General features: G+C 68.6%; 47 protein-coding genes. 13 read left to right on the forward strand and 34 right to left on the reverse strand.

The window, feature by feature from the left end; all coding sequences use genetic code 11:
- Positions 1-465: 465 nt before the first annotated feature.
- Complete coding sequence (locus RN901_RS00340) at positions 466-774, reverse strand: hypothetical protein (RefSeq protein ID WP_310754677.1); 309 nt, start codon at positions 772-774, stop codon at positions 466-468.
- A gap of 67 nt (positions 775-841) precedes the next feature.
- On the opposite strand from RN901_RS00340, the gene RN901_RS00345 reads away from it, so the two are divergent.
- The 3 genes from RN901_RS00345 to RN901_RS00355 all read left to right on the forward strand — a co-directional run bounded on the left by RN901_RS00345 (position 842) and on the right by RN901_RS00355 (position 6151).
- The gene (locus RN901_RS00345) at positions 842-1342 is read left to right on the forward strand and encodes a hypothetical protein (protein WP_310754678.1); all 501 of its coding nucleotides are present in this window, start codon (positions 842-844) and stop codon (positions 1340-1342) included.
- A 738-nt stretch (positions 1343-2080) separates the two neighbouring features.
- Entirely contained in the window at positions 2081-3325 is a 1245-nt protein-coding gene (locus tag RN901_RS00350; RefSeq protein ID WP_310754680.1) for a DUF3883 domain-containing protein, read from the forward strand.
- A 132-nt stretch (positions 3326-3457) separates the two neighbouring features.
- On the forward strand, positions 3458-6151 hold the full coding sequence (locus tag RN901_RS00355; protein WP_310754682.1) for a DNA methyltransferase: 2694 nt from the start codon (positions 3458-3460) through the stop codon (positions 6149-6151).
- Between the two features lie 359 nt (positions 6152-6510).
- Here the strand turns inward: RN901_RS00355 and RN901_RS00360 are convergent, their stop codons facing one another.
- Together RN901_RS00360 and RN901_RS00365 are read right to left on the reverse strand one after the other, a co-directional pair.
- Positions 6511-7227: an Ig-like domain-containing protein gene (locus RN901_RS00360; RefSeq protein WP_310754683.1), complete on the reverse strand. Its 717-nt coding sequence runs from the start codon at positions 7225-7227 to the stop codon at positions 6511-6513.
- A gap of 3 nt (positions 7228-7230) precedes the next feature.
- The gene (locus RN901_RS00365) at positions 7231-8469 is read right to left on the reverse strand and encodes a PQQ-dependent sugar dehydrogenase (protein WP_310754684.1); all 1239 of its coding nucleotides are present in this window, start codon (positions 8467-8469) and stop codon (positions 7231-7233) included.
- 82 nt (positions 8470-8551) lie between these two features.
- Between RN901_RS00365 and RN901_RS00370 the strand changes: the two genes are divergently transcribed.
- Together RN901_RS00370 and RN901_RS00375 are read left to right on the forward strand one after the other, a co-directional pair.
- Entirely contained in the window at positions 8552-9841 is a 1290-nt protein-coding gene (locus RN901_RS00370) for an amidohydrolase family protein (RefSeq protein ID WP_310754686.1), read from the forward strand.
- 28 nt (positions 9842-9869) lie between these two features.
- Positions 9870-10463, forward strand: a complete 594-nt coding sequence (locus tag RN901_RS00375) for a GNAT family protein (RefSeq protein WP_310754687.1) — start codon at positions 9870-9872, stop codon at positions 10461-10463.
- Positions 10464-10493: 30 nt separating this feature from the next.
- Here RN901_RS00375 and RN901_RS00380 read toward each other — a convergent pair whose 3' ends face one another.
- From RN901_RS00380 to RN901_RS00405, 6 genes are all read right to left on the reverse strand, one after another.
- Positions 10494-11102: a DUF2911 domain-containing protein gene (locus RN901_RS00380; protein ID WP_310754688.1), complete on the reverse strand. Its 609-nt coding sequence runs from the start codon at positions 11100-11102 to the stop codon at positions 10494-10496.
- A gap of 33 nt (positions 11103-11135) precedes the next feature.
- The gene (locus RN901_RS00385) at positions 11136-12191 is read right to left on the reverse strand and encodes a carboxypeptidase-like regulatory domain-containing protein (RefSeq protein WP_310754690.1); all 1056 of its coding nucleotides are present in this window, start codon (positions 12189-12191) and stop codon (positions 11136-11138) included.
- A 170-nt stretch (positions 12192-12361) separates the two neighbouring features.
- Complete coding sequence (locus tag RN901_RS00390; protein ID WP_310754691.1) at positions 12362-13333, reverse strand: carboxypeptidase regulatory-like domain-containing protein; 972 nt, start codon at positions 13331-13333, stop codon at positions 12362-12364.
- Between the two features lie 204 nt (positions 13334-13537).
- Positions 13538-14893 (reverse strand): Na+/H+ antiporter NhaC family protein, encoded by a 1356-nt coding sequence (locus RN901_RS00395; protein ID WP_345782341.1) that lies wholly within the window; start codon positions 14891-14893, stop codon positions 13538-13540.
- A gap of 60 nt (positions 14894-14953) precedes the next feature.
- Positions 14954-15811, reverse strand: a complete 858-nt coding sequence (locus tag RN901_RS00400) for an MOSC domain-containing protein (RefSeq protein ID WP_310754693.1) — start codon at positions 15809-15811, stop codon at positions 14954-14956.
- Entirely contained in the window at positions 15808-17082 is a 1275-nt protein-coding gene (locus RN901_RS00405) for a hypothetical protein (RefSeq protein WP_310754695.1), read from the reverse strand. Before RN901_RS00405 ends, RN901_RS00400 begins: the two co-directional genes overlap by 4 nt.
- A gap of 140 nt (positions 17083-17222) precedes the next feature.
- On the opposite strand from RN901_RS00405, the gene RN901_RS00410 reads away from it, so the two are divergent.
- Positions 17223-19877 (forward strand): M14 family zinc carboxypeptidase, encoded by a 2655-nt coding sequence (locus tag RN901_RS00410; protein ID WP_310754697.1) that lies wholly within the window; start codon positions 17223-17225, stop codon positions 19875-19877.
- 46 nt (positions 19878-19923) lie between these two features.
- Here the strand turns inward: RN901_RS00410 and RN901_RS00415 are convergent, their stop codons facing one another.
- Positions 19924-21993, reverse strand: a complete 2070-nt coding sequence (locus tag RN901_RS00415; RefSeq protein WP_310754698.1) for a S9 family peptidase — start codon at positions 21991-21993, stop codon at positions 19924-19926.
- 170 nt (positions 21994-22163) lie between these two features.
- Here RN901_RS00415 and RN901_RS00420 point away from each other — a divergent pair, with 170 nt between their 5' ends.
- Positions 22164-24524, forward strand: a complete 2361-nt coding sequence (locus tag RN901_RS00420) for a choice-of-anchor B family protein (RefSeq protein WP_310754700.1) — start codon at positions 22164-22166, stop codon at positions 24522-24524.
- Between the two features lie 14 nt (positions 24525-24538).
- On the forward strand, positions 24539-24988 hold the full coding sequence (locus tag RN901_RS00425) for a thiol-disulfide oxidoreductase DCC family protein (protein ID WP_310754701.1): 450 nt from the start codon (positions 24539-24541) through the stop codon (positions 24986-24988).
- 3 nt (positions 24989-24991) lie between these two features.
- Here RN901_RS00425 and RN901_RS00430 read toward each other — a convergent pair whose 3' ends face one another.
- Entirely contained in the window at positions 24992-26821 is a 1830-nt protein-coding gene (locus tag RN901_RS00430) for an amidohydrolase (RefSeq protein WP_310754702.1), read from the reverse strand.
- Between the two features lie 53 nt (positions 26822-26874).
- Entirely contained in the window at positions 26875-27399 is a 525-nt protein-coding gene (locus RN901_RS00435) for a lipocalin-like domain-containing protein (RefSeq protein ID WP_310754704.1), read from the reverse strand.
- A 249-nt stretch (positions 27400-27648) separates the two neighbouring features.
- On the opposite strand from RN901_RS00435, the gene RN901_RS00440 reads away from it, so the two are divergent.
- Positions 27649-29148, forward strand: a complete 1500-nt coding sequence (locus tag RN901_RS00440; protein ID WP_310754705.1) for an Nramp family divalent metal transporter — start codon at positions 27649-27651, stop codon at positions 29146-29148.
- Between the two features lie 26 nt (positions 29149-29174).
- Here RN901_RS00440 and RN901_RS00445 read toward each other — a convergent pair whose 3' ends face one another.
- Positions 29175-29915 (reverse strand): ion transporter, encoded by a 741-nt coding sequence (locus RN901_RS00445; RefSeq protein WP_310754706.1) that lies wholly within the window; start codon positions 29913-29915, stop codon positions 29175-29177.
- 54 nt (positions 29916-29969) lie between these two features.
- Positions 29970-30404: a VOC family protein gene (locus tag RN901_RS00450; protein WP_310754707.1), complete on the reverse strand. Its 435-nt coding sequence runs from the start codon at positions 30402-30404 to the stop codon at positions 29970-29972.
- Between the two features lie 156 nt (positions 30405-30560).
- On the opposite strand from RN901_RS00450, the gene RN901_RS00455 reads away from it, so the two are divergent.
- Both RN901_RS00455 and RN901_RS00460 read left to right on the forward strand, forming a co-directional pair.
- Positions 30561-32660, forward strand: coding sequence for a hydantoinase/oxoprolinase family protein (locus tag RN901_RS00455; protein ID WP_310755753.1), 2100 nt, complete (start codon positions 30561-30563; stop codon positions 32658-32660).
- Positions 32657-34372: a hydantoinase B/oxoprolinase family protein gene (locus RN901_RS00460; protein WP_310754709.1), complete on the forward strand. Its 1716-nt coding sequence runs from the start codon at positions 32657-32659 to the stop codon at positions 34370-34372. Before RN901_RS00455 ends, RN901_RS00460 begins: the two co-directional genes overlap by 4 nt.
- Before the next feature lie 6 nt (positions 34373-34378).
- Here the strand turns inward: RN901_RS00460 and RN901_RS00465 are convergent, their stop codons facing one another.
- From RN901_RS00465 to RN901_RS00550, 18 genes are all read right to left on the reverse strand, one after another.
- The gene (locus RN901_RS00465; protein WP_310754710.1) at positions 34379-35953 is read right to left on the reverse strand and encodes an amidohydrolase family protein; all 1575 of its coding nucleotides are present in this window, start codon (positions 35951-35953) and stop codon (positions 34379-34381) included.
- Between the two features lie 33 nt (positions 35954-35986).
- Positions 35987-36967 (reverse strand): 2-dehydropantoate 2-reductase, encoded by a 981-nt coding sequence (locus tag RN901_RS00470; protein WP_310754711.1) that lies wholly within the window; start codon positions 36965-36967, stop codon positions 35987-35989.
- 34 nt (positions 36968-37001) lie between these two features.
- Positions 37002-38540: an acyl--CoA ligase gene (locus RN901_RS00475; protein WP_310754713.1), complete on the reverse strand. Its 1539-nt coding sequence runs from the start codon at positions 38538-38540 to the stop codon at positions 37002-37004.
- A 73-nt stretch (positions 38541-38613) separates the two neighbouring features.
- Positions 38614-40395: an ankyrin repeat domain-containing protein gene (locus RN901_RS00480; protein WP_310754714.1), complete on the reverse strand. Its 1782-nt coding sequence runs from the start codon at positions 40393-40395 to the stop codon at positions 38614-38616.
- Positions 40395-41786, reverse strand: a complete 1392-nt coding sequence (locus RN901_RS00485) for a DUF1552 domain-containing protein (protein WP_310754715.1) — start codon at positions 41784-41786, stop codon at positions 40395-40397. The genes RN901_RS00480 and RN901_RS00485 overlap by 1 nt, the downstream gene beginning before the upstream one ends.
- Positions 41786-44299 carry a DUF1592 domain-containing protein gene (locus RN901_RS00490; protein ID WP_310754717.1) on the reverse strand — a complete coding sequence of 838 codons (2514 nt, stop codon included), beginning with the start codon at positions 44297-44299 and terminating at the stop codon, positions 41786-41788. The genes RN901_RS00485 and RN901_RS00490 overlap by 1 nt, the downstream gene beginning before the upstream one ends.
- 107 nt (positions 44300-44406) lie before the next feature.
- Positions 44407-45054, reverse strand: coding sequence for a hypothetical protein (locus tag RN901_RS00495; protein WP_310754718.1), 648 nt, complete (start codon positions 45052-45054; stop codon positions 44407-44409).
- Positions 45055-45066: 12 nt separating this feature from the next.
- Positions 45067-45705 (reverse strand): hypothetical protein, encoded by a 639-nt coding sequence (locus RN901_RS00500; RefSeq protein ID WP_310754720.1) that lies wholly within the window; start codon positions 45703-45705, stop codon positions 45067-45069.
- Complete coding sequence (locus tag RN901_RS00505) at positions 45698-46039, reverse strand: helix-turn-helix transcriptional regulator (protein ID WP_310754722.1); 342 nt, start codon at positions 46037-46039, stop codon at positions 45698-45700. The genes RN901_RS00500 and RN901_RS00505 overlap by 8 nt, the downstream gene beginning before the upstream one ends.
- A 129-nt stretch (positions 46040-46168) precedes the next feature.
- A complete protein-coding gene (locus tag RN901_RS00510) occupies positions 46169-46777 on the reverse strand; it encodes a hypothetical protein (RefSeq protein WP_310754723.1) in 609 nt (202 codons plus the stop codon).
- Entirely contained in the window at positions 46752-47363 is a 612-nt protein-coding gene (locus RN901_RS00515; RefSeq protein ID WP_310754725.1) for a hypothetical protein, read from the reverse strand. Before RN901_RS00515 ends, RN901_RS00510 begins: the two co-directional genes overlap by 26 nt.
- Before the next feature lie 49 nt (positions 47364-47412).
- The gene (locus RN901_RS00520) at positions 47413-48108 is read right to left on the reverse strand and encodes a hypothetical protein (protein ID WP_310754727.1); all 696 of its coding nucleotides are present in this window, start codon (positions 48106-48108) and stop codon (positions 47413-47415) included.
- Between the two features lie 132 nt (positions 48109-48240).
- Positions 48241-49224 carry an NADPH:quinone reductase gene (locus RN901_RS00525; protein ID WP_310754729.1) on the reverse strand — a complete coding sequence of 328 codons (984 nt, stop codon included), beginning with the start codon at positions 49222-49224 and terminating at the stop codon, positions 48241-48243.
- A gap of 15 nt (positions 49225-49239) precedes the next feature.
- A complete protein-coding gene (locus RN901_RS00530) occupies positions 49240-49380 on the reverse strand; it encodes a hypothetical protein (RefSeq protein WP_310754731.1) in 141 nt (46 codons plus the stop codon).
- A complete protein-coding gene (gene panB / locus RN901_RS00535) occupies positions 49377-50234 on the reverse strand; it encodes a 3-methyl-2-oxobutanoate hydroxymethyltransferase (protein WP_310754734.1) in 858 nt (285 codons plus the stop codon). The genes RN901_RS00530 and panB overlap by 4 nt, the downstream gene beginning before the upstream one ends.
- Positions 50235-50249: 15 nt before the next feature.
- Entirely contained in the window at positions 50250-50486 is a 237-nt protein-coding gene (locus RN901_RS00540) for a ferredoxin (protein WP_310754736.1), read from the reverse strand.
- 7 nt (positions 50487-50493) lie between these two features.
- Complete coding sequence (locus RN901_RS00545) at positions 50494-51672, reverse strand: cytochrome P450 (RefSeq protein ID WP_310754737.1); 1179 nt, start codon at positions 51670-51672, stop codon at positions 50494-50496.
- A 58-nt stretch (positions 51673-51730) separates the two neighbouring features.
- Positions 51731-53002, reverse strand: a complete 1272-nt coding sequence (locus RN901_RS00550; RefSeq protein ID WP_310755755.1) for a branched-chain amino acid ABC transporter substrate-binding protein — start codon at positions 53000-53002, stop codon at positions 51731-51733.
- A gap of 159 nt (positions 53003-53161) precedes the next feature.
- Here RN901_RS00550 and RN901_RS00555 point away from each other — a divergent pair, with 159 nt between their 5' ends.
- A complete protein-coding gene (locus RN901_RS00555; RefSeq protein WP_310754739.1) occupies positions 53162-54925 on the forward strand; it encodes a hypothetical protein in 1764 nt (587 codons plus the stop codon).
- Positions 54926-54959: 34 nt separating this feature from the next.
- Here RN901_RS00555 and RN901_RS00560 read toward each other — a convergent pair whose 3' ends face one another.
- Positions 54960-55391 (reverse strand): DUF6165 family protein, encoded by a 432-nt coding sequence (locus tag RN901_RS00560; protein WP_310754741.1) that lies wholly within the window; start codon positions 55389-55391, stop codon positions 54960-54962.
- A 29-nt stretch (positions 55392-55420) separates the two neighbouring features.
- Here RN901_RS00560 and RN901_RS00565 point away from each other — a divergent pair, with 29 nt between their 5' ends.
- Positions 55421-56461 (forward strand): DUF933 domain-containing protein, encoded by a 1041-nt coding sequence (locus RN901_RS00565; protein WP_310754743.1) that lies wholly within the window; start codon positions 55421-55423, stop codon positions 56459-56461.
- Positions 56462-56482: 21 nt separating this feature from the next.
- Here the strand turns inward: RN901_RS00565 and RN901_RS00570 are convergent, their stop codons facing one another.
- Positions 56483-57559 (reverse strand): histone deacetylase, encoded by a 1077-nt coding sequence (locus tag RN901_RS00570; protein ID WP_310754744.1) that lies wholly within the window; start codon positions 57557-57559, stop codon positions 56483-56485.
- Positions 57560-57671 lie beyond the last annotated feature (112 nt).

The raw sequence follows: 57671 nt of genomic DNA on the forward strand, positions 1-57671 counted from the left end.
GGGCGAACACCCACAGGACGGCGGCCGAGGCCGTCTCGGTGATCGCCCACCTCGTGTCCTTCGAGCACTCGCTGCTCCGTGTCGCCCGCATCGACGAGGACGGCGACGATGCTCGTTAAGTTCCTGCCCCACGGGAAGGGCTCGGCTAGGGCGGCGGTCAAGTACCTCGTCGGCGAGTTGGACGCCGAGGGACGGGAGCGCGAGGGCGTCGAAGTGTGGCGCGGGAACCCGGACATGGTGGCCGCCGTGGCCGACTCGCTCGACTTCGAGCGCAAATACAGGTCGGCCGTGATCGCGTGGGCACCGGAGGACCGGCCGACCGACGAACAGATCGAAGCCGTCCTCGACGAGTTCGAGAAGACGGCGTGGGCGGGACTGGAGCCGGACCGCTACTCGTGGACGGCGGTTCTGCACCGCGAGCGCGGAGGCGGCGTCCACGTCCACATTCTGGCCGCGCAGTGCGACCTACAGACGGGCCGCAGCTTGAACATCGCGCCCCCCGGCTGGGAGAAGACCTTCGCCCCGCTTCGCGACGCCTTCAACCACGAGCACGGCTGGAGCCGACCGGACGACCCGGCGCGGGCCAGGGCGCAGCGGCCGGGCCACGTGGCCTACATCGAGGCGTCGAAGCTGCGGGCCGGGCTCGAACACGAGGCGGACCCGCGCACGCTGATCCGCGACTACCTCGTGCAGCGCGTCGAGCACGGCGCGGTCAAGGACCGAGCCGACGTGGTCTCCGCGCTGGAGGACGTTGGCCTCGACGTGACCCGCCAAGGCAAGGACTACATCACCGCCCGCGATCCCGACAGCGGGAAGCGGTGGCGGCTGAGAGGAGAACTGTATGAACGAGACTTCGAGCCCGGGCGACTTGACCTCCCGGCTGAGGAGCAGGCTGGAGGCCGACCGGAGGCGAATCGAGGACGAAGCCGCGCGCGAGCTCGCGCGGCTCGGCGAGAACTTGAGCGCAATCGCAAGCGGCGCGCTGCGTTCCATCGAGGCCGATACGGTCGAGGCGACCGGGCGGATGCGCGAGTTGCTGATGAAGGCCTGGCTCCGGCCGCTGGTGGTCGGCATGAGCCTCTTCCTCGGTATCTGCTTCGGAAGCTTGGGGACGATGCACTGGCTGTCGAGGAGCATCCACGACCGGATCGAGACCTTGGACGAGCTGGACACGCGGACCGGGTGGGCGCGCGCGATGCTGGCCGAGATCGAGGAGACGACCTGGGGCGTCGAGTTGCTGGAGAGCAGCGGGGACCGGTACGTGTCGCTGCCGGCCGGCACGACGGTCCGTCCGGCGTTCACGATGGACGGGCGGCCCTACTTGAAGCTGTCGAGGGAGTGAGGAGGGAGCTGCGTGACCGATTTGGAGCGGCGGCTGACGGCCGCATTGGAAAGATTGTCCGGGCAGTACGAAACGGAACAGCGGTGGCACTCCGGGCAGATCGGAGCGTTGCGAGAACAGGTCGAAGCCTTGCAGCGGCAAGTCGAGCGGCTGAGCGCGCGGGTGACGGACTTGACCGGATACTCCGGGACGTACGGCGCAGGGCCAGGGAGCAGGTGGAGATGACGAGGCAACTGCTGGAAAGGATACGGCGGCCGGGGCCGGACCGGGACTCCGGGCCGAGCCGGTGAGGGTCGAGTGGCGTATCGGTTGGGTTGAAATCGGAAGCCCTGCATCCTCCTCAAGGCCGGTAGCCTTCCCTTGTACGATGCCTCCAGCGAACGTATTCGTTCCGTGACACTACCTACACTCCCTGCACGCCGGATCGGCCACGATGGCCCATGAGAACCAGAAGAAGACTCTCGGTGCGATGGCACTGTACTGCTTGTCCCCCCTGATTCAGCGCTCCAAGTGGGGCCGGATTCGGTGGGACGGCTTCGTTCGCATGGTCTCCTCGAGCAGTGGGGCTACGTGTCGGCGCCGCGTACTGCCGGATTCGGCCGCCACAGTGCATCCCAGGCACCATGGGTATTGGGAACGGCGGATGCCGACGCGACCGTTCGATCACGTCCGAACTACTCGGTTGGGCTGCCAAGCTGGGGTTGCAAGGTGAGTCTACACAACGTCCGGCGGTTGCTCGTGAAACGCCTTGACGAAGCGGATCGCGGAGACCGTGGCTGGTTCATCATCACGAGAGTCCACGTTTCCCTCTCGTGGCTGGAGAGCATTGCCGGATACCTCGCGAACCGGGCTGGGCGTGGTATCGTTGAGTTGACCTACGGCGACTACCAGCGATTGGCGAGAATCGTCGATATCGACAGCGACGACCCAGGGCGTCAGTTGCGTCGTCATCATCTTCTCGCTATGGACAAGCCCCTGCGACTCCTGCGCCGAGTGGAGGGCAATAGATGGCGGCGGATCCAGCTCACCGAGCGTGGCCATGACCTGGCCAATTCGGACGACCCGTCAGCCGTGGTTGAAGATGCGCTCGCCGCAATGCGATTCGCGGTCGAGCCTTGGTCGCCGCCTCAGCGCGTCAGGGAATACAGCGAGTTCGACGTGCCGGTGTACGAGATAGCACGACAGTTGCTTGCGACCTGCGACGGTTACATCGACCGGGACGAGTTCGACCTTTTCGTATCCCGGATACGTACGGACGAGGAAGTGCCGTGGGCAGCCGAAGCTATCGGAGCGTACCGTGAGTTGACGAAACGGGAAAAGGACTCTCTGCACCGCAAAGTACGGAACCGTATGCCGGGGGCCAAGCAGTATTCGAATTGGCGTGATATCGGGCTGCACACATTCTCCCTCTTTTCCCTTGGGACGAGCATGGTGCGTCAGGATACCCGATTGCTGTTGACGACGGCGTGGGTCCAAGAGCGAGCCGCATATCGCCCGGCCGACGGAAGGGCCGCGTCAGCCGGGCCTCCGCCGAGAGGATCTTCACCGCCGCTCTTACGGATGCCTACGCCACCGGAGGTCGAAGGTTTACTCGAACCCCCTACCGCGCCGGTTGGGAATGATGGCGCAGATGCCGAGAGCTTCGTTGCTAAGGTTCTGAGGTCACAGGGATGGCAGGTCGCGTTCTATACTAATCGGCGTGGCTATGGCTTCGACCTCTGGGCGCGCCGGAAAGATCGGGCCATGTTGGTCGAGGTGAAGAGCAGCCTCGGCGATCTGGATGCCGTGAGTCTCACGTCGACCGAGTATCGGGCGGCTCGTCAGCACGGCGACAGCTACTTCCTGGCGCTCGTCGAGCACGTTGCCAGCGCGTCCCCCAAGCTTCGGATCATTCAGAATCCGGCCGCGAAGCTCGCAGTCCAGAAGCAGAGCGCCACCAGCTACGTCATCTACCGTGCGGAGTGGCTACGACTCACGCGCTGACGCCCGCCTGTCCCTGCGCGGCGTGTCTCGTCCCCCGGAACTCCGGGATCCCCTTGCCGGGACGGGGCGAAGTATCTACCATAGGTATGGTAGTTGCTTCGGGCCTTCTTGTCCGCTCTAGGAAAGGAAAGAATGGGACAGTCATTCAAGAACGTGTACTTCCGCGATTACCCAGAGACGCCGTCGTCTGGCCGGTCTAGTCTCACGCTCGCCTTCGGGCCTCGTGATCAAGATGTCTTCCGAGCTGTGAAGCACCTGACAAGTGACGCGCTACGCTCGGCGCTCGGCCAGGAGAGCTTCCTGTCACTTCGGAGCGACGCCAAACGACACGGTAGGTCGGTCAACGCCTTCTGCATCCACATGCTGCGAAATCAGCTCCGAGCAAGCCGGGACTCCGCGAATCTGCATCTGCCGGGATTCGGGACTGCGAATCCACTAACTCTTGACCCCATCCAAGCAACGTTCGTTGGAGGCCGCGATCAACCTCTGCACGAATGGTATCCGTACCTTGAGGGATACTCCCCAGCCTTCGTTGAGGCTGTAATCGAGAACTACTGCCCCAATGCGACCAGCGTATTCGATCCATTTGCTGGCACGGGCACGACCCCGCTCACAGCTTCACGTCTTGGGAAGAAAGCGTGTTTTGGCGAGATCAACCCCGTCCTTCAGTTCGTCATCGCTGCCAAGGTGCTCGCCCTCCGTTTGCGTAGCCGTGACCGAGTCCGTCTCACACACTCGCTTCTGGTGCTGGCTGACGTTCTCGACAAGAGACTCGATGATTCCTCGCCGGATGCGCAATTGCGTCGTACCCATGATTCGGTGTTTGGCGCCAGTGTGTTCTTCGATCCCGAAGTCTTCGAGGACGTGCTGCGATACCGGACTCTGATCGACGCCATCGGTCGCGAGGATCCGCTCGTGGGACGCTTCCTTACGGTAGCTGTACTGAGATCGCTAATCCCCGCGTCCCGGCTGATTCGGCGAGGGGATCTGCGATTCAGGACGGATGCCGAAATGGCGGGCTTCCAGCCAGATATACGTGGCGCGACAAGAACGGCCTTGAGGAGAATCGCGCAGGACACTCAGGTGTCATCACGAATCGACGAAACACCGACCTTGCTTCTGGAGAACGCCAAACGCTTACACCTGATTCCCGATGTGTCTTTCGCGTCTGTTGTCACGAGCCCACCGTACTTGAATGGGACCAACTACTTTAGGAATACGAAAGTCGAACTCTGGTTCCTCAGATGCCTTGGAAGTCGTGACGATCTCGCCCGCCTCCGATACTCCTCCCTCACATGTGGGATCAACGATGTAACCGTTCGCAAGCCAATCGGACGCCTGCCATCGTCGGCCGAGCGGGTTGTGAGCCGGCTGGAGGAAGTCGCTTATGATACGAGGATCCCTCGTATGGTGGCGTGCTTCGCTTCGGAGATGAGGTCAATACTCCACGCGGTAGCTGATCGGATGCAGGAAGATGGTACCATCGTTATCGATATTGGGGACTCTGCGTACGCAGGCGTGCATGTGCCGACAGACATGTTCATCGAGGAGTCTCTCGATTCAGCCGGCTTCGAGCTCCGTGACCAAGTAGTACTCCGCCGCCGCTTTTCTCGCAGTCAGATTAGATTGGCCCAGAAGCTACTCGTATTCGCTCCCAAATCGACGTTCGCTTCGAGACCGCCAAGTTCACAGACACCGCCCAGGAATTGGTCGGCCGCTTGGACAGCTTTCAAGGATACGCTCCCTCATCAGCAGGGAGAGTTTGCTAAACGCAATTGGGGACACCCTCTTCATTCTCTTTGTTCGTATCAGGGAAAGATGAAGCCATCGCTGGCCGCGCATCTTGTTCGGACGTTTACTTCGCCGGGCGACCGAATCGTGGACCCCTTTTCCGGCGTGGGCACGATACCATTCGAAGCCGCATTGCATGGCGTCACTGCGTGGGGATTCGATATCAGCCCGCCAGCGGTTCATATCGCAGCCGGTAAGATCGGGAATTGGACTCTTGCGGAATGCGACGAGACGGTACAGCGACTCAGAGACTGTTTGAAGGACCGTGACGTTCGTAGCGAAGACATGGAATCGGCGCAGTCCATTCGTTTCAACGGCGACCTTACCTCTTATTTCCATGAGGAGACACTGAGAGAGATACTCGTCGCGCGTCGGTTTTTTCTCGCTCATCCACCGAGCAGCGCCGCCGAGTCACTCGTATTGGCTTGTCTGCTGCACATCCTTCACGGTAATCGCCCGTATGCGCTCAGCCGAAGATCGCATCCGATCACACCCTTCGCCCCAACCGGTGACACGTTCTATCGGCCGCTCATGCCAAGGCTCGTAGACAAGCTGAACCGGAGTACGAGGGTAGAGGTGGAGGACGGGTTTGCCCACGGATACTCGCTGTTCCAAGATGCGACAGGGTGGTGGCCCTCGGAAGTGGACTCACTGGATGCAGTAATCACCTCGCCGCCATTCTTCAGTAGCACTCGCTTCTATCTCGGGAACTGGATGCGGTTGTGGTTCTGCGGTTGGGAGCGGAGGGACTTTCAAGATCGTCCGGCAGCGTTCGTGGAAAAGCGCCAGAAGGGCGGGTTCGATGTCTACCGACCGATGCTGCGGCAGGCACGAGAACGGCTGCGATCGGGGGGTGTTGTGGTACTACACCTCGGAGCCAGCAAGAAGTGCGATATGGCAAAGGAGCTTGCGCGGGTCGCCAAGAGGTGGTTCCGAGTCGTTGATACCTACTCGGAGTGTGTGTCCCACTGCGAGAGCCACGGCATTCGCGACAAGGGGACCGTATCGAGCCATCAATACCTAGTGCTTCAATAGGGGCCAGCCGCCGGTTGGGGCGCTGACGGTTATAGCGCGGCGTGACCTGCCCGCAGTGCGGAAGCGCGAACGAAGCCTACCGGGACTCTCGTGGCCGAAACAGACCTCAAATCACTCGGCGGCGGGGGGAACGAGATTCTACACTGGAGGCCGAACCACCCACCAACCGGAGAACCACTGGCATGTAATGCCGCTCCTCGCCTCCGCGCGCATGGGAGGTGTGAGGGTGAGACGCTTCGGCTGCTGCTTGCCCACGGCTTGGTCGAACAAATTTGCGTCCACAGAGATCCGGCGCGGTCGATTAAGATTCGCGTTCAGAACCGCATATCAGAAGTGATACACAAACACCTGGACATTGGCTAACACGTTGTAAGGCCATCATATACATGAAGTGCTCGCGGTTCGGGCGGGATCGAGCCCGTGAGGTCGTTGGACCACAGTTCGAGAATCCGGAGTTCGGACAGCTGGCCGATGATCGGAGGGATCGAGCCGGCCAGCGCGTTGTCGTGGAGGTACAACTCCGTGAGCGTGGGGAGGTGGCCGATCACGAGCGGGATCGGCCCCTCGAGACCGTTCTCGCCGAGTTGCAGCTTCGTGACGCGGCCGGCGGCGTCGACTTCGACTCCGTACCAGTCCGCGAGCGGCGCGTCGCTGAGCCAGTTGCCCGCGTTCCTCCACCCCGTGCCGTTCGTCGTCTCGTACAGGGCCGTGAGGACGACCCGGTCCGTGGCTTCGTTGTCGACGTTCACGACCGCCGTCCCCGAGGCGGCGCCCGCCGTCGCCGTCACCGTCGTCTCCCCGCTCCCGACGGCCGTTACGAGCCCCGTCGCGTCGACCGTCGCGGTGGAAGGGTCACCGGACCGCCAGCTCACCGCGACCGCGGACATCGGGCGGTCGTCCTGGTCGCGGACGGTCGCCGTGAGATGGAAACTGACGCCCCGCCACAGCGTCACGGTGGACGGCGCAATCGAGATCGACGTCGGTACGGGGAGCGCGGGCGCCGCCGGATCGTCTCCGCAGGCCAGGAGAGCGAGGAGAAAGACGGGGGACGCGCGAAACCCGCCGACGCTCCGCATGGGCTACCGCCGGCCGGCGGGCACCAGGCGCACGATGCCGGTCGCGGGGCCGTCCACGTCCCGCGTCTCCCCGTCGATCGCGAGGTAGATGAACCCGTCCGGTCCCTGGCGCACGTCCCGGATGCGGCCGATCCCCTCCAGCAGCGTCTCCTCGTGCGCCACCTCCCGGCCGTCCAACCGCAGCCGCGCGAGGCGTCGCCCGCTGAGACCGCCGACGAGCATGTCGCCGCGCCACTCGGGGAACGCGTCGCCCGTGTAGAAGAGCATCCCGGAGACGCCTATGGAGGGAACCCAGATGTGCTCCGGCGGCTCCATCTCCTCCATCAGGGTCCCCGAGTGGATGCGCGCGCCGGTTCGGTAGTTCACGCCGTACCCGACGACGGGCCAGCCGTAGTTGAGCCCCGGCTCGATGAGGTTCAGCTCATCGCCGCCCTGCGGGCCGTGCTCGTTCTGCCACAGCTCTCCCGTCTCCGGATGGACCGCCATCCCCTGCGCGTTGCGGTGGCCCCACGTCCAGATCTCGGGGTGGATCTCCTCCCGGTCCACGAACGGATTGTCCGCGGGGACGCGACCGTCGTCGTGGAGTCGGATCGTGCTGCCGTTGTGGTTGGCCAGATTCTGCGCGGGGTGCGCCTCCAGTTCGCCCGCCGGGGGCCACTGCCGGTCGCCCAGCGTCATGAACAGGTAGCCGTCGTGGTCGAAGACGAGGCGCCCGCCCCACATCGAACTGCGCTCCGTCCCGTTCCCCGGCGCGTCCGCGTGGAACAGCTCCTCGACGTCGCTCAACCGGTCGTTCTCGAACCGGCCGCGGGCGATCGCGATCGTGCCCAGCGAATCGGGGCCCGGCTTCACGTAACTCAGATAGAGGAGCCGGTTCGTCTTGAAATCCGGGTGCAGGATCGCGTCGCGCAGGCCCGCCTGCTCGAAGCCGGCCATGGAGCGGGCGCCGCGTCCGAGCGCTCGGATCGGCGGCAGGCCCTCCACGGAATCCGGGAGCAGCGTGCCGTCGCGGATGATGCGGAGCCGGCCGGGGCGTTCCGTCACGAGGAGGTCGCCCTCGGGCGTGAAGGCGAGCGAGAACGGGCGCACGAGTCCGTCCGCCACCTCTTCGACCCGGAAGTCGTGCAGCGCGGTCCGGACGACGTCGCCTTCGTCGCCCGCCGGGTCTCCACCGCCGGGGGCGCACGCGGCGACGGTCAGGAGCGATACGACGAGTAAACGGGAGCAGCGGGGATGGCTCATCCGGGGATCGTCCGTCCGTGTCAGGGGAGTCATTCGGCCTCTATACTTATGCCGTCCCACAGGAGCCTGACAGGAGGTAGACATGCTTCGCGCCCATGCGGTCACATCGATCCCCGCCGTTCGTCCCGCCGTCCTCGCGATCGCCGCCGTCCTGGTGGCCGGTTGCGCGACCGATGGAGGCGAAGGGGGCGCCGGCGTGACGGCGTTCGAGGGCGCCACGGTCCTCACGGGCGACGGCTCCGTGATCTCGTCCGCCGTCTTCCTCGTCCAGGATGGCCAGTTCGCCGCCGTCGGGGCGAGCGGTGACGTCGAGGTGCCGGACGGCGCGGAACGGGTGGACCTCGGCGGCAAGACGGTCATGCCCGCGATCGTGAACGCGCACCTCCACCTCTCCTCCGAGCGCGATGAGCGGATCGAACAGCTCCGGCACATGGCGTATTACGGGGCGGGGGCCGTCGTGAGCCTCGGGACGGAGACCGGCGGCATCGGGATCGAGATGCGCGACGAAGTCATCCCGGACGCGGCCCGCGCGAAGACGGCCGACCGCGGGATCACGATGCCGGAGCCCGGCCGCTCGGAGGCCCCCTACTGGATCGAGACGGAGGAGGAGGGACGGGACGCGGTCCGGGAACTGGCGGAGCGGCAGGCTGACATCATCAAGATCTGGGTGGACGACCGCGGAGGGCGGTACGAGCAACTCCCCCCGGAACTCTACGGCGCGATCATCGATGAAGCGCACGGGCACGGTCTCATGGTGACGGCCCACGTCTTCTATCTGGAGGACGCCAAGGAGCTGCTGCGCGCGGGCGTGGACGTGTTCGCGCACGGCGTGCGCGACCTCGACGCGGACGACGAACTCATGGCACTGTGGGCCGAGCGCCCGGAGGTCGTCCTTGTCCCCAACCTTCCCGGGCCGGGGGTGGCGCTCGACCTGAGTTGGCTGGCCGGCACCGTGCCGGCGGACCAGTTGGCGGAGATGCAGGCGGCCTCCGTGGACAACCCCGCCGCGCGGGAGTCCTTCGGGATCCAGGCGCGGAACCTGGCCCGCTTCGCCGAGGCCGGCATCCGGATCTCCTTCGGCACCGACGGCAACGCGGCCTGGGCCGTGCACCAGGAGATGGAGGACATGGTCCGCTCCGGCATGACGCCGGGTGACGTCATCGTCGCGGCGACGAAGACGTCCGCCGAACTGATGAGCTGGGACGACCTCGGCGAGATCGCGGCCGGCAAGAGCGCCGACTTCATCGTGATGGACGCGAACCCGCTCGACGACATCACGAACACGCGCCGGATCGACGCCGTCTATCTGCGGGGAGACATGGTCGATCGCGACGGGATCAGCGCCCACATGCTCGGGGGCGGGACGGAGTGACCGCCCACCGCCGTTCCGGCACGCGCCGATGATCGAACTTCGGCCCGTGACCCTCGAGGGACACGGCGTCCGGCTGGAACCCATGGGCCTGGAGCACGCCGCCGCGCTCGCCGAGGCCGCCGCGGACGGGGAGTTGTGGAACCTCTTCTTCACCTTCGTCCCGGCCCCGGACGAAGTGACCGACTACATCGAGACGGCGCTCGAGGGCCAGACCGCCGGCCACATGCTGCCGTGGGTCGTCCGGCTCGCGGACACCGGCGCGGTGATCGGCTCCACCCGCTACCACGACATCCTGCCGCACGTCGACCGGGTGGAGATCGGCTACACCTGGTACAGCGCGAGCCACCAGCGAACGCACGTCAACACGGCGTGCAAGATCCTCCTCATGACGCACGCCTTCGAGACGGCGGGATGTGGAGTGGTGGGACTGCGCACGGACGGGATGAACCTGCGCTCCCAGCGGGCCATCGAGGCGCTCGGCGCAAAGAAGGACGGTGTCCTGCGCAATCACTCCCTGCGCCGCGACGGGAGCGTGCGCGACGACGTGATGTACTCCGTCCTCCTCCACGAATGGCCCGCCATCAAGCGGCACCTCGAAACCCGCCTCTGGCGCCACCGCTGACCGGGACGCCAAAGGCGGGGATGTGGGATCCTACATGCCGAGGGGGATATCGACCTGGGTGTTCTCCCACGAGAAGCGGAGCGCGCCGTCCACCTGCTCGAAGGTCATCATCTCCACCATGCCGGCGGTTGCCGAGGGCGTCGCCATGAAACTGCCCACCTCGGTGCTCTGGACGACGGCGTCGATCGGGATCCCCCAGCGGTCGTACTCCGAGTTCACGTGGAACTCCCATTCCGTCTCGCCGGGCGTGGCGTACAGCGAGTAGCTGCCGGGCCCGAGCGCGACGCCGCCGACCGTGGCGGCGGCCGAGAGGTGGAGCGCCGTCGCTTCGTTCGCACCGAGGCGCCAGACCTCCCCGTAAGGGACGAGCTCGCCCATGACCACGCGCTCGCGGGCCGACGGCGCGCCGTAGCAGAGGAGACCTTCACCCCCGTCGTACGAGAAGCTCAGCTCCTGGAGCGGGCTCGCCCGGCCTTCCACATCGCCCATGACGACGCAGGCCAGCCCCGCGTCCGCCATTTCGTCCATGGCTTCGGCCGTCTCCGCCATCTCCGCCATCTCCGCCTCGCCGGCCTCGGATCCTCCGCCGCATCCCGCGACCAGAAGAACGGCGAGGTACCACGCGCTGCTTCGCTTCATCTCGTCACCTCCAATTGTTCGGTTTTTCGGACGTCATTTCGTCCAGACCGCGACGAGGCCGCAGCGGGAAGGCGGGAACTCCGCCGGACCCGACGACAGCCCCTTGTATATCTCGATGCCCGCGATCTCGTTCGGCCTCACCACGTCGTCCAGTGGGATCCCCCTCGTCGGCAGACCGTCGACATAGAAGCTCAGCGAACAGGCGCCCGCGACTCCCGACGAATACCGCGTGTTCACCAGCCTGCAGTCGGTACGCCGGGCGTTGCACTGAAGCCGGATTCCCGACTCGTCGGCGATCATGTGCGAGATTTCGACCGGCCGGCGGCGATCGATGTCCTCCGCCGTGTAGAAGGTGCCCGTGCCGACGAGTTCGCTCCAGTGCCTGCGCTCGTAGAAGCCCTTGACCTCCAGTCGGCGAGACCGCGTCACGGTCGCTACGATCGGCTCCATCTCCACGGGCGCCGGGACCATGCCGATCTCCACGTCCGTGGTGAGGCCGGGCGAGACCTGGAGCACATAGGACAGCGGAGCGTACCCGATGTGACGCACGTTGAGTTCCTGCATGCCGACCGGAACGCCGCTGAGGACGAAGCGCCCCCGGCGGTCGGTCTCGGCCACCCGCAGACGGTCGGGAACGGAGACCGTGGCGGCCACCACCGGATCATCCGTGATGGCATCGCGCACATGACCCATCAGCCTCCCGGTTCTGATCCGCCCCGAGCGCTGCATGAGCGTGATGTCGTGGGACATTCCGGCGACGATGACGACGACCGTTTCTTCGCTCGAGAAGTTCCCGTACTCCGACCAGAGGGTGGCCTGCGTCGCGTCCCGCGGAGCGCAGAGGACGAGGCGTCCGTCGGCACCGACAACTTCGCGCACCGGCCTTCTCGCGCGCTCGGTCTCCGTCCACCGCACGACCACCACCGCGTTGGGGACCGGAGCCGAGCCGTCGTCGTCGACGATACGGATCCGCAAGCTCGCGCGGTCCCCGCAATCCGACTCCTGGGCCGAGAGAACTCCGGCGCCTCCGGCCAGCCCCCAAGCCGCAGCGAGGCTCCAGGCGAACTGCCGCGCCGCCAACCGTGCCACCGACCTGGGATCAGAACTCGCGAATCTCCGCATCTCCCCTCAAGACTGGGATACGGACCCCGCGGCATCAAGCGAGGAAGAGGAACCCTCCGAACACGGTCGACGGGAGCACGATCATCGTGAGGACTCCGACCGTAGTGTTGTCGAGGCCGAGCGGCCGGGTACCCGAGCTACTTCGTCCAGATTGCGACGACCCCGCACTGGGAGGCGGATCCGCCGAACTCTGCCGCGAGGGACGAAGCGCTCACGTATATTTCGACGCCCGCGATATCGTGCGGCCGTACCAGATCGTCGATGGACTCCCCCATTCGTCCACCGAGAGCCCTGACCGGCGTGCCATCGAGATAGAACTTTACCGGGCATCCCCCCAGCATCCGCGAAGATGCTCTTATGTTCACCAACTGGCAGCTGCCTCGTCGAAGGCGGCAGTTTTGCAGTCGGATCCCCGGCTCGTCGGCGATCATGTGCGAGATGAATATCGGCCGGCGCCGCTCGATGTCAGCCTCCGTAAGGAAGGTCGCCCCGCCGATGAGTTCACCCCAGTACTTGCGCTCGTAGAAGCCCTTGATCTCCAGTCGGCGCGATCTCATCGCCGTGGCCACGATCGGTTCCATCTCCATGGGCTGCGGAGCCATCCCGATCTCGACCTCCGTCGTGACTCCGCGTAACACCGCCACGGTATGATCAAGGGGAGCGTAACCGAGGCGCCGTACAGCCAGTTCATGCACACCGACCGGAACGCCACTCAGAATGAAAACGCCCCGCCGGTTGGTCTCAGCCACGGCCGCACCGCCCACGACAGAGATCGCCGCTGCCACGACCGGCCTATTGGTCAGAGCGTCTCGCACCTCACCGATCAGGCGTCCCGTCCTCACCGACCCTGAACGGAGCCTGAGCTCCACTTCATGCAACACTCCCCGCGCTATGCTGACCACGGCCTCCTCGCTCGATGCATCCGCGAACTCTGCCCATAGCGTGGCCCGGCGAGCGTCGGGCGGAGCACAAAGCACAAGGCCACCATCGGACCCCACGTCCTGGCGCACCGGTCTTCGCACCTGATCCGTCTCGGTCCAGCGAAGAATCACGGTGGCGGTCGGAATCGGAATCGCACCAGCCTCATCCATGACCACCACGCGCAGCACGGCGCGATCGCCGCAGGCCGGTTCCTGAGCGGCCAGCCCCGGAGTACTCGTTGCGAGCGCAAGGACGGCCGCGATCGCCCACGCGAGGGGCCGAACTCGAGTCTGCACTCCGCGATCCGATAGCCTCATGCCCACCTCACGATAGAAGATCCGATTGCTGGCAAGACGACCGGGACGACGGATGGGTCACGGCGCGTAATGAGATCAAGCCAACACGAGAAAGCCGGCGGCGGCCAGTCCCGCGGCGAAGAGGGCGTAGGGGAGTTGCGTCAGGGCGTGCTCGACGACGCCGCAGCCGCTGCCGCGGGCTGCGAGGACGGTCGAGTCGCCGTAGAAGCAGGTGTGGCTGCCGAAGGCGCTGGCGGAGATGAGGGCGCCGATCACGAGGGGCATTTGCGCCCCCACCGAATCGGCGAGCGGGAGCACGATCGGGACGGCCACGGCGAAGATGCCCCAGAACGACGCGGTGGCGAAGGCGACGAGCGACATCGTGAGGAAGGTGATGGCGGGGAGCAGTTGCGGCGTCATCAGGGGTTCGACGGTCTCGATGAGGTAGGCGGTGAGGCCGAGTCCGTCGTTCACCTCCTTGAGGAGGAAGCCGCCGAACACGGTCGCCAGGGGGACGATCATCGTGAGCACGCCGGCCATGGTGGTGTCGAGCGCGGCGCGCACCGGGAGGAGCCTTGTGCCCACGACGATGGCGAGGGTGAGGCCGAGCGCCACGACGACGCCCTTGAGGATGTCGAGGTCGAGGATCCAGGTGGCGGCCACGAGGGTGACGACCGGGACGATGAAGTGCCACGGGCGCGCGCGCTCGGCGGCGCGCGGATCGGTCTCGCCTTCGAGCTTCGCCTCCTCCAGGCCCGGAGGCACCACTTGGCCCGTCTCCCGTGCGCGACGCTCGGCCTTGCGCATGGGGCCGACGGCGGGGACGAGGCCGGTTCCGACGAGGAGCGCCAGCGCCACCGCGAGCCACGCGTAGAGCATGAACGGGATCGCATCGATGTAGAGCGATAGGCCGCGGCCCGATGCCGCGCACCCCGTCTCCTCGAGCAGGCCGGAGAAGTAGGCGGCCCAGGTGGAGATCGGTACGAGGATGCACACGGGCGCGGCGGTGGAGTCCACGACGTAGGCGAGCATCTCGCGCGACACGCGGTGGCGGTCGGTGAACCGCTTCACGGAGGAGCTGACCGCGAGGACGTTCAGGTAGTCGTCGATGAAGACGGCGAGGCCGAGGAGCCACGTCGCGGCCAGCGAGCCGCCGCGCGTCCGGATGCGCGCCGACGCCGCGTCGCCGAAACGGGCCGCGGCGCCCACCCGGACGAGCAGCGTGATGAGGCTGCCGAAAAGCGCGCAGACGAGGATGATCCAGCCCACGGTCTCGTTCCGCATGACCGCGACCATGCCGTCCGTGAACGCGGTGAGCGGATCGCCGGGCGCGAGGATCACGAACCCGACGAGCGCCCCGATGATGAGGGATTCCACGGGCCGGCGCGTCCAGACCGCAACGGCGAGTACGACGGCCGTCGGTATCAGGCTTACGACGCCAAAATGCTCCAGCGGCCACTCCCTTCTCCGGAGGCGAGACTCGTGCCCCCGGCGGCGGTTCGGCGAACCGCCCTAGCCGAGGCGAACCTCGTCGCCGACTTGTACGGCGCCCGGCCCGGCCACCTCGCACTTCACGCCGACGTTCCCCTCGTTGTGGTCGAAGGCGGCGCGCAGCACCTGCGGATCCTTCGGGAGATCTCCCAGCGGGAGCGTGACCATGACGCAGCGCATGCAGGGCTTCGTCACCCGCAGGCGCGCCCCGCCGATGTCGAGTGTGCCGCCCACCCAGTCGTTCTCGACGAAGCCCCGCGCCCCCGCGACGGGTTCGATCACGAGGTTGGGCCGGAAGCGGCTCACATGGAAATCGCTCCCGGGGACGAGTCCCCGCAGGTGGTCGAGGCTCGTCGTCGTCAGGGCGTGGAGGCCGGAACTGTCGAAGAACGTCCCGGGCGGCAGTTCCCACTCCGTGATCTCGTCGCGGTACGTCCGCCCGTCCTGGACGAGTCCCTCCATGTCCGGCCAGTGGTACTCGCACGTCGACGTCCCCTCCGCCTCCGTAGCGAACGCGACCTCCCGGCCCAGAAGCGCGCTCAGGCGGGCCTCCAGCCGTTCGCGCCCCGCGCTCGACAGCGTCGTGCCGTCTTCGAACCGGACGTGGATCGACGCGGCCCCGTTCTCCCGCTCGAAGCTCGCGGAAAGGCCGTAGACGGCCCCCCACCGCCGTGGCCGCTTCGCGCTCACCACGCGCCCGGTCTCGCGATCCACCAGCGCGCCGGCCCGGTCGCCCTCCATCCCGCGCGGCATGATTCGGGCGGCCTCGAGGCGTTCTCCGCCCATCGACTTCACGGGGTAGCGGTACAGGCCCACGACGCGCCCCACCACCATGCCCCGAGTAGCCGCCGCTTCGTCCATGGCCGGGTGGGCGCTCACCGCACGAGTGACACGAGGTAGGCGAGGCCGGTCCCGCCGAGGAGGACGAGCCCCACCCAGCTCAGCGTGACCATGCCGCGGCCCGGCCGGTGCTCCGGCGGCACCGCCTCCGACGTCACGGCGCGGAGGTTGAAGTAGCCGAGGATGGGCGCGGTGAGGAACGCCACCGTCGTCGCGAAGTCCACCATCGCGGTGAGGCTGCCGGAGAAGCCGAGGAGGATGAAGAAGGCGACGACGGGGAGCGCGATCATGCTCCACCAGTAGACCCGTCCCACGCGGATCACCGTGTCCGCCGCGACGCGCCCCCGCAGGTTCGCCAGCGTGCGCTCGATCGCGCGCGGGAAGCCGTCCGTGACGGCGAGGAGGCTCGAGAAGATCGTCGCCAGCGCCGCCACGAGGACGATGGGGCGGGACCATGAGCCCAGGGTCGTGCTGTACATGTCGACGAGTTGCGTGGAGAACACGGCCCCCGCGCCGCTGAGCGTGACGTCCGCCTGATAGAGCACCGTGGCCCCGACCGACACGAAGATGAGGGCGAGGATGCCGGTGCCGACGAAGCCCACCAGGAAGTCGCGCTTCGCGTCCGCGACCGAGGTCCGCGCGCCCGTCGTCTTGTCCTTGGCGAGCGTCCACAGGCTGCTCCACACCGCGACGTCGACGGGCGAAGGCATCCACCCGATGAGGGCGAGGAGGAAGGCGAAGGGAACGACGGTGCCGACGACGTCGCCCGGCCACAGCGCCAGCGTCGAGAGGTCGGCGCGCGGCGCGGCCACGAGCGCGGTCGCCACGGTCGAGACGACGAGCATCGCGAGCAGGATCTTGATCGTGATGTCGAGGCCGCGGAAGCGCCCCACCGCGAGCACCGCCACGCAGGCGCCCATCAGCACGGCCCCCGTCGCCGCCAGCGGCCACTCCGCGCCGAACGCGTAGCGCGTGAGGAAGGCCATGAACATCGCCAACGCCGCCAGCGAGATGATCGCGGTCACGAGGGTGATGGCGAGAAAGAGCCACAGCGCCCAGCGGCCGATGTCGCGGTAGCCCTCGACCAGGCTCCGCCGCGTGGCCGCCGCGTAGCGCGCCCCGTACTCGAAGAACGGATACTTGAGGACGAGCGCGACGACGATCACGCCGACGAAGGCGAACCCCGCCTCCGCCCCCGCGCGCGTCGACTGCACGAGGTGGGAGACGCCGATGGAGGTCGCGGCCCAGATGAGACCGGGGCCGAAGCTCTTCCAGAAGCTGGAGCGGGAACGCGCGGCGGGTTCGTTCATGGGCTTCTCCGGCCGACCGTGGGTCGCGGGGGTGTGTGGAGCCTGACGATGCCCCTCCCCCGCCGGATGGTGCAACGCCGCGACGAACGTGCAATAGTGAGTCGCCGTCCGTCCAATCCTCGAACGCTGGAGAAGTCGCCGTGCTATCCACGCTCGCGCTCGCCGCGCTGATGCAGGCGCCCGCCGTGACGCAGGAACTCGCGCCCGGAACGCGCTATGACCCCGACATCCCGACGCTCGAAGAAGTGGCCGGACACGGCTTCCGCGACGTCGTCACGCCGCCGGACGACGTGATCCGCTACATGGAGGCGCTCGCCGCGGCGGCGCCGGAGCGGACGCATTTGATCCAATACGCGGAGAGCTGGGAGGGACGACCGCTCGTCGTCCTCGTCATCGGTTCGGCCGAGCGCATGGCGCGGCTCGAGGAAATCAAGGCCGGGATCGCGCGGCTCGCCGATCCCCGCGGCCTCTCCGACGAGGAGGCGGAGGCGCTGCTGGCCGAGCTTCCGGTCGTCACCGCGCTGATGCACGGGATTCACGGCGACGAGATCAGTTCGAGCGGCGCCGCGATGGCCGAAGCCTACCACCTGCTCGCGGCGACGGGGGACCCCGACGTCGATCTCATCCTCTCGGAGTCGCTCGTCCTCATCGATCCCATGGAGAACCCGGACGGGCGGAACCGCTTCGTGTACCAGAACTCCGTCGCGCACGCGCGCTGGCCGGACGAAGCCCGGGTCTCCGCCGAGCACGACCCGCCGTGGCCGGGCGGCCGCGGGAACCACTACCTGTTCGACCTCAACCGGGACCTCTTCATCCAGAGCCAGGTCGAGACCCGCGGGAAGGTGGACATCTTCCTCGAGTTCCGGCCCCACATCGTGGCGGACCTGCACGAGATGGGAGGGGACGCGACCTACTTCTTCCCGCCGACGGCGCCGCCCTCCAACCCCTGGTTCGGGGAGCGGCAGGTCGCGCTCATGGACGTGTTCGGGGAGGCGATCGCGGCGCGCTTCGACGAACGCGGGTTCGCGTACTTCAACCGGGAGGTGTACGACCTCTTCTATCCGGGCTACGTGGACATGTGGCCGATGGGCTACGGCGCGCTCGGGATGACGTACGAGCAGGCGAGCGCGGGGGGCCTCAAGCTGCGGCAGTCGGACGACGACCTGCTCACGTACGGCGACGGCGTGCTGCACCACTTCACGGCGGGGATCGAGACCGCGCTCACGTCTGCCCGGAACCGGGACCGGATCCTGCGCGACTACCTGGCGTACCTGCGCGAGGGGATCGCGCTCGGGGAGCGGGGGCCGGCCGAGATCGTGCTGCACTCGGCGCACGACCCGGGGATGGCGGAGCGGCTCGGCCTCATGCTCGTCGAGAACGGGATCGAGGTGTTTCGCGCCTCCGGTCCGGTGACGGCCGGCGACCGGACGCTGTCCGCGGGTTCGAGCTTCGTCGTGCCGCTCGACCAGCCCGGGCACCGCTTCATCCACAACCTGCTCGACGCGCACGTGCCGATGGAGGAGGAGTTCGTGCGGCGGCAGATCGAACGCCGCGCGAACCGGCAGCCGGACGAGATCTACGACCTGACCGCGTGGAGCCAGCCGTTCCTGTGGGACGTGGAGGCGATCGAGACGGCCGCGACGGGGGCTCGCGGCGCGGCGCTGACCGCGAGCGACGCGGCCGCGCGCCCGGAGGTGGCCGGGGACGCGGGCGGAGGCGACGGCGGGATCGAGCCCGCGGACCCGCTGCCCGAGGCGCTCGTCGGTTACCTGGTCCCGTGGGGCACGAACGGGGCCGCGGCGGTCGCCGAGGCGCTGCGCGAGGGCCTCCGGGTGCGGGCCGCCGGTGCGGAGTTCACGCTGGACGGCCGCCGCTTCGGCGTCGGCACCGCGATCCTCCGGGCGGCCGAGAACGGCGAGGATCTGCGCCAGCGCCTGGCCGGCATCGCCGCCCGGCACCGCGCCGAGGTCGTGCCCATCGGCGACGCATACGTGCGCGAGGGGATGTCGCTCGGCAGCCGCCGCGTCCGGGCGCTGCGCGAGCCGCGCGTGCTCCTCGTCTACGATGCCCCGGGCGGGAGCTATTCCGTGGGCTGGGCGCGCTACGTCCTCGAGCGGCGCTACGGCCAGCGCACGACGGCCGTGCGGGCATCCAGCCTCGGCCGGGCGCGGCTGGCCGACTACGACGTCATCGTCTTCCCGAGCGGCAACTACGGCGGCGCCGTGGGCGAAGGGCTGCGGGACCGCCTCCAGGCGTGGATGCGCGACGGCGGCACGCTCATCACGATGGCGGAGTCCTCGCGCTGGGCCGCGCGGACGGGACTCCTCGCCACCGAGGCCGAGCGCCGGGGCGGCCGCGCCGAGGGCGACGACCCGCCCGAGCCCGACACCCCCGAACAACCCATCGAATACCTCGATGCGATCTCGCCCGAAGACGAATCGCCGGAGGGCGTGCCCGGCGCGATCCTGCGCACGCTGTTCGACACGGAGCACTGGCTCGCCGCGGGCACGGATGGCGAGATCGGCGTCCTCGTCTCGGGCTCACGCGTCTTCCGTCCGATCACGCTCGACGAAGGCACGAACGTGGGACGCTACGCGGCGCTGGAGGATCTCGTCCTGAGCGGGATCGTGTGGGAGGAGTCGCGCCCACAACTCGCGAGCAAGGCTTTCCTCATCCACCAGCCGGTGGGAAGAGGACAACTGGTGGCCTTCGCCGAAGACCCGAACTACCGCGCCTATGCCGAGGCGACGCAGCTCCTGTTCATGAACGCCGTCCTCCTCGGCCCCGGCCGCTAGGCAGCGGGCCGGGGCGGTTGGCGCCCCGGCCCGTCATTGCTGCGGGTCAGGAACCGCCGGCGTCCGATACGGCGCGTGTGTCGCCGTCGTCGTGCGTCCCGAAGCGCTCGAACCAGCTGCGCAGGAAGAGCTGCGTGCGCAGGAAGTTCGACGGCGTGCTGCTCGTCCCGTGCCACTCGTTGCGGAAGCGAATCATCGCCGTCGGCACCCGCTCCATCTTGAGCGCCTGGTAGTACTCCTCCGTCTGCGGCATCGGCGTGCGCAGATCCATCTCCCCCGTCATGAGCATGGTCGGCGTCGTCACGTTGCCCACGTACATGAGCGGCGAGCGGCGCAGGTGCTCGGAGGGGTCGTCCCACGGGAAGTGCTCGAAGTTGCGGTACCAGCCGGGCCCGTCCGTCGTTCCCACAAACGAGAGCCAGTTCGTGACCGGGCAGTTCGCCGAAGCGGCCCGGAAGCGGTCCGTGTGGCCGACGACCCACGAGGTGAGCACGCCGCCGCCGGAGCAGCCGTACACGAACATGTTGTCCTCGTCGACGTATCCGCGCGCCACGACCTCGTCGACGCCCGCCATCAGGTCGTCGAAGTCCTGCGACGGATAGGCGTTCTTGATCGCGTTTCCGAAGTCCGTCCCGTACCCGGAGCTGCCGCGCGGGTTGGTGTACACGACGACGTAGCCGTTCGCGGCGTGCTCCTGCCAGCCGAAGTTGAACCCGGTGTTGTACATCCCGTGCGGTCCGCCGTGGATCGACAGGATGAGCGGGTACTTCTTCGACGGGTCGAAGTCGGGCGGCTTCACGATCCAGCCCTGGATGTCCCAGTCGTTCACCGACTTGTACCAGATCTCCTCGACCTCGCCGAGCGTGACCCCGGCCAGCACGTCGTCGTTCACGTGCGTGAGCTGCATGAGGTTGCCGCCATCGTCGAGATCGAATGAGATGACGTCGCCTGGGCCGTGCGGCGTGGTCAGCGTACCCACCGCATCCCCGTCGTCCGTGAAGGAGCTGAGGCTGAGAAGGTGATTGCCGGTCGTGACCTGCGTCACGCCCCCGTCGACCGACGCGAAGTGGAGGTGCCGCGTCCCTTCACGGTTCACGTTGAAGTAGACGCCGCTCCCGTCCGGGGCCCACATCAGCTGCGGGCTCCCCCGCAGGCCGCGGTCGAAGTCGCCCGAGATCTGCCGCACGCCCGAGCCGTCCGGGTTCATCAGGTAGATGTGGGAGTTCCGGTACGTGTCATCGTTCCAGGGCTGTCCCGAATAGGCGACGAGGCTGCCGTCGGGCGAGGGATAGGCGCCCCCGTCCGGCCCGCGCCGCGTCGTGAGCTGCCGGATTGCGCCCGAGGCGACGTTCACCGCGTAGATCTCGGACTCGCGCCAGTTGTACTCGGAGTCCTCCTCCCGCAGCGAGGAGAAGTAGATCTCGCTCCCGTCCGCGCTCCACTGGGGGTTGCCGTGGTTCCACATGCCGTCGGTGAGCTGGCGCGGCGTGCCGCCGTCGGCCGGGACCACGAAGACGTGGGAGTGGCCCTGGTCGACGTACCCGCGACGGTCCTGACGATAGTCCATCCGGGTGACGATCTTCGGGCCTTCCGTCCACTTCGCGCCGTCCGGGCGGCTCGGCAGGTCGATCGGCCAGCTCTCCTCGTCCTCAACGAGCATGCTGAACGCGATGTGCGTGCCATCCGGGGACCAGCGAAGGCTGCCGGGCGAGTGCTCCAGCCGCGTAATCTGGGTCGTCGCACCCTCGGCATCCATCCAGCGCACGAAGATCTGCGAGCCCTCCGGCTCGCCCGACGCCGTGAAGGCGATGCGCGTGCCGTCCGGCGACCAGATCGCGCCGGACCCGTCGATCAGCTCCCGTTTGCGGGTGCCGTCGGCGTTCATGATGTAGAGGGTGGACTCCCAGCGGTCGTTGATCTGGTCGATCCAGCCGCGCGTGTAGACCACGTGGCGGCCGTCCGGGGAGATCTGGGGATTGGAGACCCGTTCCCAATCCATGTACATGTCGAGGGAAAGGGACTTCATCCCGTTGCCGTTCTGGGCCGAGACCGGCGCCAGGCCGACGAAGAGGAGAAGAAGCAGGCTCGCTGAAGCGAAGCGGGCGGCGCGATACATGATGTCCTCCTGCCGAAAGCGGAATAGGCGCAGACTTGAAACGTACGCTGGACAACGCGGCCCGCGAAACCGCTACGGCTGGCGTGTCCGCCGGGGACCGACGCAGCTTGAATGCAGCTTGGACGCTGCGTGCGTGAACTTCGGCAGACGAAATCTCGGGAGAGAACCTCATGAATCGGCGAACCCTTTTCTTCGCGGGTCCTGCTTTGGCGGCGGGTCTGGCGCTGGCGGCGCCCCAGGTCGCGGGCGCGCAGCAGTTCGGCGGCGCGCTGGCCGTGAGCGGCGACCAGGTGCTGGTCGGCGAAGCGGGCAACGGCACGATGTCGGGAATCGTGTGGGTCTACGGCCGGACGGCCTCGGGCTGGGCCGAGACGGGGCAAGTGACGGTTTCCGACGAGACGCGGGTCCCGGACGGGTTCGGACGGGCCATCGCCGTGCGGGGAGGCTGGCTGTGGGCGGGCGCGCCGCTCGAAGCGGACGGGGCCGGCGCGGTCTACGTGTTCCGATCCGACGGGACGGGCGGCTGGGGGCAGGTGGCCCGGCTCGAGGCGCCGGAGGGCGCGCGGGCGTTCGGGAGCGCGATCGCGCTGACCGAGGGCGTCGCGATCGTGTCTTCCCCCGCGGCGGATGACGGACGGGGGGCGGTGTTCTCGTACGCCGTGGGCCCCGACGGGGCCGCGTCGCCGGGTGCGGCGTTGCGGCGGACGGAGGGCGTGGCCACCGAGGGGTTCGGTGCGACGGTGGCCCTCGATGGCGAGACGCTGCTCGTCGGCACGCGGGAGTCCGGTGATGCGCCACCCGTCGTGTTCGCGTTCGAGCGCGAGGGTTCGGCGTGGACGGCGACCGGGACTCTCGAAGCGCCGTCGCTCCAGGAGCGCAGCGGATTCGGCGCCTCGCTCGCCGTGCGCGACGGCTTCGCGCTGGTCGGCGCCCCGACCCTCAGGGAGAGCGGCGGGGCGGTCTTCGCCTTCTCGCGCGGAGCCGGGGGCTGGGCGATGGAGGCGCGCCTCGGCCCGCTCCTGCCCGAACCCAACGCTCAGTTCGGGTCTTCTCTTGGCTTCGACGGCGACGACATCCTCATCGGGGCTGCGGGCAGCGCCATGGGCGCCGGCACCCTGTACGCCTACCGGCGCGATGCCGAGGGGCAGTGGCGCGAGGCTTCCATCCTTCTTCGCTCCCCGCTAGGCGAGCGCTCCGGCTTCGCCGGCGCGGCCGCGCGATCCGGCGATCACCTCGTCATCGGCGCGACGGGGCTCGACTCCGGCGCCGGCGCCGCCGTCGTCTACGAACGATCCAGTGCCGGCTCGTGGGAGGACGGCGGTATCCTCGTCAACGACTACCGCGGCTTCCCCGCCATCGCCGGCGAGGAGATCGAGTGCACCGAGGGGCAGGCGGATGTCTTCGAGTGCCGGGACGTGAACATCACCGCATTCATGCCGATCAAGGACCTCGGCGGCACCCGCGCCACGCGCGTCAACGACATCTGGGGCTGGACCGACCCGGAGACGGGTCGCGAAATCGCGATCGTCGGGCGTACGGACGGCACGTCCTTCGTCGACGTCAGCGACCCCTACCACCCCCGCTTCCTCGGCGACCTGCCCGCCACGGAGGGCTCGCGGCACATGATCTGGCGCGACATCAAGGTGTATCGCGACCACGCCTACATCGTCGCGGACGCGGCCCTCGAACACGGCGTGCAGGTGTTCGACCTGCGGCAATTGCGCGACGTGGGCGCGGAACCCGTGACGTTCGAGGAGACGTTCCTCTACGACGGGATCCACTCGGCTCACAACATCGTCATCAACGAGGAGACCGGCTTCGCCTATGCCGTCGGGAACAGCGGCGGAGGCGAGACCTGCGGCGGCGGCCTCCACATGATCGATCTCGAAGACCCGGCCCAACCCGTGTTCGCGGGCTGCTTCGCGCAGGAGGGGACGGGACGCCGGGGCACGGGCTACGTGCACGACGCGCAGTGCGTCATCTACCGCGGCCCCGACGCCGAGCACGCCGGCAAGGAGATCTGCCTCGGTTCGAACGAGACGGCGTTCAACATCGCGGACGTGAGCGACAAGGACGCGCCGGTCGGCCTCGCCACGATCGACTATCCGAACGTCGCCTACGCGCACCAGGGCTGGCTCACCGACGACCACCGCTACTTCTACATGAACGACGAGGGGGATGAACCCCAGGGTCTCGTGGAGGGGACGCGCACGCTGGTGTGGGATGTTACGGATCTCGACGACCCGATCCTCGTCACCGAATACATCGCGGAGACGACGGCCACCGACCACAACCTCTACATCGTCGGCGACCTCATGTACCAGTCGAACTATTCCGCGGGCTTCCGCGTCCTCGACATCTCGGACCCGGAGAACCCGGTCGAGATCGGCTTTTTCGACACCTCGCCGTACCAGGGCGGCGCGTCGTGGAGCAACTACCCCTACTTCGCGAGCGGGACGATCGCCGTGACGGGGACCGGGGACGGGCTCTTCCTGCTCAAGAACATGGCGAGACCCCGCCTCGTGCCGTGAGCTGAGGACGACGCGTGCCCGCCGATCCGGGCTTCGAAGGCCGCCCGATCGTCCTCTTCGACGGCGTCTGCAACCTGTGCGCGGGCGCCGTCCGCTTCATCATCCGTCGCGACCGGAGCGGCCGCTTCCGCTTCGCCTCGCTCCAGTCCGACGTGGGGCGCCGGATCCTCGCGGCGACCCAGGTAGACCCCCCCGGACCCGGCGAGCCGCCGCGGTCGCTGGTTCTGTTCGCGGGGGGAAAGGTCTACCGCAGCAGCACCGCCGCGCTGCTCATTCTGGCGGGGCTCGGGCGCGCCTGGCCGTTCGTCGCGACGCTCCTCGTCATCCCCTCCCCGCTTCGCAACTTCGTCTACCGCTTCGTAGCCCGGAACCGCTACCGCTGGTTCGGGAAGGAGACGGCCTGCGAACTGCCCCGGAGCGAGGAGGGTTGGCGGTTTATCGACAACCTGAGGCGCGTGCCCTGATCTCTACGGGGCGCCGCGCTCGTGGACGACGCGGCCGCCGACGATCGTGTACAGCGCCTCGGCCTCGAGCAGCCGCGCGGGATCGTTCCGGCCGGCCTCGACCAGGTCGACGTCGAACACGGCGATATCCGCCAGCTTGCCGGGCGTCAGGGTGCCCTTGATGTCCTCCTCGAACGAAGCCCAGGCCGGGTTTCGCGTGTAGGCCTCGATCGCCTCCTCGATCGTGAGCCGCTGCTCCGGGAACCAGCCCTCGGCCGGCTCGCCGGTGAGCGTCTGCCGACTCACCGCCGCGTACAGTCCGTACCTCGGATGGAGGAAGTAGCGGGCCGCGTTCGTCCCGGGACTGTCGCTCCCGAACACGAGCACCGCCCCCGCGTCCTTCAGGGAGCGGAAGGCGTACGCGCCGCGGGATCGCCCGCCGATCCTCTCCTCCATCCACCGCATGTCGTCCGAGATGTGGTACGGGTTCACCTCCGCCACGAGGTTGAGTTCGCCGAAACGGTGGAAGTCCGCCTCCTCAACCACTTGCGCGTGGATCATCCGCCACCGGTGATCCGCTTCGATCATGTCGTGCTCGCTCAACACGGCCTCGAACAGGTCGAGCAGGATCTTCACTGCCTTGTCGCCGATCGCGTGGATGTGGGGCGGGAGGCCCGTGGGCACCGCCTCCTCCATGAGCCGCTGGAGGTTCCCCTCCGGGAACTCGGCGTAGTTCTGGCCGCGTGTCAGGGAGAGGGCGAGGCCATCGATGCCCTCGGGAAGCATGATCTGGCGCACGATCCCGAAGTTGCCGGGCGCGTGGTCGTACTGCTCGTAGAACATCGCGCTGGAGCCGCCCATGATGCCGTCGACCCAGGCCTTGTAGCCGATGAAGCGGAGCCAGTCGTCGCCGAAGCCGCGGGTGATCCCGAGCCCGCCGGTGTGGGTCACGTTGTCGAGCGACGGACGGATGTTGATGCGGGCGGTCAGCTCGCCGCGGGCGTGCAGTTCCTGGTAGGCGCGGAACTGCTCGGAGGAGGTGATGTCCTGGATCGTGGTGACGCCGCCCTCGCGGGCCTCCTGGAGCACCGCGCGGACCTCGGTGAGGCGCTGCTCGAACGACTTGGGCGTGATGGCGGCCCGGACGAGGTCGACGGCGGAGCCCGTGAGGATGCCCGTGACCCGGCCGTCCTCGTCCTTCGCGATCATGCCGCCGGGTGGCGACGGCGTGGCGTCCGTGATGCCCGCCATGTCGAGCGCGAGGCTGTTCGCGAGGTACACGAAACGGTCGAAGCGGTTCACGAGGACGGGGTGATTCGGGGTCACGTCGTCGATGAGGTCGCGGTGCGGCGTGAACGGCCCCCCGGCACTCTGAGCGCCGCCCTCCCCTTCGCCGCCCTCCCCTTCGCGGCCGGTCGATCCCACCTCCCACTCCTCGTAGGCGCCCCAGTCGCCACGCGTGATCCAACTGCCGGGCGCCAGACGCTCGGCCGCGCGCGCGATTTCCTCGCGGAAGCCGTCCGGTTCGTGCACCTCGAGCAGGTTCACGCCCACGATCAGGGCCCCGGTGCTCTCGACGTGCACGTGGCCGTCGTTGAAGCCGGGTGATACGAACGCCCCATCCAGATCGATGACGCGGGTGTCCGGTCCCACGAGCGCCTCCGCCTCCGCGTCCGACCCGACGACGGCGATGCGCTCGCCGCGGATCGCGACCGCCTCGGCGGCGGGCCGCTCATCGTCGAGCGTATACACGTCTCCGTTCAGGAGGACGAGATCCGCCGGCTCCTCGGGTCCGCTTCCTCCGCAGGCCGCCACGAGTGCCGTCGCCGCGGCCGCAAGTATCCATGTTCTCATGTTTCGTCCCTGGATCGGTGTTCGGGGGCTCCGGAGCTTGGGGGCGCCGGCGTTCAGCGGGCCGGGATGCGTTCCCACACGAGCGTTCCCACCGCCCCCCCTCCGCGCGCGGGGTCCGGTTCGGTGCTCAGGATCAGCCGGTCCGGCCCGTCGAAGGTGAACGCGCGCGGCCGGTCCGAGCCGACCCAGCTCGGCAGCAGCGCGCCTTCCACGTGGTGCGTGACGACACCCGCCTCCATATCGACGCTGTAGTCTCCGTAGTAGGAGAAGAAGCCGCCCAGGATGGCGTCGCGCATCTCCTGGCCGTCGGCCTCGGCGGCGTCGGGGAACTCCCGCCCCACCTGCATCAACTGCGCGGACATGCGGCCGTCGGCCGTATACGTGATCTGGCCGGCGGGATTCCCGTCGTAGGGCAGCGTCACTTCGCCTGCCGGCGAGCGGCTCTCCCACGAGGCGAGCGACCACGCCCCGACAAAGGGGTTGTCCGCTTCGGCGGCGGGATCCGGGGCACAACCCGCGGCCAATGCCAGGGTCAGCGCGCACCAGACGCCGCGCACCGGGGGATGGATCGCAGACATTCGCACCTCCGCTTCGCTGGGCCGCGCGTGGTTCTCAAGGGCCCCGGAACGATAGGCCCGGCCCCGGCGTCTTTCCACCGTAGCGTTTTCCCGCAACGTTTGACGGCCGCGTCCCCGCGGGGGCGTTCGAGCGTTCGACCGCACGCGGATCGCGGACCCTCTCGGCAGGGGGCGATGTCCCTTGTACCTTCCGTGTCCGGCCTGAAAGGCACCGGCGTGAAGCAGTGGTCCCTGAACAGGAGGCCCGGCTTGTCCGATCGCGAATCGATGGCCGACGACGGATTGAACCCGGAGGATTTCACCCTCCCGTCGCTCCGGCCGCGCGATCTGCTCGCTCACTTCGGCCCCGGGCTGATCCTCATGATGACGGGGATCGGAACGAGCCACGTCGTGACCGCGCCCACCGCCGGGGGCCGGTTCGCCTACGCCCTCCTCTGGTGCCTGCCCGTCGCCTACGTCTTCAAGTACTACGGGTTCGAGATGGCCTTCCGGTTCACCAACGCCACCGGGAAGAGTCTCCTCGAGGCCTACGCCACGGCACGCTGGAAGTGGCCGCTCTGGTACGTGATGGTGACGACGCTCATCCAGTGCGCGATCGGCCAGGCGGGGCGTCTGATCGCGGCGGCCGCCGTGCTCTACTACCTGTTCAGCGAATACCTGGGTCTTCCCGTCCCGCTGGAAGCGTACGCGGCGCTGCTCGGCGTGCTCTCCGTCGCCATCATCCTCCGCGGCAGTTACAAGGCCGTGGAGAACACCACCAAGGCGCTCGCGGGCGTCCTGGTCCTTTCATCGGTCGCGGTCTACATCGTCCAGCCGGCGCCGCTCGCCGAGATGGGGCACTTCTTCCTCTTCGAGATACCGGACGGGTCGTGGCTCGTGATCGCGGGCTTCCTCGGCCTCCTGCCGACCGGCATCGACGTCTCGCTGCAGGCGTCGGAGTGGGGGAAGGCGAAGCGCGCGGGCATGAGCAAGGTCCGGCCCCACCTCGAGGCGACCGGCGTCGTGCCTCGCTTCGACCCCTTCACCTCGCCCGCTTCCGATCTCGCGGTCGATACCGCGCGGCTCTCCTCGCATGCGCGCGAATACTGCCGGCGCTGGTTCCGGATCGGGCTGTGGGATTTCCGGACCGGCCACGTCGTCTCCTTCGTGCTCGCGGCGATCTTCGTCCTGCTCGCGGCGGTGTGGCTCTATCCGAGTCCGATCGAGGGACGCGCCGTCATGGGAGAGATCGCGGGCATCTTCACGCTCAGCGTGGGGCCGGGGATGATGATGATCTTCATGCTCGGCGCGCTCGCGGCCACCTATTCCACCGCCTTCAACTACTTCGACGGGTGGCCCCGCATCGTCGGCGCCTGCTGCCGGAACCTCTTCCGCACGACGGCGCGCCTGCACGGGATATCGCCCGAGGATCGGGCCGATCCGGAACGGCGGCGGACCTGGAACTCCGAGTACAACATCTACCGGCTGACGATGTTCTACTCGCTCATCGCTTCGGTCCTCTACATCACGTTCGACCCGCGCCCCGTGTTCCTCGTGCTCGTCGCCTCGGCGCTCGCCTTCTTCGTCGCGCCCGTGATCTACTTCTTCAACCTCTATTTCTGCCTGAAGGTGATCCCGAAGGAGGACGACCTCTTCTACCCGTCGTGGTTCGCGCGATGGTTCGGAGGACTGAGCCTGTTCATCTTCACGGGCCTGTGCGGCATTCTGATTTTCGCGCGCGTGTTCCGGATTCCCCTGTTCGGCGCGTAACTCGACGCCAGCTCAACGCTCGTAGCTCAGCTCTCGGGTTCGGGCCGCCCGGCCCGCCGTTCATCATCCACCGCCCGTGACATGCCCGTCGCGACGAGTCCGGCGGGCACGGCCACGATCCCCATCCCGCAGATCAATATGATGAAGGTGAAGATTCTGCCGCCCACGGTGACCGGGTAGGCGTCCCCGTACCCCACAGTCGTCAGTGTCACGACCGCCCACCACAGGCTGTGGAACACGGACTCGAACTTTTCGGGCTGGGCCTCGTGTTCGAAGTGATGGATGCCGAGAGCCGCGATATACAGCAGCACCAGCGTTGCGAAGAGGAACACCAGCGCTTCGTTCCGCGCGTATTTCACCGCGGTCGCCAGCCTCGTCACGGCCGTGCTGTATCGCGCCATTTCGAAGAGCCGGAATACACGGAGCAACCGTAGTCCGCGAACCGCCCGCAGGTCGATTCCGACAGACAGGAGCGAGAGGTAGAACGGAAGAAAAGCGACGAGGTCGACGATGCCGTAGAAGCTGCGGACGTAGGACCATTTGTGCTCGGCCGCGACAATCCGCAGGACGTATTCGATGGTAAAGAGAACGACGATCACGATTTCACAGACGGCGAGCGCCGCCCTCCACGCGGGGGGCAGCTGGTGGAGGGTGGAGAGCGACATCGCCACGAGGGAGGCGATGATGAGGAAGAACACGCACTTGTCGAACCAGCGGCCGGACCCGGGGCCCGAGCCCTCCACGATATCGCGTATGTTGTCGCGCACGCCCATCGGCCACTCCGGATTGGAGTTCAGCCTACGTTCGCTATGTCGGGTCCGCTATCCGCGGAGGCGCTGCACGAACCACCAGTAGTGCCCCTCGACGTCCCGGGTCTCGTAGCTTCGGTCGGACCAGTAGTCCTCGCCGTAGTCCTGGGTGGCCGGTTCCGTCGTGATGGCGGCGCCGGCCGCGCGCGCCCGCTCGCAGTGCGCGTCCGCGTCGTCCACGTAGACCATGAGCGACTGCGTGTTCGCGCCGTCCACGTTGCGCGGAGATCGGGGGTAGGTCCGGCCCGGCGTGAGCCCCGCCTGTCCGACCATGATGAGGCCGCCGTTCAGCGAGAGCTGGGAATGCACGACCTGTCCCTGCTCGTTCTCGATTCGCTCCCGCACCTCAAAGCCGAACGCGTCCGCCAGCCAGTCGATCGCGGCGCCGGCGTCGTCGTAGAACACCGCGGGGGTGATCCTCGGCCAGCCCCTGGGTGGATCCTTCATGGGTACCTCCTGGCAGCCCGTGGCAAGGCCCTGCTGCGTTCGGGCGGGACTTGCACATCGTCAAGCTCCCGAATCTGATGCAGTCTGCCGTTCCGGGCGACAGCCCGCCGGCGGCGGGACGGTGTCCGGGGCGGGCGGGATGGTTACGTGAATCGTATGAAAGGCGCACGGATGGGAATCCGCGTCGGCGTGGATGTCGGCGGCACCTTCACGGATGTGGTCCTGCTCGGGGACGACGGGCGGATGGTGGCCCGCAAGGTCTCGTCCACGCCGGAGGACTACAGCCGCGGGATCGCGGAGGGCGTGGCCGCCGCTCTCGCCGACTGCGGAGCCACACCCGGCGACGTCGCCTCGGTGGTCCACGCCACGACCGTCGCCACCAACACCATCCTCGAACAGAAGGGCGCGAGGACGGGCCTCATCACGACGCGGGGGTTCCGCGATGTGCTCGAGATGCGGCGGCTGCGCATTCCCGTCATGTACGACCTCCAGTACGAGAAGCCGGCGCCGCTCGTGCCTCGACGCCTGCGGCGGGAGGTGGACGAACGCCTGGGTCCCGATGGGACGGTGCGCCGGGAGCTGGATGCGGCGAGTCTGGACGCGGCCGTGGCGGAACTGCGGCGCGAGGGGGTGGAAGCGGCGGCGGTGAGCCTGCTTCACGCCTACGCCAATCCGGCCCACGAGCGGCAGGTCGCGGGCCGCCTTCGGGAGGCGTTCGCGGACGGCCTCTATGTCACCTGCTCCTCCGACATCCTGCCGGAGATCCGGGAGTACGAGCGGACGAGCACCGCCGTCGTGAACGCCTACATCGGACCCGTGGTCCAGCGCTACATGGAGACGCTGCTGGACCGGCTGCGGGATCTGGGGGTCGATTGTCCGGTTCACATCATGCAGTCGAGCGGCGGCGTCATGTCCGTCGAGGCGGCCGGGCGCAAACCCGCCTGCATGGTGGAGTCCGGGCCCGCCGCCGGCGTCATGGCCTGCGCCCGCCTCGCCCGCGGCACGGGGCTCGACAACCTGATCTCCTTCGACATGGGCGGCACGACGGCGAAGGCTGCCATGGTCGAAGGCGGCCAGGCGGCCAAGACGACCGAGTTCGAGGTGGGCGGCGGCATCAACCTGTCGAGCAAGCTGATCAAGGGCGGCGGCTATCCGGTCAAGCTCCCCTTCGTCGACGTCTCCGAGATCGGCGCGGGGGGCGGCAGCATCTGCCGGGTCGACGGCGTGGGCCACACGAGCGTGGGCCCGCAGAGCGCCGGCGCGGTGCCCGGTCCGGTGTGCTACGACCTGGGCGGGGTGGATCCGACGCTCACCGATGCGCTGGTCGCCATCGGCTACCTGAACCCGGACTACCTGGTCGGCGGAAGTCTGCCTCTGAACACGGCGAAAGCGCTCGCCGTCCTGGAGGACAAGGTGGCCGGACCCCTGGACCGCCCCGTGGCGGAGGCCGCTCACGGGGTGCTCGCCCTCGCCTGCGCCACCATGACCCGGGCCGTGAAGGCGGTCACGACCTACCGTGGACGGGACCCGCGGGACTTCGTGCTCGCGGCCTTCGGCGGCAACGGGCCCGTGCTCGGCGTGGAGATCGCCCGCGCCCTGCAGATCCGCCGGGTCCTGGTGCCGCCGGTGCCGGGCGTGTTCAGCGCCATGGGTCTGCTCTATTCGGATGCCGAGCAGGAGTTCGTCCAGACGGTCATGATTCGCGCCGAGGGCGCCGATCCGGACACGGTGGCCGCGGCCTTCGACAGCCTCGAGGCGGAGGCCCGGGAGGCCATGGTGGCTGACGGCTTCTCCGCCGAAGCGGTGACGGTGGAGCGCCTGGCCGACCTGCGCTACGCGGGGCAGGCCTACGAACTCACGGTCCCCGTCGCACCGGGCGCACCGGACCTCCGGGCCATGGCGCGAGCCTTCGACCGGGAACACGAGCGCACCTACGGGCATCCATCGGAGGGCGACCCCGTGGACCTGGTGAACGTGAAGGTGCTGGCCCGGGTCGCCGTGGACGCGGCCGACCCGAACCGCCGCCTGCTGCCTCCGCCGCCCGCGACGCTCGGCGCGCCGCGCGACGTCTACTTCGGACCCGCGGACGGCACCCTGGAGACGGCCGTCGTGGCGCGCACGGATCTCACGGCGGACTGGACCGAGGGGCCGGTAATCGTGGAGGAGTACGACGCCACCTGCGTGGTGCCGCCCGGCTGCCGGGCGCGGCTCGACGCGCTCGGTAACATCGACATCGCCGTGGACACCCGCCCATGACCCGACACCCGCCCATGACCCGGAAGATCGATCCCATCACGTTCGAGGTCGTGCGCAACGCGCTGTCGTCGATCGCCGACGAGATGGCGCTGGTGGTCCTGCGGAGCGCCTACTCGCCGGTGGTGCGGGATGCCATGGACTACTCCACGGCCGTTTGCGACCGCCACGGACAGGTCGTCGCCCAGGGGCTGACGCTGGCGGTTCAGCTCGGTTCCTTCCCGGACGTCATGGAGGTGTTGCGGCGCGAATTCCGCGACGACATGGCCCCCGGGGACGTCTTCATCTGCAACGACCCCTACGGCTCGGGCGGCCAGCACCTGCCGGATCTGTACGTCATCAAGCCTCTCTTCGTGGACGGGGCGGTGCGCGGGTACGCGGCGACGATGGCCCATCACAGCGACGTCGGCGGCATCGCGCCCGGGAGCGTCGCCATCCACGCGACCGAGATCTACCAGGAAGGCCTGCGGCTGCCGCTGCTCAAGCTCTACGAGGCGGGGGAGCCGGACCGGAAGCTGTTCCGCGTCATCGAGAAGAACACCCGCTCCCCCGTCCAGGTGCTGGGCGACCTGCGGGCCCAGCTCGCGGCCTGCCGCATCGCGGAACGGGGATTCGGCCAGCTCGTCGATCGATACGGCGTGACCGAACTGGAGGCCTACCTCGAGGAACTGCACGACTTCGCCGAAACGCGGATGCGTGCCGAGATCGCGCGCATCCCCGACGGCACCTACCGGTTCGTCGACTGGATCGACGGTGTGGGCGACGATCCGGAGCCGCTCCCCATCGCCGTCACGGTGGCGGTGGAGGGGGACGAGATCGCGCTGGACTTCGGCGGCTCGGCCGGTCAGGTCCTGGCCGCGATCAACTGTCCCATGGCCATGGTCCGCTCCGCCGCCTACTGCGCGATCCGCTGCCTGGCCACGGACGACATCCCGAACTGCGAAGGCTACATGCGCCCGATCCGCATGAGCGCGCCGGCGGGCACCATCGTGAACCCCGTGGAGCCCGCCGCCTGCGCCGCCCGGGGCGTGATCGGCTATCGGGTGTTCGACGCGATCATGGGCGCGATCGCCGAGGCCGTGCCGGAACTCGTCATCGCCGGCTGCGAAGGGGGCCCGACGCTGTTCTCGGTCGGGGGCCACCACGAGGGGAAACCGTTCGTGCTCACCGAGGTCCTGGTCAGCACCTGGGGCGCCCGCGCCGCGCGGGATGGCGTGGAGGGCATCTCCAACCCCGCGGCCAACCTCTCGAACCAGCCCGTCGAGTTGATCGAGGCGGAATTGCCGCTGGAGGTCACCCGGTACGGACTGGTCCCCGACTCGGGCGGCGCCGGCAAGCACCGGGGCGGCCTCGCGTCGGTGCGGGAGTTCCGCTTCCTCGCCGAGCGCTCCGAGTTCACGATCCGCACCGACCGGCGCGACCACCCGCCGTACGGCATCGCCGGCGGCGGGCCGGGCGCCGCCTCGGCGAACACGCTGATCGACTGCGACGGAGAGCACGAAGTGGCGACAATGCCCATGAAGAGCTTCATCGCGAGGCGGGGCGACGTTTTCCGCATGGTGTCGGCGGGGGGCGGCGGCTACGGCGACCCGCGCGAGCGCGACCCGGCCGCCGTTCTGGAGGACGTGCGGGAGGAGAAGCTGACGCGTGAAGCCGCCCGTGACCTCTACGGCGTCGTCATTGCCGGCGGCCCGGCGCCGGAGGCCTCCGACTGAGCCGGCCTACGCCCTCTTTCGCAGCACCGCGCCGGCCCGTTTGCCGGTGAGTGCGCCGTCCCGAAGCGTGACGGTGCCGTTGACGACCACGTGGCGCATGCCGGTCGCGATCCGGTTGGGCTGGAAGGTCGTGCCGGTGTCGGCGAAGGTCTCCGGGTCGAACACGACGACATCGGCGCGCATGCCCGGCTTGAGCAGGCCGCGATCCGAGAGGCCGACGATTTCCGCCGGCTGGCCGCTGAGCCGGTGGATCGCCTCCTGTGGCTTCAGGCGGCCGGTCTCGCGGACCATGAAGCGCCAGAACCACGAGGCCCAGGTGTAGGCGCCCATGAACGAGGCGCCGGCCAGCGGTCCGTCGGGGGCGAGCGCCGTGGCATCTGAAGCGGGCACGCAGAGGTCGTGGGCGAAGACCTCCTCCTGCTGATCCTCCTCGTAGGCGCGGAGGAGCACCATGGGAGCCTTCCCGGCTCCCGCGCTGTCGAGCAGCAGGTCGCAAGCGGCGTCGAGGGCGGTGGTGTCCCGGCGGCGCGCGATCTCCTCGAAGTCGAGACGCGCCATGTCCGGCCAGACCTCGTCGTCCACGAGGTAGATCCGGCCCCAGTCCCCGAGCCCGGTGATGATGGACTTGTGGTCGCCGATCTGCGCCCGGACTTCAGGCGTCTCGAGCAGCCTCACCTGCTCCCTCGGACTCGCGTTCAGCACCCGCGGGGGGAGCATCGCATAGAGGAAAGTCAGGCCGTACAGCCGCGTGTGCATGTCGAAGGCGACGTCGTCGCCCGCCGCTCTGGCCGCATCCACCAGATCGATGCAGCGGTTCGTCTGGTCGAGCCCGCTTCGGGGCGCGAGGTGTGAGACCTGGAGCCGAATTCCCGCGTTGCGAGCCGTGCGAATCGCTTCGGCCACCGCCTCGTCGGCGCGGTCCTCGCGCTCCCGGGTGTGGGTCGCGTAGAACCCGCCACGCCGGGCCGTGACCCGCGCCAGCGCGGTGATCTCCGCCTCACCGGCACCCTGCTCCGGCGCGTACTCCAGGCCGGTGGAGTAACCCCAGGCACCCGCCTCCAACCCCTCCTCGAGCAGCCGCGTCATGGCCGTGACTTCGGCGCTCGTCGCCGGACGGGCCTCCAGTCCGAGCGTGGCCAGGCGCAGCTGTCCGTTCGGGACCAGGGTCAGAACGTTGACGGCCGGTTCCACCTCCTCGAGCCGCTCCAGGTAGGCGGCCGGGGAGGACCAGTCCAGCGGCAGGCTGCCGTCGAAGCCATAGATGATGCGGCTCGAAAGCTCCGGGTCCCTGATCGGAAAGCAGCCGTGGCCGCAGTTCCCGATCACCTCCGTCGTCACTCCCTGGTGGATGGCGCTGACCGCCCGCGGGTCCACCAGCAGCGTGTAGTCGGAGTGGCTGTGCACGTCGATGAAGCCGGGCGCCACCGCGAGACCGCCGGCATCCAGTTCCATGGGCGCTTCCGCTTCCACGTCGCCCACGTCGACGATGCGGCCCGCCCGGACCGCCACGTCCGTCCTCGCCGGCGCAGCCCCCGTCCCGTCGAACACCAGGCCGCCGCGGATCATCAGGTCAGGGTTCATCGCATCCGGCAGTCCGTGGCAAGACCTCGACAGCTAGTCCTGAGGATAGGCGCCGGCGACGCGGGCGCGCTGGCGGACGAGGGCGAGGATCACGTCGATCGTTGGGGTGGGCACATCGACCATGCGCCCCATCTCCTGGACGGCCGTGACGAGGGCGTCGATCTCCATGGGACGGCCCTTGTCGAGGTCCTGCAGCATCGACGTGCGGTGCGCGCCCACGGCCTCGATCCCGTTGATCCGCCGCTCGATGTCGATCGAGAAGCGGGCGCCCAGGGCTTCGGCGACCGCCTGCCCCTCGAGCATCATCGTCTTCGCGACGGCGCGCGTGTCGGGGTCTCGGGCGATCGTGTCCACGGTCTCCTGCGTGAGGGCGCTGATCGGATTGAAGGCGACGTTCCCCCACAGCTTCACCCACATCTCGTTCCGGATCCCCCGGACCGGGGCCCTGAATCCGGCTTCGATGAACGCGCGCGCGAGCCGCCGCACGCGTTCGGTCTTCTCGCCGCTGGGTTCGCCGAGCGTGAACCGGTTGTACTTCAGGTGCCGGATGACGCCCGGTTCCGACACCTCGCTGGCCGCGTACACGACGCAGCCGATCACGCGCTCCGGACCGATCCCATCCCACTGCACGCCGCCGGGGTCGAGGCTCTCGAGGCGCCGATCCCGCCACGGTCCCTCGAGTTCGTAGAAGTACCACCACGGGAGACCGTTCGTCGCCATGACGACCGCCGTGTCGGGCCCGAACAGGGACTGCATCGGCTCCACGATGTGGGGGACGGAATGCGCCTTGAGCGTGACGATCACGTAGTCCTGCGGCCCCACCTGCGAAGGATCGTCCGTGCAGACAGGGTGCGCGACGCGCTCCTCGCCGTCGATCAGCAGCCGCACGCCGTGTTCCTGCATCGCCTTCAGGTGGGGGCCGCGCGCGATGAGCGTGACGTCCTGGCCCGCCAGCGACAGCTGCGCGCCGAGGTATCCCCCGATCGCGCCGGCCCCGTAGATGCAGATCCGCATCAGCGGCCCGCCCGGCTCCCGTGGGCCGCGCGGCTCATGTCAGGCCGAGCTTCTCGGCCATGCCGATGCGCTGAATCTTGCCGGTCGGACCCTTGGGGATGTCGTCCATGAGGAGGATCTTGCGCGGGACCTTGAAGTCGGCGAGCCGTTCCGCCGCGAACGCCTGAAGTTCGCGGGGCGTCGCCTCCATCCCCGGGCGGAGCACCGCGGCCGCCGCGATTTCCTCGCCCAGCTTCGGGTGCGGCGTCGCGAACGCCACGACCTGACGCACGGCCGGGTGGTCGAGGATCGCCTCGTCGATCTCGCGCGGCGAGATCTTCTCTCCCCCGCGGTTGATGATCTCCTTCAGACGACCCGTGATCGTCACGTAGCCCTCGTCGTCCATCACGCCCTGGTCCCCCGTCCGGAACCAGCCGTTGGTGAAGGCTTCGGCGTTCGCGGCGGGGTTGTTCTCGTATCCGTCGCTGACGTTGGGGCCGCGGATCACGATCTCGCCTATGTCGCCCGCCGGCAGGAGCGTCCCGGCCTCGTCCATAACCGAGACCTCGGGGCCCGCGGCGATCCCGACGGTGCCCGGCTTGCGGGCCGCGGGCGGAAGCGGGTTGCTGGTCATCTGGTGCGCCGCCTCGGTCATCGCGTACGCCTCCAGCACCGGGGCGCCGAACGCTTCCTCGAGTTCCGCCATCACCTGCGGCGGCAGGGCGGCGGAGGCCGAGCGGATGAAGCGCAGCGGGTTCTGCTCGATCACCTCCCGGTTGCGCGCGGCCCGCGCCACGATCGCCTGGTGCATGGTGGGGACGGCCGTGTAGAAGGTGGGCCGCGCCTCGGCGAGCCACGCGAAGAAGCGGAGGGCGTTGAAGCCGGGAGTGCAGAAGATCGATCCCCCGACTCCGAGCGGGGCGAGGACCGCCGCTATGAGTCCGTGGATGTGGAACAACGGCATCACGTTCAGGCAGCGGTCGTCGGCCGTGAGCCGCAGGGTGTGGCTAACGTTGACTGCGGAGGCGCACACGTTCCGGTGCGAGAGCGGCACGATCTTGGGGCGTGACGTCGTCCCCGAGGTGTGGAGGATGAGCGCGACGTCGTCCTCCTCGGCCCAGCCGCCCGAGGACCCTTCCCCGCCGGAGTCGGTTTCCCCGGACTCCTCCGGCACGAGTTCGAACGCCCCGGCCGGAGCCTCGGCGTCCGTCTGGAGTTCGAGGATCGGTATCCCGAGGCCAACGGCCGCGGCTCGCGCCGGGGAGTCGCTTCCCGCTTCCAGGATGAGCGTCTTCGCGCTCAGGTCGGAAAGATAGAACTCGTACTCGGGCTGCCGGTAGGCGGGATTCAGCGGGGCCGCCGTGGCGGCGCACGCCACGGCGACGAAGGCGGAGGCCATCTCGGGTCCGTTGGGGAGGACGATCGCGACGCGATCGTTCCGGCCGATGCCGAAGCCGTTCAGCGCGGCGACGGTGCTCGCCACTTGGCGGCGGAGACCGTCGAAGTTCAGCGGCTCGCGTCCGGGCGCCGCGATCGCGGGACTCTCCCCCGAACTGCCCGCGAGCAGTTCTCGGACGGTAACGGGATTTGGCATGGTCAGGTCAGGCCGGCCTGATGTCGCCGGGCTTGGTTGAAGGTTCTCGGCACGGACCGTCGATGGCGTGCGGTCAGCAGGAGACGCAGCGGTGGTTGTTCTTCGCCCCGAGGCTCTCGAGGAGGGCGATCGTCTCCGGGAACGGCTGCACGCGCTGAACCGGCCCATTGGCCAGGTCGACGGTCGTCTGCCCGTTGCGGGCCACGAGCGTCACGTCGGCGCCCCGCTCGACGAGATAGAGGATCATCTCGTTGTCGCCGCGCGACGCGGCGTGGTGGGCGGGCGTGTACCCGTTGTGGTCGCGCGCGTTCACGTCGGCGCCGAGTTCCTCGACGAGGAACTTCATGGCCGGCAGCCAGCCGTCCGGCACGTGGCGGTGGGAATTGCCGGCGAATCCCTGCCCGTAGCCGACGCCGGCCGCCGCATGGATGGGGTGGACCGCCGGCCCCCCGACGGGAATCGGATCGAGACCGGAGTAGTCGATGTCGTCTCCGCCACGGCCGTAACGCCGCTCCGGAACCTTCGCCGTCGGGGTCGCGGGATCGGTTCCGTACTCCAGGAGCAGCTTCATGGCCTCGATGTCGAGCGCGTGCGCGGCGCGCCAGAAGGGTGTGGCGCCAGTGCGGTCGACGCCCAGCAGGTCCCGGTTGTACGTCGTGAACCAGAGCGACTTCTTCAGCCGGGGGTTCGGGTCGACGCCCGCTTCGAGCAGCGTCCGCATCACGTCGAGGTACGACCACTCCTGCTGGTGTACATCCGTGGGCTGCGGATGCCGGGCTTTCGGCGCCCAGTGCATGTTGAGCGCGGCGTAGAGCGGGGTGGCGCCGGCATCGCTCCGGAGGTTCGGGTCGGCGCCGCGCGCGAAGAGTTCCATCGCGAGGTCGAAGTGCCCGTTGATCAGCGCGATGAGCAGCGGGGTCGTGTCGTCCGCGGCGCTCCGCTGGTCGATGTCCGCACCCTTGTCGAGCAGGGCGAGCGCTACGTCGCGGTGGCCTTCGCGGGCCGCGAGCAGCAGCGCGGTCAGCCCTCCGTGCGTGCCGACGAGGTCTGCGTAGTTGCCCAGGCAGCCGGAGCAGGTGGGCTCCTCGGGGTCCTCGAGCCGCACGGGCTGGAGGCCGGGGCCGGGGCCGGCGGCGGGCCTGGGGGCCGCTTCGCGCGGTGACGGGGCCGGCGGCGCGCGGCCCGCCCGGAGCGCCGCCACGCGGGCATTGCGTTCGCGGCGGTCGAGCTGGTCCCACGCGTCGCGCGCCACGATGTCGAGTACGTACGCGGTGGGCGAGAAGTCCGCCCCCGCGTCGACGAGGGCGTCCACCGAGCCGGCTCGGCCCGCCGCCGCGGCGAACATGAGGGGCGTCTGGCCCCACTCGGGCTCCCGGGCGTCCGGATCGGCGCCGTGGCGCACCAGCGCCTCGATTGCACCGGGCGACCCGGCGGCGGCCGCGAAGTGCAGCGCGGTCGCGCCGGTCGACGTCGCGGCGCGCGCGTCGGCTCCCGCTCCCAGCAGCGCCTCGACGAGCGGCGCGTGCGCCGCCCGGCTCGCCACGTGGAGCGGCGTGTGCCCGCCCAGCCGCGTGCCCGCCTCGAGATCCGCGCCCGCCTCGATCAGCACCCCGGCCACGTCGAGCCGCCCCTTCATCGCGGCCCAGTGGAGTGCTGTCATGCCGTCGCCCCGCGCGGCGTTCACGTCTTCGCCCGCGGCGAGCAGCGACCGCACGGCGGCCAGATCGCCGCGCATGGCCGCATCGGCCACCGGAGCATCCGGCCCGCCCGGCCCCACCGGCGACCCGACCGGGGCGGCGGCGCCGAGCGCGAGCAGCGCCGCGGCCGCGAAGACGATCGATAGTGCGCGCCGCATCAGTCCGCCGTCTCCGCGAAGGAGAACGTCCCGGTGCTGTTCCCGAAGCTCGTCACATCGTCCATCCCGAGCCGGTGCATGAGGCTCAGCATCACGTTCGCCATCGGCGTCCCGGGCGCGGCCCGCAGGTGCTGGTTGCCTTCCATCCTCCCCTGCGCGCCGCCCACCACGAACAGCGGGCACCGTTTGTGATTGTGCACGTTCGGGTCCCCCATCGGCGACCCGTAGATGATCATCGTCTTGTCGAGCAGGTGCGTGTCCCCCTCCATCGACTCCTTCAGCCGGTCGAGGAAGTACGGAACGAGCCCGACGTGGTAGCGGTTGATCTGCGCGAAGTCCGTGATGTTGTTCTCGTTGTCGCCGTGGTGCGACGCCGGGTGGAAGCCCCTGTCGATTCCGCTCTCGGGATAGACCCGTCCCGACGCGTCCCGCCCCATCTTGAACGAGAACACGCGCGTCATGTCCGCCTGGAACGCGAGCGCCTGCAGGTCGAACATCAGCTTCACGTGCTCGTCGAACGAATCGGGCACGCCCGCCGGCGCCTCCGGCAGATCCCGGTCTTCTCCGGATTCGTTGCGCGCCACCACCCGCTGGATGCGGCGCTCGATCTCCCGCACGTTTTCGAGGTAGCGGTCCATGCGCTGCCGGTCGGACGGATCGAGCCGACCCCTGAGGCTCGCGACTTCACCGGTGAGGAAATCGAGGATGCTGGCGCTCGAACGCTGCCGCGCCGCGCGCGCCTCCGGCGTCCCGCCGGCCCCGAAGAGCTGGTCGAACGCGACACGCGGATCCCGGATCATCGGCAGCGGCTGCGTCGGCGACGACCAGCTGATCGTGTCCGTGTACACGCACGCGTACCCGTACGCGCAGCCCCCGGCCTGGTCCACGTTCTCGATGCAGAGCTGCATGGACGGGATCGGCGTGTCCTGCCCGAAGCGGTGCGCGTAGAGCTGGTCCAGCGACGGTCCTACGAAGACGTCCGAGCTTTCCGTCTGCTTCGGGTGGGCCTGCGTGAGGAACGTGGCGCTCGACCGGAAGTGGTCCCCGCCGATCTCCTTCGGCTTCGTCGCCTCGGCGGGCTCGACGTCGGTGTCGCTGATGATCGTGAGATAGTCGCGGTAGGGCTCGAGCGAACTCAGCGCAGTCGGCGACAGGTCGAAGCCCCGGCCGGTGGCCGCCGGCGACCAGTAGTTCTGCGCCGCCCCGAACCCGCTGCTCCCCGCCGAACCATGCACCATCTCGATACAGACGAGCCGCGTCGGATCCGCGACCTCGCGCGCCCACAGCCGGCCCGCCGGGACCATCGCGTCGAGGAACGGCAGGGCGACGGTCGCCCCCGCACCCCGAAGGAACGTCCGGCGAGAGAGGTGCTTCCCTGTGATGAACTCCATCAGTCCTCCTGGGATCCCTGGCTTTCACCCTCCATGTCGTCGACCACGGCCTCGGTCCCCTTCAACCGGAACGCCGGGCTGTTGACCACGCCGAGGATGAACGCGGACATGCGGTGGTCCTGTTCGGCGGCCTGCCGCGCAATGGACCGCACGGTCGGCATGTCGTAGTACTCGACCCGCCGTCCCAGCGCGTAGGCGAGCAGGTTCTCCGTGAACGCGCGCACGAGCGGCACCGGCCGCGCCAGAAGCGCCGCGCGCAGATCCGCCGCGCTCGTCACCGGCGTGCCGTCGTAGAGTTCGCCCTGCGCGTCGATCGGCATCCCGCTGTCCTTGATGCGCCGCGCCCCCGTCCCGTCGAAGTACTCCAGCGCGAGACCGATCGGGTCGATCACGCGGTGGCACGAACGGCAGGCCGGGCTCGCCCGGTGCATCTCCAGCCGCTCGCGCACCGTGAGCAGACGGCCCTCCTCGGCCTCCGGCGTCGCCTCCAGGTCGGAGACGTCCGGCGGGGGCGGGGGCGGAGGCGTCCCGAGCAGCACCTCCATCACCCACTTCCCGCGCAGGACCGGCGAGGTCCGGCTCGCGTGCGAGGTGAGGGTGAGGATGCTGCCGTGCCCCAGCACGCCGCGGCGCTCGGGTTCCGAGATCTCGACTCTCCGGAAATCCGTTCCGGTCACGCCCGGGATGCCGTAGTGCCGCGCCAGGCGCTCGTTCACGAACGTGTAGTCGGCCGTCAGCAGTTCGAGCAGGCTGCGGTCTTCCTGCACGATCGTGTGGAAGAGCAGTTCAGTCTCGCGGTGCATCGCCTCTTTGAGCTGCTGGTCGAAGTCCGGATAGAGGCGGACGTCCGGGTTCATGCCCTCGAGGTCCTGCAGCCGGAACCACTGTCCCGCGAACCGCGTGGCCAGGGCTTCGGCGCGCGGATCGCCCAGCATCCGGCGCACCTGCGCGTCGAGCGCGACCGGGTCCGAGAGCCGGCCCTCCGCGGCGGCTGCCAGCAGTTCGTCGTCCGGGCCCGTCGCCCAGAGGAAGAAGGAGAGCCGCGAGGCGAGATCGTAGTCGTCCAGCGCGTACACCCCGTCCGCTTCGCGCGCAGGGCGTTCCTCAAAACGGAACACGAAGTGGGGGCTGGCGAGAATCCCCTCCAGCGCGAGGCGAATCCCCTCCTCGAAACCGCCCGCATCCGCTCCGGCGCGGTACAGCGTCATGAGCGCGGCGAGGTTGTCGTCCGTCAGCGGCCGGCGGTAGGCCCGCGTCCCCAGCCGCGAGAGGATCGCCTCTGCGCACGAGGCCTCGTCGTTCGGCGCGGAGGGGCGGCACGAGAAGACCCGCTCGCGGCTGGGCGTGGAGGACATCCCCGCGGGCGCGAACGGCCCCGTGACCGCGAGGTCGCGCAGGTGCGGCAGCGTCGTGAACCCGTACGCGTCTGTGATGCTCGTGCTCGCGATCGACCAGTCGTGCGGGGACATCAAGTCCTGCGACGGCCCCTCGAAGGTGCGGATGAAGGCGGCCGCCACGCGGTGCGGCCCCGCCTCGATGAAGACGGGCTCCGTCCGCAGGTTCACGCCGTCCGGATCGGAGACGTGCATCCAGCGGTCGATGTCGAGCAGCGCGACCCGTTCGCCGTCGATCGAGATCTCGATCCGTTCGGGTTCATCCGTCGTGTGCAGCGCCCCCTTGCCGTTCCCGAACAGGGCCCCGGTCGTCTCGTGATGGAAGGAGGCGCGGAAGACGTACTCTCCATCGGCCGGGAAGTTGTGGTCCACCGCGACGCCGCCGCGGCTCCCGTACGGCGTGCCCTCGACGTGCTCCGCCTGGGAGGTCCAGCGCGACACCCGGAACGTGGCTTCGCTCGGGGTGACCTCCGGATCGCCGATCGCGAGCCGGCTGATCTCGCTCGCCGCGCGCAGATACCCGTCCATCAGCGTCGGGGAGAGCAACTGAACGTCGGCGATGTTGTCGAAGTTCGCGCTCTTCGTATCGAGCGGCAGATAGTCGCCCGCATCGATGTCCAGGTCGAGGAGATCGTAGATGGAGCGCGAGTACTCGGCCCGGTTCAGCCGCTGGAAGGTCCGCCGCCCCGGGTTCGGGCTCGCCTCCCACGCCGCGTCGAGGCGGGACTCGAGGACCGCCGCGAGCGTCCGCAGGCTGTCAGGTGTCGGACGGCGCACGCCGACGGGCGGCATCATCCCGGCCCGCAGCTTCCGCACCATCCGCTCCGCGATCACCGCATTGTCGGCGGCCGAGGCCGCCTCGAAGGTCTCGAGCGACATGCCCCCGCTGACGCGTCGGGGGTTGTGGCAGCGCATGCACGTTCCGGCGACAACGGCTTGCGCGACTTCCGCGGAGAGCGTGTCGACGGCGGGAGCCGAGGTCGGCGGGGTCAGCTGTGTGATCGGCTGCGGCCAACTTGTCGGGAGATGCTCGGTGCCCCGCGCCCCGTCGGCCTCCTGACCGACGGCGGGACTCGGGAGAACGCCCGCTGCAACCAGCAGCAGAAGCGATGTTCGCATGGCCGAAGCCTCTTCCGGGCAACCGCGTCGCGCCCCACGGGGCGCAAGGATACACCAGCTTGAAAATGTACCATCGACGCAGATCGCCCGGCCAGCCGCGCCCTACACTACACTGCAGAGGCCCAGTCGCGGCGGCGGAACCACAGGGCGGTCGCCACCACTACGAACGATGCGCACCACACCCAGAAGCCAACGCCCGAATGAAACCCGGGGCCGGCGTCGCCCAGACGGAGTAAACCGAGACCCAGGGGCAGAGCGCCCGTCAACCCGACGATGCACGCCGTCCACGCTCTCCTCCACGGACGCCGGCGTCGCCACGCCGGAAGGGTCAGGAGCAAAATCAGATTGGGCAGCCACAGCGCGGCGACCGCCAGAACCTCCCCCCTGACAGTATGCTGAATCAGCTGTGGGACGATCTCGTAGCCGTAGGTTGTCCGATCGATGCTGGGGCTGGAATACCCAAACGCCGGCATGAGAAACGACGTCGCGTAGAGCGCCCAACCCGCGAGCAGGAGACTCCGCCAGCGGGGCCGCCCCGCTCTCGTGAATTCCCGCGAGATCGTAGAAGGCTCGCCGAGTTCGTCCACGGCGGTCGCGAACGCGTTGGCCGGTGCCAGCGCCGCGTCCAGTTCGAGTTCGAGATCGACGCGGGCGCGGAGGTGATCTTCGAGTTCATCCAGTTCGCGAGCCGACAGCGACGACCTGTGCTCCACCCCCGATCGCCACTTCCGGACTTCCGTGTCCAGTTCAAACACGACTGCGCCGACCTAGGCGAGCGTCTTCTTTGGTCGGGCGGATGCCCAGCCGCGTCGGCGGCGCCACAGGGCGACCGAGGCGAACACGAAGGAGGCGGCCCACGTCCAATAGCCGAGACGCAACGCGGCCAGCGCATCGGGACCGTCCGAGATTATCGCGGCCGCGCCGAGTCCGAGAGCCGACAAACCGATGACTCCGAGGATTCCCGCGAGCCACGTGCCCTTTAGTCGATGCTTGCGCCAAATGAGAGGCAGCATCAGGAGCATCGGCAGGTTCAGGGGCAGCAGCTCGATGTCGGCAAGCAACTCGTACCCGCGCGGTACCCAGGTGTCGATGCCCCACGGCATCGGGATATGTAGCACCGGCAGCAGTAGCGAAGCCGAATAGAGGGTCAAAGCACCGGCAAGCAGGAGCTTCCATTGGGGTCGGCCGGCCCGGGCGAACTCCTTGGAGAGCGCCTTCGGTTCACCGAGGTCTCGCCGGGCGATCGCGAAGGCTTCCGTGGGGGCAAGTGCGGCGTCCAACTCCAGTTCCAGGTCGACGCGGGCGCGCAGGTGATCTTCGAGTTCATCCAGTTCGCGAGGCGAGAGGGACGACCTGCGATCCAGTGCGGTCCGCCACCGTCGGACTTCATTTTCGAACTCAAACATGGCTGCCTCCCCAGGACATCTGGAGGGCTCCGTACACGGCCCGCCAACTCTCTCGATCGGTTGAGAGCTGGCGCTTCCCGCGGCCCGTCAACCGGTAGTACTTGCGACGCCGTCCCGCGTCGGTGAGTTGCCAGCGGCCCTTGATGAGTCCGTCGCGCTCCAGCCGGTGAAGCACGGGGTAGAGCATCCCGTCGGACCACTCGAGTTCACCGCCGGAGAGCAACTGGACCTGCTTGAGAATCTCGTACCCGTACGTCTCGCCACCCGCGAGGATGGAGAGCACCATCGGGCGCGACGACGCGGCCACCAACTCCTTGTAGACCGGCTTCTTCATCCGGAGACCCCTGTGCCGGAGACCTGATACCATGAGATACAATGTACCTTGTATGACAAGGTATGACGTCGGATGGTTGTACACAAGGATGCGGCCGGACGTTCCCGCGGGAACGTCCGAAAATCGCTGTCAGCTCGGCGGGAGCGGGATGGAGGCCACGGACGGGCGATCGAATTCATCCCGGGACACGCCCCAGATGCGGGAGGGCGTGAAGCGAAGCGCGTCGAAGCGGTCCGGGAGTCGCACGTCGCGCGCGGCGCCATCGAGCTCGATGCGCAGCCACGAGGGGCCGCCGCTCAATCCGCCCGCATCGAGATCGAGGGGTTGCAGCCACATCGTCCCGTCTTCGCTGCAGCGGAAATCCACGTACCGGGGGAGATAGCTGGCGAGTTCGTGCGGTGCTCCCTGCACCATGTCGGCCATCTGATTCACGAGCCGAAGGCTGTCTTCCCGGGTAAGTCGAGTTGCGACGTCTCCCGTCACCTCGGCCTGCCTCAGCGCGAACACCGCTCCGGCGAACTGTCGCGGCGCGACCTCCGTGAAGGGCACGGGCGGAAGGTCGATGGGATCCACCTCGGCGCCGGATCCGTCGAACCCGCGCAACTGATTCCTCACCCGGTCGTGCACGCGCACGAGATTCTCGCCGCAGGGAGCCCACAGCCGATACCACAGGGGAAAACCGCCGTCGCTCTGGATGAAGTCTCCGGACGGGTCATCCAGGACGTCGCCGAGCGCCACGAGGGTTCGCGTCCCGCCCGTCTCCGGGATCCACGGCGACCAGGTCCGCTCCCAGGAGCCCGTAACGGAACTGCAGTACGCCCCCATCCATCGTCGCGGTCGAGTGGGGCACAATGACCTCGCGACCGAGCCGTGCGGTCCGCACCGAGGCCTCCAGCATGCTCATGCCGCTTCGCACGCTGCCCCGGGGGACCGACGTTGACGTGAGAGAGAACTGCTCCCAGCCGGCTTCGAGTCGCGAGACGCGAATCAGCGCATGGTGCATGAGGTCGAGGACCCAGGTCTCGCCCTCCCATCCTCCCGTTACGAAGGCCGACGGCATCGGAAACTCGTCAGGCCCGCCTCCGGGCGATCCGTGAGCGCCGAGCGACCCGCCATCCGCACCGAATCCCATGAAGTACGGCTCCTGCGAATTCAGCACCCAGACCGAGCCGTCGGCGAGTACTTCGAGGTCCCGGACCACCGCGAGAGAGTCCGAGGTGCCCAGCACCTCGACGACCGACGCCGCCAGTTCAAGTGGTGGCGGCCGGTCGCCGTCTACGTCTGCGCCGTCAGCGCATGCGACGAACGCCGTGCCGGACAGCAATGCCGCAGCACACCGACACGATCGGGTAATCGGCCTCAGCCGGGCGAGCTCAAACATTCCGTGCTCGCCTTGTGTCCGAGCGGGTGGAGGCCCACGCGCGGCTACGAAGCAGGAGGGCTGCTGCCACGAGGGCATGCGCCGCGGACCATGCCCAGTACCCGAGGCCGAGATACGGATAAACCGTGATCTCACCATTGATGGTGACGGCGGATCCGTCCAGGAGGCTGGCAATACCGAATCCGAGGGCCGAGACGCCAAACGCCCCGATGGTCCAGGTGAGCCACCGCACTCTCGATCGCCACGAATACAGCAGGGCGGGCAAGGTCATGGCCATGGCCAGATTGGGGATCAGAGGGAGAATCCAGCCGTCCACGAGCGCCGGTTGCAACCATTCGTGCGCCGGAGCTGACCACGGCACTTCATTGAACACAGTTTGAAGTGCCGCAGGCCCGGCAATCGGCAGGAAAAACGACACCCCATACACCGCCCATCCCGCCACCAGGAGATATCGCCACCTGGGCCGTCCGGCCTTGGTGAACTCCTTCGCGAGCGCCCCCGGCGCGCCCAGACCCTCGCGGGCGATCACCAGCGCACGGTAGGGAGTAAGGGCCGGGTTCAGCTCCAACTCCAGGTCGATGCGTGCACGCAGGTGGTCCTCGAGTTCGTCCAGTTCGCGGGGTGCGAGAGACGACCTGCGTTCAAGACGCCGTCGCCAACTCGCGATCCCGGTCTCCAGTTCAAACACGGCTCTTCATTCGAATCTCGATTTCAGACGTATACCACGAAGTACAATGTATCTTGAGATACAAGGTATAAGTCTTGGAGAATCCGGCAAGGGCTTCCTACCGGTCAGGGACAACCGGACTGTCGCCCTTGTTCAGAGACCGAGGTCGATCAGGACCTTGCCGGTTGGGCCGGACTCCACCGCCTCATGAGCGGCTACGATGTTCTCGAGCGCGAAGCGGTCTGCGACCGTGTGGCGCAGTTCCCCCTCGGTCAGCCACTTCGTGAGGTCTTCCACGGCCTTCTGCTTCGCGTCCTCGGGCATGAGGAAGACGAGTTCGAAGCGCACGGTGAGGTTCTTGTAGAGGAGGGTGTAGAAGGGGACGGCCGGCTGCGGCTCGCCCTCCGAGGCGTAGGCGGAGATCACCCCGTTCGCCTTCAGCATCTCGATCGAGGCGTCGAGATTCCCGCCCATTTCGACGTCGACGATGCGGTCGACGCCCTCTCCTTCGGTCAGTTCCGCGACGCGGGCCGGGACATCTTCCTCACGATAGTTGATGACGACGTCCGCGCCCGCAGCCCGGGCGATCCTCGCCTTCTCGTCCGCGCTCACGGTGGAGAGGACCCGCGCGCCTCCCAGCCTGGCGCACTGGATCGCGTAGGCGCCGACCGCGCCCGCGCCGCCCGTCACGAGCACGGTCTGCCCCTCGACGGGACCGTCGCCGTACACGCAGCGGTGCGCGGTCAGGGCGGGGATGCCGAGACACGCGCCATCCAGGAACGACGCGTTCGGGGGAAGCGGGACGGCCCGGGACTCGGGGACGGTGGCGAACTCCGCCGCGGTACCGAGGTCGCTCCCCCACTGCGCCTCGTAGATCCAGACGCGGTTTCCGAGCCTTCCGGGATCGACGCCGTCACCCACCTGGTCGATGACCCCGGCGCCGTCGAAGTGCGGCACCACGAGCGTGGAGGCGAGCGCGCCGCGGCCACCGGCACGCCGCTTCACGTCGACGGGGTTGATTCCGGAAGTGCGTACGCGAACCCGAACCTCGCCGGGACCGGGCACCGGCGTCTCCTGCTCCCCCACCTCCAGCACGTCGCCCGCCGACCCCAGTTTCGTGTACCATGCCGCTCGCATGTCGTCCTTCTCCCGCTATTCGCCGCTGGAGTCGCTGCCCGTGTCCGCGCCGGAACTCAGGCCCTCCGAGTGTCCGTCCACGGGAAGTGCCTGCCCGGATATCTTCGCACCTGCGTCGGAAGTGAGGAAGAGGAGGAGGGCGGCCACGTCGCTCAACCGCCGTCCCCCGCCGGGTCGTAGCCGTGTTCCTCTGCCGGGTAGCTTCCCGCCCGCACCTCCTCGGCGTAACGCGCGACGGCTTCCCGCGTGGCCTTTCCGAGTTCGGCGTAGCGCTTCAGGAAACGGGCCCTGAACCCCTCGTTCAGACCGAGCATGTCGTGCAGCACGAGCACCTGCCCGTCGCAGTCCGGCCCGGCGCCGATCCCGATCGTCGGCACGGAGACGGCCTCCGTCACCTGCCGGGCCGCGGAGGTCGGCATCAGCTCGAGGACGATGGAGAAGACGCCGGCCTCCTCGAGGGCGACGGCGTCCTCCACCAGCCGGGCCGCCGCCTCTTCATCCTTCCCCTGAATCCGGTGTCCCCCGAGCGCGTGGACGGACTGCGGCGTGAACCCGAGGTGGCCCATCACGGGAATCCCCGCCCGCACAATCGCCCGCACCGCGTCGACCACCTCGAACCCACCCTCGAGCTTTACGGCGCCGGCTCCGGTGTGCTTGAGGATGTTCCCCGCGTTTCGCACGGCCTCCGTGGGCGAGACCTGGTAGCTCAGGAAGGGCATGTCGACGACGACGAAGGCGCGCGACGCTCCCCGCGCCACGATCCGGCCGTGGTACGTCATCTGCTCCACCGTGGCGGAGAGCGTCGTCTCCTCTCCGCACAGGACGCTCGCCAGCGAGTCGCCGACGAGAATCAGGTCCACGCCGGCCGCGTCCACGAGCGATGCGAAGAGCGCGTCGTAGGCCGTGATGGCGACGATCTTCTCGCCGCGCGCCTTCATCGCCACGAGATCGAACGTCGTCCGCTTCCGTGCTTCGGAGCCTCCGCCCGGCACGCTCATCGTTCGCGTCACGATGTCATCCTCGGTTCAGCTTCCCGCGGCCGGCTCGGGCGGGAACAGCGTCCGGCCCGTCTCGGCATCCATCACGCGGATCGCGCTCACGGGACAGTTCGCGGCTGCTTCCAGGACGAGCGCCGCCGGCTCGCCCCCCGCATCGACGACCGTCGACTGGCGGTTCTCGTTGTGCGCGAACACCCCCGGCGCGGTGGCCACGCACATCGCGTTGCCGACGCAGAGCCCGTGGTCGACCTCGATCCTCACCATGTGATCTTCACCATGTCACGGGCATGGATTCGATGGAGCGGAACTGGATGCTCGGCTGGTAGCGCAGTTCATCCGTCTCGAGCGCGAACCGCTCGAAGCGGCGCGCCAGTCCGCCGAACACTTCCTGTCCCTCCATGCGCGCGAGCGCGACGCCGAGGCAGTAGTGGATCCCCGAGCCGAAGGAGAGATGCGGGTTCGGCTGGCGCCCGATATCGAACGTGTCCGGGTCCTCGAACACGGACGGGTCCCGGTTCGCCGCCGCGATGATCCAGCGGATCCGCTCGCCGGGCGACAGCGTCTTCCCGCACAGTTCGGCCTGCTGCGCGACGATGCGCTGGGTCGACTTCACCGGCGGATCGAAGCGGAGACATTCCTCCGTCGCCGTCCGCGCGAAGCGGTCGGGGTCGGCCCTGAGCCTGTCCCACTGCGCCGGATGCTCGATGAAGGCGCGGAGACCGTTGCAGATCAGGTTCATCGTCGTCTCGTGCCCCGCGAACAGCATCAGTCCCACATTCACGAGCACCTGATGGCGGGTGAAGACGCCGTCGCTTTCCCCCCGCGCCAGAGCCGAAATCAGGTCATCGCCGGGATTCTCGATCCGCTCCTCCACGAACGGGCGGGCGTACTCCACGATCCCGCGGATCCCCTCCGTCAGGGGCCGCAGCCGGTCGGGTTCGCCGCGATTCAGGTGGAGGATGCTGTCCGCGAGCCCGCGGAGCGTGTCCATGTCCTCGCGCGGGACGCCCATCATCCGCGCGATGATCCGCACGGGGAGCGGCGCCGCGAGGTCAGTGACGACATTCATCCGGCTCCGGGGCCACAGCTCATCCAGGAGTTCTTCGACCGCCCGGCGCACGAAGGGTCGCCAGCCCTCCATCGCCGTAGGCGTGAAGAAGGAGTGAACCGTCTTCCGCTGCTCGAGGTGTTCGGGCCGGTCCTGCTCCACGAGCTGATCCGCGCGGAACGTCCTGACCTCGTCGAACAGGGGCGCGTCCTCGGGCAGCACCGGCGGATACGGCGCCCCCTCCACGCCCCGGATCACCGCCGAGGAGAAGAGTTCGTGGTGCCGGAGGATCCAGACGACGGGATCGTATCCCGTCACGACCCACAGCCCGAACTTCTCGTTCCAGTGGACGGGATCCCGCTCCCGCAGCCGCGCGAAGGTTGCGTACGGGCGTGCGATCACCTCTTCCGCGAAGAGGTCGTCGAGATCCGCCCCCGAGGCGGCAGCCCCTAACGGACGGCTAGGGGGAGAATCGGTAGACGACGGGCAACCGCTCGACATCGGTGACGCTCGAGTCCGTGTGGTGGTAGATGAGCTGACGTCCGGTGCCGCAGTCGCCGAAGGCGTCGCAGGAGATCGTGCCGATGAGACCCTCGATGCCGGTGGATCCGATCCGAGCGCGCAGCGCGGCGCGGTCGATGTAGAGGCGTCCGCCCTCCTCTACCGCCACGGCGCCGATGGCGTCGAGCAGGAACGTCGTCGCGTCGTAGGCGAGCGCCCAGTAGGGGGTCGAGGGATGCTGGCCGTACTCGGCTTCGTACGCGGCGCTGACGGTCTCGGCGCTCTTCCCGGTGACCGCGTTGACGTTGCCGCGATAATCCGACTGGGGCCCGGCGAAGTAGATCCCTTCGGACTGCGGCTCTGCCAGGAACTCCGAGACGAGGAGGGCCGCACCCGAGATCAGCGTCGCGCCCTCGAGGCCGTCGAACCCACGCGCTTGCGCCGCGAACGGCGAGCCCTCGGGGACGAAGAGCGGGAAGAAGATCCCGTCCGGCCCGGCGGCCGCGAACTCCCCGAGCACGGACGTCATGTCCGTCTGACCCTTCGCGATTCCGGTGGCGGCGGGGACTTCGCCGCCGACCGCACGAAACGCGTCCCCAAAGGCGTTTGTCAGCGCCGTCGTGTAGGGATCCCCGTCGTGCAGCGTGACGATCCGGCGGAGGCCCAGTTGATTGTAGGCGAAGTCCGCCAGGGCCCGGGCCTGGTAGATGTCGTTGTTGGCGACGCGGAAATAGCCGGGGTGGTGGTCCGGGTTCGGGTTGCCCGCCAGGTCCGAGGTCAGCAGCGGCGACGTGGTGCTCGGCGCGATCATCGCGAACCCCGCCTGGCTGATCACCGGCGAGGCGGCCACGGCGGCGGCGGAGCACGATGTCCCGATGACGCCCACGATCTGCGGATCGGCGACGACCTCCCGGGCACGGGCCCGACCGCCGTCGGGAGAACACATCGAGTCCAGCGGGTCGCCGAGGTCGACGCTGCGGCCGCGAACGGTGCCCACGTCGCGGACGGCAAGCTCAACGCCGCGCCTGGCGGCGATCCCGAGTGACGGCGCCCCCGTCATCGACAGCAGGGAACGGATCCGCACCGACTCGCCGCGCAGAAGCGTCACGGTTCCCAGCGGGCCCGGCTCGAAGCTCGAGGGTCCGGTGCTTCCATCACACGAGACCGCGAATACGGCCGCCAGAACCACGATCCAAGTCTGTCGAACGGTGCCCCACCCAGCGTGCATCATCACTCCCCCTCGTGACAGTTGGTATGCTTCGCCGCAAGCTACGCGCAGGTCTCGGCGCCTCCAAGATGTCTCGGCGGCCGGCAGCCCGTGGGAAAACTCCGCGTCGGCGCCGGCCGCGGGGATGACCGACAGGACGGTCGACGCTCGAAAGGGATCGCGATGACTCGAAACCGGCTTCCGCTGATGGCCGCGCTTCTCTTCGCATGCGCCTGTGGAGATGCGGGGGGGCCCGGCTCCTCGGCTCCGGTCCCCCTCGAGGAGCTGACCCGTGGGGCCTGGTCGCCGCCCGCCATGCTCCGGAGCCACCGCTTTCTTCCCTCGTCCGAGGCGGAGCCGGCCCGGCATCCCTTCTCGGGCGTCGTCACGCTCGCCGGGGCCGAGATCGCCACGGAACCCGCGGAACTCGATCCGCGCCGGTTCATGGGTCGCGATACCAAGCTTTTCCCGGACGTGTCACCGGGATTCGTGGCGGATGGGCGCGACCTGATCCCGTGGAGTCGCGATCTCATCGTGTCCGGCACGCGCACCGAAGCGGGGAGTTACTGGGATGTCCTGGTCGGGCCCGGAACCGTCTGGTCCGAGCCCGGGGAAACGTGGTCGCGGGCGGCGTTTCCGCTGCAACTCGCGAGTTCCGTCGAGAACGAGACGTACAACGGGGTCGCGACCTTCGCCTTCAACGACCGGGAGGTGTCGGGCGTCCGCTTCCAGACCGTGACGCAGGGGCGGCCCTACTTCCTCGTGCAGCGGCGGTTGATGTGGGGTCAGCTCGCGGCCGAGTTCGCGCCCGGCCCGGCACCGGCAGGACTGGTCGAGGCCTTCGCCGCGGAGAAGGCGCTGCGTCTGCCGCTGCGCCCGATCTCCGACCTTCGCCCGCTCGTCGGAGACTCGGTCTTCGACGCCATGCACGGTGACATGAATGTCGAGAACATGGTCACCGCGGCCCTTCTCGTGCGGGACACCCTCTACGCCGCCGACTGCCCCACGCCGTTCGGCGAGCTTCCCTTCTGCGGGGAGCAGCGTTTCGGGATCTGGTCCGTGACCAAGTCCACCGGTAACACGGTGGCCGCGCTGCGGCTGGCGCAGCGTTACGGGCGCGCCGTTCTCGAGGAGCGCGTGGCCGACTACCTGAACGTCACGGCCGAACACGACGGCTGGGACGATGTCCGCTTCCGGGACATCCTCAACATGGCCACCGGCGTCGGGGAAGGATCGACGCGGACCGAGCCCAACAACACGGGCGACGGCTACCTGGTCGGCTACGACGACTGGTACACGGCCATCTCTAAGGACGAGCGGATCCGGCAGGTCTTCCGCGCCTCGAACCATCCGTGGGGGCCGGGGGAGGTCGTCCGCTACCGCGACCAGGACGCGTTCCTCATCGGCGCGGCGATGGACGCCTACCTCAAGCATCGCGCCGGGCCGGAGGCGGACCTGTGGGAGATGCTGGAGGAAGAGGTCTACCGGCCCATCGGCGTGCCGCACGCGCCGACGAACCGGCTCGTCGAGGCGGACGGGTCGCTCACGCTGCCGCAAATGTCACAGGGCTACTACCCGACTGTGGACGACCTCGCGAAGATCGCGCGGCTCCTGCAAGACGGCGGCGTTGACGACGGCGAGCCTCTGCTGCACCCCGAGTTGACCGCCGAAGTGATGTACCGGACGGATGTGCGCGGGATCACCTTTGGCCCGCCGGTCGAAGTCGGGCAGCCCAGCTACTACCTCGCGGTCTGGCACCAGAACTACGTCGGAGAAGGGGGCTGCGTCGTCGACCTCGCCCGGATGTCGGGCTGGGGCGGGCACCGCGTCGTTCTCTTCCCGAACGGCATCGTCGGCATCCGGATCTCGAAGGTCACGGGGAACGAAGCTTCGCCCGTGGACGGTCTGGCCGCCGTGGCCGACCGTCTGGACCCGTTCTGTCCCTGACCGGGCCGAGTCCGCGGCCCGGCCGGGTCCGCGACTACGCCGAGTCCGCCTCGGGATCCGTCTCCGAATCCGCCGAGGCATGTGATTTTTCCTCGAGGATCGCCGAGCCGTAGTCCTCGCTGAGGGCACGCTTGAGGCGGTGACGTTCGTCGTTCAGGCGATACACCTGCCGCGCGGCCTCGGTGAAGCGGGGGCCGAAGTCGTCCGCGCGTTCCAGGCGACGCAGCTCGTCCTCGACGTCCCAGATCCCCCGGTTCACCTCCGTCAGGGCGGCGACGCGCTCCCTGACGCGGGACGGCGCGGCCTCGAGCGCCCCGATGGTACGCACGCACACGGCCTCGACGTTCGCCAGCTCGGAGTTCACATTCGCGAGCTTCCGGCGATCGCGGATGCGGGCCTGTTTCAGTCGCAGGATGGTGATGCGGTCGATGAGTTCGCCGGCGGAGACCGGGATTTCGATATTCACGCACCGAAGATAAGCGGGGAGAGGACGCGGTGAAGATAGGGCTGGTGGGGTTCACGGGCGCCGGCAAGACGACGGTGTTCAACGCGATGACGGGACTCGGCGTCCCGGTCGGGTTCGGCGGCGAGGTGCGGCTGGGTACGGTGCGGGTTCCGGATGCCCGAATCGACGCGCTCAGCGCCCACCTGTCCCCCCGCAGAACGACGTACGCGGAGATGCGGTTCTGCGACATTCCGGGCGAGCACGGGGCGGCGAGCAAGGGCCTGTCGCCCCGCGGGCTGCAGCAGATCCGCGACCAGGAGGCGCTCTGCCTCGTCCTGAGGGACTTCGACAACCCCGCGCTGGCCGACCCGCCGGATGCGGAGGGCGAACTCGAGGCCTTCGCCACGGAATGTCTGCTCTCCGATCTCGACCTCGTCGAGCGCCGGCTGGACCGGGCGCGTCGCGAGGGGGCGGACGCTGTCGAGATCGCCGCTTTCGAACGGGCGCTCGCGGCGCTCGAAGGCGAACAGCCGCTGCGGACCGTGCCCCGGGCGGAACTGGACCGCGCGCCGTTCCGCGGCTACGGCCTCCTGACGGACCGTCCGCTGCTCGCCGTGCTGAACCGCAGTGAGGACCGCGCCGGGGAGGCGCTGCCGCCGGCGCTCGCCGCGCGACTCGCCGCGATGGGAGCCGGCGGTCTGGCGCTGTCCGCGCCCGTCGAAGCGGAGATCGCCGTCCTCGAACCGGAGGACCGGGCCGCCTTCGTGGAGGCGCTCGGCCTGCGCGAACCGGCCCTCGCACGCTTCATCCGCGCGGCCTACGGGCTCCTCGATCTCATCTCCTTCTTCACCGCCGCCCCCGCCGAAGTCCGCGCATGGACGATCCGGCGGGGCACGAACGCCCGGCGGGCGGCGGGCCGGGTCCACTCCGACATGGAACGCGGCTTCATCCGCGCCGAGGTCATCCCCTACGAGGTGTTCGCGAAGTACGGCTCCGAACAGGCCGTGAAGGAGGCCGGCCTGCTGCGGGTCGAGGGCAGGGACTACGTCGTCGAGGACGGCGACATCCTCCACATCCGCTTCAACGTCTGACCCGACGTCCCGCCCGGAGACCTACCCTTCGAGCAGTGTCTCGATGTGGGCGGCGGTGGCAAGCGCCGTCCCGTCGAGGTTGTAGCCACCCTCCAGCAGGGAGACGACGCGCCCTTCGCAGCAGGCGTCCGCGTAGTCCATCGCGGTCCGCGTCATGCGCCGGAAGGCGTCGTCCGTGAGCGCGAAGCAGCCGAGGAGGTCGTCGACCCGGCTGTCGAAGCCCGCCGAGAGGATCACGAAGTCGGGATCGAAGGCGGCGACGGCCGGCGAGAGCGTGTCGTCCCAGCGGCCCAGCATGTCCGCGTCGGTGGCGCCGCAGTCGAGGTGCACGTTGATGTTGAGTCCGCTTCCCTCGCCTTCGCCGGTGAGGGCCGGGTCGCCCGTGCGCGGATATGCGGCCCAGTCGTGGGCGGAGAAGAAGAGCACGGACGGGTCATCGTAGAAGGCGTTCTGCGTCGCGTTCCCGTGGTGGTAGTCCCAGTCGATGACGAGCACCCGCTCGAACCCGTGCACCTGCTGCGCGTACCTCGCGGCCACGGCGGCGTTGCTGTAGTAGCAGAACCCCTCCTCCGCGCCGGTGTTGTTCGCGTGGTGACCCGGAGGGCGGATCGCGCAGAACGCGTTCCGCACCTGCCCCGCGACGACCGCATCGATCGCGGTGAGCGCGCCGGACACGGCGAGTGCCGCAACCGGGCCGGAGACGTCGAGTTCGCGGATCGACGCCACGTGCTCCGGCGCGTGGTGCGCCTCGATGTGCGGCATCGCCTCCGTGGCCGGCGCAAGCGGCACCGTGGCCTCGTCCAGCCCGCGCGCGACGAGTTCCTCCCGGATGCGCACGAGGCGGTCGGGAATCTCCGGGGGGCGCCCGCCGTCCGGCCGGACCAGGACGTGGTCCAGGTAGCGGGGGTCGGAGAGGAGCCCGGTGCCCGTCGCGGGGCGGGTCGCGCGGTCGCTGGAGGCGTCCCCCGACTCCCCCGGGTCGGGCGCCTCCCGGCAGGACCAGGCGGCGGCCGGAAGCAGGCCGAGGCCCGCGACGCCCAGCGCGGCCTCCTCGACGAACTTCCTTCGGGTGCGGGCGAAATCTCTCGGTCTGCGCATGGCGGGACCCCCTTTCCTGAAACTAGACTAACCGAAGCCCGACGAGGGCCGCGAGACCCGTTGCGAGAGCCTGTCGCGACAGTTCAAAACCGGCCTTCCCAACCCCGAGGTG

The organism is Candidatus Palauibacter soopunensis (assembly GCF_947581735.1).
Classification (GTDB): domain Bacteria; phylum Gemmatimonadota; class Gemmatimonadetes; order Palauibacterales; family Palauibacteraceae; genus Palauibacter; species Palauibacter soopunensis.

What these genes read in the sequence shown, in the direction of transcription:
- RN901_RS00345 (WP_310754678.1), top strand. Translation starts at nt 842, where the DNA reads ATGAACGAGACTTCGAGCCCGGGCGACTTGACCTCCCGGCTGAGGAGC.
- RN901_RS00355 (WP_310754682.1), top strand. Translation starts at nt 3,458, where the DNA reads ATGGGACAGTCATTCAAGAACGTGTACTTCCGCGATTACCCAGAGACG.
- RN901_RS00360 (WP_310754683.1), bottom strand. Translation starts at nt 7,227, where the DNA reads ATGCGGAGCGTCGGCGGGTTTCGCGCGTCCCCCGTCTTTCTCCTCGCT.
- RN901_RS00365 (WP_310754684.1), bottom strand. Translation starts at nt 8,469, where the DNA reads ATGAGCCATCCCCGCTGCTCCCGTTTACTCGTCGTATCGCTCCTGACC.
- RN901_RS00370 (WP_310754686.1), top strand. Translation starts at nt 8,552, where the DNA reads ATGCTTCGCGCCCATGCGGTCACATCGATCCCCGCCGTTCGTCCCGCC.
- RN901_RS00375 (WP_310754687.1), top strand. Translation starts at nt 9,870, where the DNA reads ATGATCGAACTTCGGCCCGTGACCCTCGAGGGACACGGCGTCCGGCTG.
- RN901_RS00380 (WP_310754688.1), bottom strand. Translation starts at nt 11,102, where the DNA reads ATGAAGCGAAGCAGCGCGTGGTACCTCGCCGTTCTTCTGGTCGCGGGA.
- RN901_RS00405 (WP_310754695.1), bottom strand. Translation starts at nt 17,082, where the DNA reads ATGAACGAACCCGCCGCGCGTTCCCGCTCCAGCTTCTGGAAGAGCTTC.
- RN901_RS00415 (WP_310754698.1), bottom strand. Translation starts at nt 21,993, where the DNA reads ATGTATCGCGCCGCCCGCTTCGCTTCAGCGAGCCTGCTTCTTCTCCTC.
- RN901_RS00420 (WP_310754700.1), top strand. Translation starts at nt 22,164, where the DNA reads ATGAATCGGCGAACCCTTTTCTTCGCGGGTCCTGCTTTGGCGGCGGGT.
- RN901_RS00430 (WP_310754702.1), bottom strand. Translation starts at nt 26,821, where the DNA reads ATGAGAACATGGATACTTGCGGCCGCGGCGACGGCACTCGTGGCGGCC.
- RN901_RS00435 (WP_310754704.1), bottom strand. Translation starts at nt 27,399, where the DNA reads ATGTCTGCGATCCATCCCCCGGTGCGCGGCGTCTGGTGCGCGCTGACC.
- RN901_RS00450 (WP_310754707.1), bottom strand. Translation starts at nt 30,404, where the DNA reads ATGAAGGATCCACCCAGGGGCTGGCCGAGGATCACCCCCGCGGTGTTC.
- RN901_RS00455 (WP_310755753.1), top strand. Translation starts at nt 30,561, where the DNA reads ATGAAAGGCGCACGGATGGGAATCCGCGTCGGCGTGGATGTCGGCGGC.
- RN901_RS00460 (WP_310754709.1), top strand. Translation starts at nt 32,657, where the DNA reads ATGACCCGACACCCGCCCATGACCCGGAAGATCGATCCCATCACGTTC.
- RN901_RS00465 (WP_310754710.1), bottom strand. Translation starts at nt 35,953, where the DNA reads ATGAACCCTGACCTGATGATCCGCGGCGGCCTGGTGTTCGACGGGACG.
- RN901_RS00470 (WP_310754711.1), bottom strand. Translation starts at nt 36,967, where the DNA reads ATGCGGATCTGCATCTACGGGGCCGGCGCGATCGGGGGATACCTCGGC.
- RN901_RS00475 (WP_310754713.1), bottom strand. Translation starts at nt 38,540, where the DNA reads ATGCCAAATCCCGTTACCGTCCGAGAACTGCTCGCGGGCAGTTCGGGG.
- RN901_RS00480 (WP_310754714.1), bottom strand. Translation starts at nt 40,395, where the DNA reads ATGCGGCGCGCACTATCGATCGTCTTCGCGGCCGCGGCGCTGCTCGCG.
- RN901_RS00485 (WP_310754715.1), bottom strand. Translation starts at nt 41,786, where the DNA reads ATGGAGTTCATCACAGGGAAGCACCTCTCTCGCCGGACGTTCCTTCGG.
- RN901_RS00490 (WP_310754717.1), bottom strand. Translation starts at nt 44,299, where the DNA reads ATGCGAACATCGCTTCTGCTGCTGGTTGCAGCGGGCGTTCTCCCGAGT.
- RN901_RS00500 (WP_310754720.1), bottom strand. Translation starts at nt 45,705, where the DNA reads ATGTTTGAGTTCGAAAATGAAGTCCGACGGTGGCGGACCGCACTGGAT.
- RN901_RS00505 (WP_310754722.1), bottom strand. Translation starts at nt 46,039, where the DNA reads ATGAAGAAGCCGGTCTACAAGGAGTTGGTGGCCGCGTCGTCGCGCCCG.
- RN901_RS00525 (WP_310754729.1), bottom strand. Translation starts at nt 49,224, where the DNA reads ATGCGAGCGGCATGGTACACGAAACTGGGGTCGGCGGGCGACGTGCTG.
- RN901_RS00540 (WP_310754736.1), bottom strand. Translation starts at nt 50,486, where the DNA reads ATGGTGAGGATCGAGGTCGACCACGGGCTCTGCGTCGGCAACGCGATG.
- RN901_RS00550 (WP_310755755.1), bottom strand. Translation starts at nt 53,002, where the DNA reads ATGATGCACGCTGGGTGGGGCACCGTTCGACAGACTTGGATCGTGGTT.
- RN901_RS00555 (WP_310754739.1), top strand. Translation starts at nt 53,162, where the DNA reads ATGACTCGAAACCGGCTTCCGCTGATGGCCGCGCTTCTCTTCGCATGC.
- RN901_RS00570 (WP_310754744.1), bottom strand. Translation starts at nt 57,559, where the DNA reads ATGCGCAGACCGAGAGATTTCGCCCGCACCCGAAGGAAGTTCGTCGAG.